At 59.3% G+C, this 56,736-nt stretch carries 54 protein-coding genes and 1 pseudogene (2 of these 55 only partly in view); 31 read left to right on the top strand and 24 right to left on the bottom strand.

Annotated elements, in window-relative coordinates; all coding sequences use genetic code 11:
• Window positions 1-170 carry the beginning of a helix-turn-helix domain-containing protein gene (locus AABM52_RS24840; RefSeq protein ID WP_347908722.1) on the bottom strand. 727 nt of this gene lie to the left of the window's left edge, so only the first 170 of its 897 coding nucleotides appear in the window; its start codon is at window positions 168-170; the stop codon falls past the left edge of the window.
• 190 nt (window positions 171-360) lie between these two features.
• Between AABM52_RS24840 and pobA the strand changes: the two genes are divergently transcribed.
• Window positions 361-1,545: a 4-hydroxybenzoate 3-monooxygenase gene (pobA, locus tag AABM52_RS24845; protein WP_347912684.1), complete on the top strand. Its 1,185-nt coding sequence runs from the start codon at window positions 361-363 to the stop codon at window positions 1,543-1,545.
• 78 nt (window positions 1,546-1,623) lie between these two features.
• Window positions 1,624-3,141 (top strand): MDR family MFS transporter, encoded by a 1,518-nt coding sequence (locus AABM52_RS24850; protein ID WP_347908724.1) that lies wholly within the window; start codon window positions 1,624-1,626, stop codon window positions 3,139-3,141.
• 134 nt (window positions 3,142-3,275) lie between these two features.
• Here the strand turns inward: AABM52_RS24850 and AABM52_RS24855 are convergent, their stop codons facing one another.
• The 4 genes from AABM52_RS24855 to AABM52_RS24870 form a co-directional block, all read right to left on the bottom strand.
• Window positions 3,276-4,124 (bottom strand): cache domain-containing protein, encoded by an 849-nt coding sequence (locus AABM52_RS24855; protein WP_347908726.1) that lies wholly within the window; start codon window positions 4,122-4,124, stop codon window positions 3,276-3,278.
• Window positions 4,125-4,253: 129 nt separating this feature from the next.
• Window positions 4,254-5,126: an ATPase gene (locus AABM52_RS24860; protein ID WP_347908728.1), complete on the bottom strand. Its 873-nt coding sequence runs from the start codon at window positions 5,124-5,126 to the stop codon at window positions 4,254-4,256.
• 117 nt (window positions 5,127-5,243) lie between these two features.
• On the bottom strand, window positions 5,244-6,236 hold the full coding sequence (locus AABM52_RS24865) for an NAD(P)-dependent oxidoreductase (protein WP_347908730.1): 993 nt from the start codon (window positions 6,234-6,236) through the stop codon (window positions 5,244-5,246).
• 54 nt (window positions 6,237-6,290) lie between these two features.
• Window positions 6,291-7,184, bottom strand: coding sequence for a LysR family transcriptional regulator ArgP (locus tag AABM52_RS24870; protein ID WP_223460009.1), 894 nt, complete (start codon window positions 7,182-7,184; stop codon window positions 6,291-6,293).
• A 96-nt stretch (window positions 7,185-7,280) separates the two neighbouring features.
• Between AABM52_RS24870 and AABM52_RS24875 the strand changes: the two genes are divergently transcribed.
• From AABM52_RS24875 to AABM52_RS24885, 3 genes are all read left to right on the top strand, one after another.
• Window positions 7,281-7,682 (top strand): ACT domain-containing protein, encoded by a 402-nt coding sequence (locus AABM52_RS24875; protein WP_347908732.1) that lies wholly within the window; start codon window positions 7,281-7,283, stop codon window positions 7,680-7,682.
• Between the two features lie 6 nt (window positions 7,683-7,688).
• The gene (locus AABM52_RS24880; protein WP_347908734.1) at window positions 7,689-8,291 is read left to right on the top strand and encodes a LysE/ArgO family amino acid transporter; all 603 of its coding nucleotides are present in this window, start codon (window positions 7,689-7,691) and stop codon (window positions 8,289-8,291) included.
• Between the two features lie 164 nt (window positions 8,292-8,455).
• Window positions 8,456-9,052 carry a superoxide dismutase gene (locus AABM52_RS24885; protein WP_008052532.1) on the top strand — a complete coding sequence of 199 codons (597 nt, stop codon included), beginning with the start codon at window positions 8,456-8,458 and terminating at the stop codon, window positions 9,050-9,052.
• A 130-nt stretch (window positions 9,053-9,182) separates the two neighbouring features.
• On the opposite strand, the gene AABM52_RS24890 is transcribed toward AABM52_RS24885, so the two are convergent.
• Window positions 9,183-9,455 carry a DUF6124 family protein gene (locus AABM52_RS24890; protein ID WP_223460069.1) on the bottom strand — a complete coding sequence of 91 codons (273 nt, stop codon included), beginning with the start codon at window positions 9,453-9,455 and terminating at the stop codon, window positions 9,183-9,185.
• 794 nt (window positions 9,456-10,249) lie between these two features.
• A complete protein-coding gene (locus AABM52_RS24895) occupies window positions 10,250-11,554 on the bottom strand; it encodes an IS4 family transposase (protein ID WP_347908736.1) in 1,305 nt (434 codons plus the stop codon).
• A 156-nt stretch (window positions 11,555-11,710) separates the two neighbouring features.
• Here AABM52_RS24895 and AABM52_RS24900 point away from each other — a divergent pair, with 156 nt between their 5' ends.
• The 8 genes from AABM52_RS24900 (at window position 11,711) to AABM52_RS24935 (ending at window position 23,785) form a co-directional block, all read left to right on the top strand.
• Window positions 11,711-12,022, top strand: coding sequence for a hypothetical protein (locus AABM52_RS24900; RefSeq protein ID WP_347908738.1), 312 nt, complete (start codon window positions 11,711-11,713; stop codon window positions 12,020-12,022).
• A gap of 4 nt (window positions 12,023-12,026) precedes the next feature.
• Entirely contained in the window at window positions 12,027-14,078 is a 2,052-nt protein-coding gene (locus AABM52_RS24905) for an EAL domain-containing protein (protein WP_347908740.1), read from the top strand.
• Between the two features lie 185 nt (window positions 14,079-14,263).
• A complete protein-coding gene (locus AABM52_RS24910; protein WP_347908741.1) occupies window positions 14,264-15,613 on the top strand; it encodes an imelysin family protein in 1,350 nt (449 codons plus the stop codon).
• Between the two features lie 149 nt (window positions 15,614-15,762).
• Window positions 15,763-17,190 (top strand): di-heme oxidoredictase family protein, encoded by a 1,428-nt coding sequence (locus AABM52_RS24915; protein WP_347908743.1) that lies wholly within the window; start codon window positions 15,763-15,765, stop codon window positions 17,188-17,190.
• A 27-nt stretch (window positions 17,191-17,217) separates the two neighbouring features.
• Window positions 17,218-18,282, top strand: a complete 1,065-nt coding sequence (locus tag AABM52_RS24920) for an imelysin family protein (RefSeq protein ID WP_347908744.1) — start codon at window positions 17,218-17,220, stop codon at window positions 18,280-18,282.
• Between the two features lie 14 nt (window positions 18,283-18,296).
• Window positions 18,297-19,397 (top strand): DUF1513 domain-containing protein, encoded by a 1,101-nt coding sequence (locus AABM52_RS24925; RefSeq protein ID WP_347908745.1) that lies wholly within the window; start codon window positions 18,297-18,299, stop codon window positions 19,395-19,397.
• A 199-nt stretch (window positions 19,398-19,596) separates the two neighbouring features.
• Window positions 19,597-20,745 (top strand): efflux RND transporter periplasmic adaptor subunit, encoded by a 1,149-nt coding sequence (locus tag AABM52_RS24930; RefSeq protein ID WP_347908747.1) that lies wholly within the window; start codon window positions 19,597-19,599, stop codon window positions 20,743-20,745.
• Between the two features lie 13 nt (window positions 20,746-20,758).
• Window positions 20,759-23,785 (top strand): multidrug efflux RND transporter permease subunit, encoded by a 3,027-nt coding sequence (locus tag AABM52_RS24935; protein WP_347908749.1) that lies wholly within the window; start codon window positions 20,759-20,761, stop codon window positions 23,783-23,785.
• A gap of 92 nt (window positions 23,786-23,877) precedes the next feature.
• On the opposite strand, the gene AABM52_RS24940 is transcribed toward AABM52_RS24935, so the two are convergent.
• From AABM52_RS24940 to colR, 5 genes are all read right to left on the bottom strand, one after another.
• Window positions 23,878-24,105, bottom strand: a complete 228-nt coding sequence (locus AABM52_RS24940) for a hypothetical protein (protein ID WP_347908751.1) — start codon at window positions 24,103-24,105, stop codon at window positions 23,878-23,880.
• 2 nt (window positions 24,106-24,107) lie between these two features.
• Window positions 24,108-24,821, bottom strand: coding sequence for a lipopolysaccharide kinase InaA family protein (locus AABM52_RS24945; RefSeq protein WP_347908753.1), 714 nt, complete (start codon window positions 24,819-24,821; stop codon window positions 24,108-24,110).
• A gap of 4 nt (window positions 24,822-24,825) precedes the next feature.
• Window positions 24,826-25,494 carry a class I SAM-dependent methyltransferase gene (locus AABM52_RS24950; RefSeq protein WP_347912685.1) on the bottom strand — a complete coding sequence of 223 codons (669 nt, stop codon included), beginning with the start codon at window positions 25,492-25,494 and terminating at the stop codon, window positions 24,826-24,828.
• A gap of 153 nt (window positions 25,495-25,647) precedes the next feature.
• Window positions 25,648-26,922: a HAMP domain-containing sensor histidine kinase gene (locus AABM52_RS24955; protein ID WP_347908755.1), complete on the bottom strand. Its 1,275-nt coding sequence runs from the start codon at window positions 26,920-26,922 to the stop codon at window positions 25,648-25,650.
• The gene (colR, locus tag AABM52_RS24960) at window positions 26,912-27,595 is read right to left on the bottom strand and encodes a two-component system response regulator ColR (protein WP_347908757.1); all 684 of its coding nucleotides are present in this window, start codon (window positions 27,593-27,595) and stop codon (window positions 26,912-26,914) included. The genes AABM52_RS24955 and colR overlap by 11 nt, the downstream gene beginning before the upstream one ends.
• A 202-nt stretch (window positions 27,596-27,797) precedes the next feature.
• Here colR and AABM52_RS24965 point away from each other — a divergent pair, with 202 nt between their 5' ends.
• Both AABM52_RS24965 and AABM52_RS24970 read left to right on the top strand, forming a co-directional pair.
• A complete protein-coding gene (locus AABM52_RS24965; protein ID WP_347908759.1) occupies window positions 27,798-29,747 on the top strand; it encodes an LTA synthase family protein in 1,950 nt (649 codons plus the stop codon).
• Window positions 29,748-29,800: 53 nt separating this feature from the next.
• Complete coding sequence (locus AABM52_RS24970) at window positions 29,801-30,544, top strand: phosphatase PAP2 family protein (RefSeq protein WP_347908761.1); 744 nt, start codon at window positions 29,801-29,803, stop codon at window positions 30,542-30,544.
• 173 nt (window positions 30,545-30,717) lie between these two features.
• On the opposite strand, the gene groL is transcribed toward AABM52_RS24970, so the two are convergent.
• The 4 genes from groL to AABM52_RS24990 form a co-directional block, all read right to left on the bottom strand.
• A complete protein-coding gene (groL, locus tag AABM52_RS24975) occupies window positions 30,718-32,364 on the bottom strand; it encodes a chaperonin GroEL (RefSeq protein ID WP_008053540.1) in 1,647 nt (548 codons plus the stop codon).
• A gap of 50 nt (window positions 32,365-32,414) precedes the next feature.
• Complete coding sequence (locus AABM52_RS24980) at window positions 32,415-32,708, bottom strand: co-chaperone GroES (RefSeq protein WP_047532658.1); 294 nt, start codon at window positions 32,706-32,708, stop codon at window positions 32,415-32,417.
• A gap of 248 nt (window positions 32,709-32,956) precedes the next feature.
• Entirely contained in the window at window positions 32,957-33,433 is a 477-nt protein-coding gene (locus AABM52_RS24985) for an FxsA family protein (protein ID WP_008053539.1), read from the bottom strand.
• A gap of 66 nt (window positions 33,434-33,499) precedes the next feature.
• Window positions 33,500-34,231 (bottom strand): HugZ family protein, encoded by a 732-nt coding sequence (locus AABM52_RS24990; RefSeq protein ID WP_347908763.1) that lies wholly within the window; start codon window positions 34,229-34,231, stop codon window positions 33,500-33,502.
• A gap of 163 nt (window positions 34,232-34,394) precedes the next feature.
• Between AABM52_RS24990 and AABM52_RS24995 the strand changes: the two genes are divergently transcribed.
• Window positions 34,395-35,153, top strand: coding sequence for an SDR family oxidoreductase (locus AABM52_RS24995; RefSeq protein ID WP_347908765.1), 759 nt, complete (start codon window positions 34,395-34,397; stop codon window positions 35,151-35,153).
• A 102-nt stretch (window positions 35,154-35,255) separates the two neighbouring features.
• Here the strand turns inward: AABM52_RS24995 and apbC are convergent, their stop codons facing one another.
• Window positions 35,256-36,350 carry an iron-sulfur cluster carrier protein ApbC gene (gene apbC, locus AABM52_RS25000; RefSeq protein ID WP_095943841.1) on the bottom strand — a complete coding sequence of 365 codons (1,095 nt, stop codon included), beginning with the start codon at window positions 36,348-36,350 and terminating at the stop codon, window positions 35,256-35,258.
• 186 nt (window positions 36,351-36,536) lie between these two features.
• Here apbC and metG point away from each other — a divergent pair, with 186 nt between their 5' ends.
• The 8 genes from metG (at window position 36,537) to AABM52_RS25040 (ending at window position 43,418) form a co-directional block, all read left to right on the top strand.
• A complete protein-coding gene (gene metG / locus AABM52_RS25005) occupies window positions 36,537-38,588 on the top strand; it encodes a methionine--tRNA ligase (RefSeq protein ID WP_347908767.1) in 2,052 nt (683 codons plus the stop codon).
• Window positions 38,589-38,730: 142 nt separating this feature from the next.
• Window positions 38,731-39,300: an Rnf-Nqr domain containing protein gene (locus tag AABM52_RS25010; protein WP_347908768.1), complete on the top strand. Its 570-nt coding sequence runs from the start codon at window positions 38,731-38,733 to the stop codon at window positions 39,298-39,300.
• Window positions 39,297-40,310, top strand: coding sequence for an electron transport complex subunit RsxB (gene rsxB, locus AABM52_RS25015; protein ID WP_347908770.1), 1,014 nt, complete (start codon window positions 39,297-39,299; stop codon window positions 40,308-40,310). The genes AABM52_RS25010 and rsxB overlap by 4 nt, the downstream gene beginning before the upstream one ends.
• Window positions 40,297-41,283, top strand: a complete 987-nt coding sequence (locus tag AABM52_RS25020) for an RnfABCDGE type electron transport complex subunit D (RefSeq protein WP_347908772.1) — start codon at window positions 40,297-40,299, stop codon at window positions 41,281-41,283. The genes rsxB and AABM52_RS25020 overlap by 14 nt, the downstream gene beginning before the upstream one ends.
• Window positions 41,280-41,891 (top strand): RnfABCDGE type electron transport complex subunit G, encoded by a 612-nt coding sequence (locus tag AABM52_RS25025; RefSeq protein ID WP_347908773.1) that lies wholly within the window; start codon window positions 41,280-41,282, stop codon window positions 41,889-41,891. Before AABM52_RS25020 ends, AABM52_RS25025 begins: the two co-directional genes overlap by 4 nt.
• Window positions 41,884-42,468 carry an Rnf-Nqr domain containing protein gene (locus AABM52_RS25030; RefSeq protein WP_347908775.1) on the top strand — a complete coding sequence of 195 codons (585 nt, stop codon included), beginning with the start codon at window positions 41,884-41,886 and terminating at the stop codon, window positions 42,466-42,468. The genes AABM52_RS25025 and AABM52_RS25030 overlap by 8 nt, the downstream gene beginning before the upstream one ends.
• A 25-nt stretch (window positions 42,469-42,493) precedes the next feature.
• On the top strand, window positions 42,494-43,132 hold the full coding sequence (gene nth / locus AABM52_RS25035; RefSeq protein WP_347908777.1) for an endonuclease III: 639 nt from the start codon (window positions 42,494-42,496) through the stop codon (window positions 43,130-43,132).
• Window positions 43,133-43,238: 106 nt separating this feature from the next.
• Window positions 43,239-43,418 (top strand): PA3496 family putative envelope integrity protein, encoded by a 180-nt coding sequence (locus AABM52_RS25040; protein WP_007972325.1) that lies wholly within the window; start codon window positions 43,239-43,241, stop codon window positions 43,416-43,418.
• An 80-nt stretch (window positions 43,419-43,498) separates the two neighbouring features.
• On the opposite strand, the gene AABM52_RS25045 is transcribed toward AABM52_RS25040, so the two are convergent.
• Complete coding sequence (locus tag AABM52_RS25045; RefSeq protein WP_008053528.1) at window positions 43,499-44,125, bottom strand: response regulator transcription factor; 627 nt, start codon at window positions 44,123-44,125, stop codon at window positions 43,499-43,501.
• Between the two features lie 545 nt (window positions 44,126-44,670).
• Here AABM52_RS25045 and AABM52_RS25050 point away from each other — a divergent pair.
• Complete coding sequence (locus AABM52_RS25050) at window positions 44,671-45,369, top strand: hypothetical protein (protein WP_347908779.1); 699 nt, start codon at window positions 44,671-44,673, stop codon at window positions 45,367-45,369.
• A 144-nt stretch (window positions 45,370-45,513) separates the two neighbouring features.
• Here AABM52_RS25050 and AABM52_RS25055 read toward each other — a convergent pair whose 3' ends face one another.
• Both AABM52_RS25055 and AABM52_RS25060 read right to left on the bottom strand, forming a co-directional pair.
• Window positions 45,514-46,731, bottom strand: coding sequence for an argininosuccinate synthase (locus AABM52_RS25055; RefSeq protein ID WP_347908781.1), 1,218 nt, complete (start codon window positions 46,729-46,731; stop codon window positions 45,514-45,516).
• 129 nt (window positions 46,732-46,860) lie between these two features.
• Entirely contained in the window at window positions 46,861-47,766 is a 906-nt protein-coding gene (locus AABM52_RS25060; RefSeq protein WP_347908783.1) for an OmpA family protein, read from the bottom strand.
• Window positions 47,767-47,925: 159 nt separating this feature from the next.
• Here AABM52_RS25060 and pyrC point away from each other — a divergent pair, with 159 nt between their 5' ends.
• Together pyrC and rnt are read left to right on the top strand one after the other, a co-directional pair.
• Complete coding sequence (gene pyrC / locus AABM52_RS25065; protein WP_347908784.1) at window positions 47,926-48,972, top strand: dihydroorotase; 1,047 nt, start codon at window positions 47,926-47,928, stop codon at window positions 48,970-48,972.
• The gene (gene rnt / locus AABM52_RS25070; protein WP_046043606.1) at window positions 48,969-49,646 is read left to right on the top strand and encodes a ribonuclease T; all 678 of its coding nucleotides are present in this window, start codon (window positions 48,969-48,971) and stop codon (window positions 49,644-49,646) included. The genes pyrC and rnt overlap by 4 nt, the downstream gene beginning before the upstream one ends.
• Window positions 49,647-49,761: 115 nt before the next feature.
• Here rnt and AABM52_RS25075 read toward each other — a convergent pair whose 3' ends face one another.
• Window positions 49,762-50,364, bottom strand: coding sequence for a peroxiredoxin (locus AABM52_RS25075; protein WP_007985868.1), 603 nt, complete (start codon window positions 50,362-50,364; stop codon window positions 49,762-49,764).
• Between the two features lie 311 nt (window positions 50,365-50,675).
• On the opposite strand from AABM52_RS25075, the gene AABM52_RS25080 reads away from it, so the two are divergent.
• Together AABM52_RS25080 and bfr are read left to right on the top strand one after the other, a co-directional pair.
• Window positions 50,676-50,894, top strand: coding sequence for a bacterioferritin-associated ferredoxin (locus AABM52_RS25080; RefSeq protein ID WP_095943830.1), 219 nt, complete (start codon window positions 50,676-50,678; stop codon window positions 50,892-50,894).
• A 198-nt stretch (window positions 50,895-51,092) separates the two neighbouring features.
• Window positions 51,093-51,569: a bacterioferritin gene (gene bfr / locus AABM52_RS25085; RefSeq protein ID WP_223447882.1), complete on the top strand. Its 477-nt coding sequence runs from the start codon at window positions 51,093-51,095 to the stop codon at window positions 51,567-51,569.
• 107 nt (window positions 51,570-51,676) lie between these two features.
• Here the strand turns inward: bfr and grxD are convergent, their stop codons facing one another.
• The 3 genes and pseudogenes from grxD to AABM52_RS25100 form a co-directional block, all read right to left on the bottom strand.
• Complete coding sequence (grxD, locus tag AABM52_RS25090; protein WP_064679482.1) at window positions 51,677-52,018, bottom strand: Grx4 family monothiol glutaredoxin; 342 nt, start codon at window positions 52,016-52,018, stop codon at window positions 51,677-51,679.
• 97 nt (window positions 52,019-52,115) lie between these two features.
• A complete protein-coding gene (locus tag AABM52_RS25095) occupies window positions 52,116-54,221 on the bottom strand; it encodes a molybdopterin oxidoreductase family protein (protein WP_347908788.1) in 2,106 nt (701 codons plus the stop codon).
• Window positions 54,222-54,355: 134 nt separating this feature from the next.
• Window positions 54,356-54,493: pseudogene (locus AABM52_RS25100) on the bottom strand (hypothetical protein); the annotation flags it as partial.
• A 302-nt stretch (window positions 54,494-54,795) separates the two neighbouring features.
• On the opposite strand from AABM52_RS25100, the gene argF reads away from it, so the two are divergent.
• Both argF and AABM52_RS25110 read left to right on the top strand, forming a co-directional pair.
• Window positions 54,796-55,716, top strand: a complete 921-nt coding sequence (gene argF, locus AABM52_RS25105; RefSeq protein ID WP_347908790.1) for an ornithine carbamoyltransferase — start codon at window positions 54,796-54,798, stop codon at window positions 55,714-55,716.
• On the top strand, window positions 55,713-56,736 hold the 5' portion of the coding sequence (locus AABM52_RS25110) for an ABC transporter ATP-binding protein (protein WP_347908792.1). Its footprint extends 86 nt past the window's final position; 1,024 of the gene's 1,110 nt are visible here — the first part of the coding sequence; it begins with the start codon at window positions 55,713-55,715; the stop codon falls past the right edge of the window. The genes argF and AABM52_RS25110 overlap by 4 nt, the downstream gene beginning before the upstream one ends.

The raw sequence follows: 56,736 nt of genomic DNA on the forward strand, positions 1-56,736 counted from the left end.
ACGAAGAGCAACTGGCATAAATCAGCGTGGCGGTGAGGTTTGATTTCCCAATGATGTTCGCGACTGCGTTTGGAAATGGTTTCACAGTGCAGCAAGTCCGGGGTCGGCCAATCCAGGCTTTCACCGTAGAGCTTGAACACCGGAATCGAAGGCAGGTCGGGCTTGTTCATCACTTCAATCCAGGCCTCGGAGTAGATGACGGGCGATAATCGCACCGATTGGCAGAATGTACAGCTATCGGCTCAGTTTTCACCTTCAATTGACAGACCCGCAAGGGAAAAATGCAAGCACTCGATCCATAAAAATAATTCACCGGCCCTGGTCGCGTGAAGCTTGCGAGTCATAAGAACAATGAAAACGCTGAAAACCCAAGTTGCCATTATCGGTGCTGGCCCTTCAGGCTTGCTGCTCGGCCAATTGCTGCACAACGCCGGCATCGACACCCTCATACTCGAACGTCAAACCCCGGACTATGTACTCGGCCGAATCCGCGCCGGCGTGCTCGAACAAGGCATGGTAGAGCTGTTGCGTCAGGCCGGCGTGAGTCAGCGCATGGACACCGAGGGACTGGTCCATGGCGGCTTCGAACTAGCCCTCGACGGACGTCAGGTACATATCGATCTGCACGCCCTGACGGGTGGCAAGACCGTGATGATCTACGGCCAGACCGAAGTCACCCGCGACCTGATGGCCGCTCGTCGGGAGGCTGGCGCGCAGACGATTTATCAAGCCGAAAACGTCGTTCCCCACGGCATGAAAACCGACGAAGCGTTTGTCACTTTTGAGAAAGACGGCGAACGGTATCGCCTCGATTGCGACTACATCGCCGGTTGCGATGGCTTCCATGGGGTGGCGCGACAATCGATTCCCGCCGACAGCCTGAAAGTCTTCGAACGGATTTATCCGTTCGGCTGGCTCGGGATCCTGGCCGACACTCCGCCAGTCCACGAAGAGCTTGTATACGCCCGCCACGAGCGCGGTTTTGCCCTGTGCAGCATGCGCTCGCCGACGCGCACCCGTTATTACCTGCAAGTGCCCACCAGCGATCATGTGGATAACTGGTCGGATCAACGCTTCTGGGACGAACTCAAATCGCGACTGCCACAACAGTTGGCGGACAAACTGGTAACGGGCCCGTCCATCGAAAAAAGCATCGCGCCACTGCGCAGCTTTGTGGTCGAACCCATGCAATACGGTCGCATGTTCCTGGTCGGTGACGCCGCGCACATCGTCCCGCCCACCGGCGCCAAGGGTCTGAACCTGGCGGCCAGTGACGTCAGTACGCTGTTCAACATCCTGGTCAAGGTTTACCGCGAAGATCGCCTTGATCTGCTGGAAAAATACTCGGAAATCTGCCTGCGCCGCGTGTGGAAGGCCGAACGGTTTTCCTGGTGGATGACCTCGATGCTGCACCGTTTCGACGACCACGATGCATTCAGCCAACGCATTGCCGAGTCGGAGCTGGAGTATTTTGTCGGCTCCGAAGCGGGTCGAAAAACCATTGCAGAAAACTACGTCGGGCTTCCGTACGAGGCTATCGAATAGCCTGCTATCGACTTACACTGGCGAGCATTCCCGCTCGCCTTGCTACTTGCGGGTCAATCACTGCCCGCAGGTTTTCCCGTGACCAATCTCCACCAGCCTGAAACGCCCAAACCCGCCATCCGCAGCGTGCTGGTCGCCCTGATGCTGGCGATCTTTCTCGGGGCGCTGGACCAGACCATCGTCGCCGTTTCGATGCCGGCCATTTCCGCGCAATTCAAAGACGTCAGCCTGCTGGCCTGGGTGATTTCCGGCTACATGGTGGCCATGACCGTGGCGGTGCCGATCTACGGCAAACTGGGCGACCTGTACGGGCGGCGCAAGCTGATGCTGTTCGGCATGGGCCTGTTCACCCTGGCATCTGTGTTCTGCGGCATGGCCCAGAGCATGGAGCAACTGGTGCTGGCGCGGATCCTCCAGGGCATCGGCGCCGGCGGGATGATTTCGGTGAGTCAGGCGATCATCGGTGACATCGTGCCGCCACGGGAGCGCGGTCGTTACCAGGGCTACTTCAGCAGCATGTATGCCGTGGCCAGCGTGGCCGGCCCGGTGCTCGGCGGCTACATGACCGAATACCTGTCCTGGCGCTGGGTGTTCCTGATCAACCTGCCGCTGGGCCTGGGTGCCTGGCTGGTGGCGTATCGCACGCTGGTGGGCCTGCCGATTCCGCAACGCAAACCGATCATCGATTACCTGGGCACCGTGCTGATGATCATCGGGCTGACCGCGTTGTTGCTGGGCATCACCCAGGTTGGCCAGGGCCATTCGTGGCGCAGCGCCGAAGTACTGGCGCTACTGGCCAGTGCGGTGCTGGTGCTGGGGCTGTTCGTCGTCCACGAGCGGCGGGCGCGGGAACCGTTGTTGCCCATGCATCTGTTCGCCAACCGCAACGCGATCCTGTGCTGGTGCACGATTTTCTTCACCAGTTTCCAGGCCATCTCGCTGATCGTATTGATGCCGCTGCGCTTTCAGAGCGTCACCGGCGCCGGTGCCGACAGCGCCGCCCTGCATCTGCTGCCGCTGGCCATGGGCTTGCCGATTGGCGCGTATTTCGCCGGCCGCCGCACCTCGGTGACCGGACGCTACAAACCGATGATCCTTACCGGTGCGGCGCTGATGCCTGTCGCAATTATCGGCATGGCGTTCAGCCCGCCCCAGGCGTTCGTCGTGAGCAGCCTGTTCATGTTGCTCTGCGGAATATCCTCGGGCATGCAGTTCCCGACTTCATTGGTCGGCACCCAGAACTCGGTGGACCAGCGGGACATCGGCGTGGCCACCAGCACCACCAATCTTTTCCGTTCGCTGGGTGGCGCCGTGGGTGTGGCGTTGATGTCGGCCCTGCTGTTGGCGTTGTTGCAGGATTCAAGTTTCGCGCACCTGGCCGGTTCGTCGCTGATTGCCGAAGGCAGTTCAGGGAATGTGTTGCTGGACGGGTTGAACGCCGCACCGGGTGACGCGCAGAACGCCTTGCGTGGCGAATTGCTGTTGACGTTCCGGCATTTGCTGACGGTCAGCGCGGCCGTTTCATTGCTGGGGCTGGCGGCGGCGATTGCCATGCCGAACATGCTGTTGCGCGGGCGTGAGGACAAGGTTCGGTAGGTAGACCGAGTCGCCTGTATTCGCGGGCAAGCCCGCTCCCACAAGTATTGATGTAGTTCACAAAATCTGTGGTCAACACTTAAACCTGTGGGAGCGGGCTTGCCCGCGATGGCGTCCTCATTGAAACCATAAAATCAAGGGCTGTAATACCCGACCGCCACCAGAAAATGCCCGACCTTCTTCAGGTAGGCATGCTTGTTCTCGACCTTGCCGGTCACCGGGTTCTTCCAGCGGTACTCGTATTCGCCATCATCCTGCTTTGCCATCAACGCCAGAATCGGCTCGCCCACCGGTTTGCCTTCCGGATCTGCGATCTTGCTGAAGTCGGTGTTGATCAGCCGCAGGTTGGTGCCGTGGGCCACATAACGCTGGGTGTCCAGGTCGACGACGAATACGTACAGGTCATCCTGCAGGTAGCCGCCCTTGAGGGAGTTGATCGCCGTCAGGGTGCCCTTTTCGTCCTTGGCCAGATCGGTTGCCGCTTTGTTCAGCAAGGCCATGGCCTGTTCGGCGGAGGCCCGTGGCAAGTAATAACCGACCGCCAGAATCCGCTGGCCAATGCGCTGGTAGTAGACGTGCTTGCGCTCGACCTTGCCGTCGTTCCAGTTCTGCCAGCGATACTCCGCCTGCTGAATGCCATTGCCTTCCGGCACTTTCAGGGCGTCCTTGAAGGTTTTCTGCAAATCCGGCCCAAGCACCTCCGAGACGTCCCGGCCAATCAGCGCCGACGACGGCCCGCCACTGGCGAGCATCACGCCCTTGGTGTCGAGCACGAAGACATAACGGTCCTTATCGACAAATTCCCCCTGGCGACTGAATGCCGCCAGGGCCTTGTCGCCATTCTGGTGGTAGTAGGCCAGGGCTTTTTCCAGCAGGGCAATGGCCGCCTTGCTGTCGTCCTTTTCCGTCCCGGCGGCTTGCGCCTGGCCCAGGCACAGCAAAAACATGCCGCACAGCAAGGCGAACCTTTGCAGAAACCCCATTGCGCATCCCTCGTTCCTGGTGGTGTTTCAAGAGAGTAGACGGCAATGGGGTTTGTATGGATTTTGAGGAGAGCGCAGCGTGAGGCTTTTGTGGCGAGGGGGCTTGCCCTCTCGCCACAAAAACTCGGATTACTGCTTAGCGCGCAGTTGCTGTTGAAGGTTCTGGATCTGCGCCTGAAGGGTATTGATGTTGCGGGTGACCTGGCTGCGGAAGGCATCGAACTCGGCCGTGTTGGTCGAGCCCTGTGTGACTGCCGGACGGTTGTCCTGCATGCTCTTGAGCACGATCATGTCTTGCTCGAGACGCTCGATGGCAGCGCTCGGGTTGCCTTGTTTCTTCAGTGTGGCGACATCGGCACCCAGGCTTTTCAACTGTGTATCGAGTTTTTCCGAGTCAGACGGGGCGCTTTTCAGGGCGGCCAGTTCAGCACTCAAGGCTTTGACCTGGGCCTGCAACTGCGTATTGGCCGTCTGATGTTCGGTGTCCTGGGCAGTCAATTGCACCAGGCGCTTGTCCAGTTCGGTGGTTTGCGCGGTCATTTGTGCCAGTCGCTTGTCCAGGTCCGAGGCCTGGCCGGCAACACCTTGCTGCTGGGCGTTCTGGTCCTGGAGCTTGCTTTCAAGCTGGCGGATTTGCAGCTTCAACGCCTCGCTGTCGGTGTTGACACTGGTCTGGCTGGCAACAACCTTGCCGGAAATATCCTGCAGGCGCCCTGCCGCTTCCTCACTGATTCGAGCGAAGCTTTCCTGTGTCGCCACCAGCTGCTGTTCCATCAGGGAGATCTGCTGAAAGCTCCACCAGGCCAGGCCCGCGAATGCAAAGAACAACGCCCCGACCAACGCCCACAAGGCACCGGTACTCGCCGCCTTGACCTTCACCACCGGCACCGGGCGCGAATGCACGACCGTGCGGGCAGTAGGCGGAAAATCGTCGTCGAGAACGTCTGCACGCAGGCTCGGTACATCGTCGAAGTCGTCGTTGGCATCGTTACGCATGGACATTGAATAAACCTTAGTGAAACACATGATGGCTTTATGCCGCGCAGTATAAACCCCGCAGCCGTAACCATTGACCCTGAAGTCCCGTTTCCGGTTCAGTAAGGGGTCGTTGTCCTGACATCATCGAATAGCCTGAGCCTTCCACCAGCCACAGAATTCATCGAGGGCCGTCCAGAGGCTGACCTTGGGATCGTAATCCAGATAATGCCGGGCGCGGCTGATGTCCAGGGTGAAATTTTTGTTCATGACCTGCATGCCCAGACGCGACAGCGTCGGTTCGGGACGCCCCGGCCACAACTTGCACACACCCTCGTTGAGCGCCGCCACGCTGTAGGCCAGGCCGTAGGAACGGTAGCGGGTGACCTGTGGGACTTCCATGTTGCGCATGACGTAATTGACCACATCCCACAGGGGAATCGGCGTTCCGTTGCTGATGTTGTAGGCCTTGCCCAGTGCAGAACCGCTGGCCAGCAAACTGCTGAGCAACGCCTCGTTGAGGTTTTGCACGCTGGTGAAGTCAACTTTGTTCAGACCGTTGCCGATGATTGCCAGGCGCCCCTTGCGCTGCATGTTCAACAGGCGCGGGAAGATGCTCATGTCGCCGGCCCCGGTGACGAAACGCGGGCGCAGGGCCAGGGTTTCGAGACCGAACTCCTGGGCACCGAAGACTTTTTGCTCGGCCAGGTACTTGGTGGCGGCGTAAGGGTGTTTGAAGCGCTTGGGCACCTGCTCTTCGGTCAGGCCCAGGTGATCGCGACCATCGAAGTAGATCGACGGCGACGACAAATGCACCAGCCGCCGAACCCGTTGCTTGAGGCAGGCTTCGACCACGTTCTCGGTGACCTGGACGTTGCCCTGCTGGAAGTCCTGATAGCGGCCCCACAAACCGACGGCACCGGCGCAATGCACCACGGCCTCGACGTCCGAGCACAGCTCGCGCGCCAGTTCCGGGTCGCTCAAGTCACCCTGGATGAACTCGGCTCCCCGGCGTACCAGATGCTCCACACTCTCGGCCCGGCGACCGTTGACCCGCACGTCCAGGCCCTGCTCCAGGGCAAAACGCGCAAAGCGCCCGCCGATGAAGCCGCTTGCGCCGGTAACCAGAATCTTCATGAATTGCTCCGAATATTTCGTTTTGCGTATTACGTGAGGTCTTGACGCTGTGCGTCAGTCCAAGGGCACCAGCCATTGCTTCGATGCGCTGACCAATTGATCGGTGAGCAGCCCCAGCAACTGGCCGCCATTACGCCAATGATGCCAGTACAGCGGCACATCGATCGGCTTATCTGGCAGCAACTCCTGCAATACGCCCCTTTCCAGTTGCTCGCGCACCTGCAGTTCCGGGACCAGCCCCCAGCCCAGCCCGGCTTCCGTCAGACGAATGAAGCCTTCAGAGGACGGGCATAAATGGTGTTCGAAACCGCCCTCGACGCCGAGGGACGCAAGGTAGCGATGCTGCAGGAAATCGTCCGGGCCAAACACCAGTGCCGGGGTTCGGGCCAACTGATCGGCGCGTACGCCTTGCGGAAAATGCCGGGCAATAAAGGCGGGGCTGGCCAATGCCCGGTAACGCATGGCCCCCAGCAACACGCTGCGCGCACCCGCCACCGGCCGCTCGCTGGCGCAGACGCAGGCCGCCACTTCACCGGCGCGCATGCGCTTGAGGCCGACGGTCTGGTCTTCGACCACCAGATCCATCAACAGATGCTGTTCGGCGCAAAACGCCCCCACCGCCTGCGCCCACCAGGTGGCCAGGCTGTCGGCGTTCAGGGCGATTCGCAGGCGTTCCGGCAGGCCCTCTTCATCCAGCGCCGGCACCAGGCTTTGCAGATCCCGTTCAAGCAATCGCACCTGCTGCACGTGGTTGAGCAACCGTCGGCCGATTTCCGTCGGCGTTGGCGGCGTGGCCCGCACCAGCACCGGCTGGCCAACCCGCGCTTCCAGCAGCTTGATGCGCTGGGAAATCGCCGATTGCGACAAGCCCAGTACCTGGGCCGCCCGTTCAAAGCCGGCTTGTTCGACCACGGCGGCCAAGGCAGAAAGCAATTTATAGTCGAACATCAGTTTTCCTAATGAGCGATCAGCAAGATTTGTTTTTCTTATACAGCCTTCACAAGGACAATGACCAGCAAGAACTCTTGAACAAGGATCACCCACATGGCTGGCGAAACTTCATTGGCAACGCTGCTGCGCAGCATGAGCCCGCAACTCAACGCCGGCGAATACGTGTTCTGCACCCTGCGTGACGGCAAGTTGCCCAGGGATCTGGAGATTGTCGGCAGCTTCCGCGAACAGGAAGGCCTGACCGTGATTCTCGAGCGTTCCCACGCCGAAAAAGCCGGATTCAGCTTCGACTACATCGCCGCCTGGATCACCTTGAACGTACATTCGGCCCTCGAAGCGGTGGGCCTGACCGCCGCGTTCGCCACGGCACTGGGCCAGGCCGGAATCAGCTGCAACGTGATTGCCGGCTACTACCACGACCATTTGTTTGTCGGCCAGGCCGACGCCGACCGTGCCCTGCAAGTGCTGCGGGATCTGGCAGCCAACGCGGAGTAAAAAATCATGTGGCAAAGTTATGTGAACGGCCTGTTGGTGGCCTTCGGCCTGATCATGGCGATCGGCACCCAGAATGCGTTTGTCCTGGCGCAAAGCCTGCGGCGTGAACATCACCTGCCGGTGGCGGCACTCTGCGTGGCCTGCGACGCCCTGTTGGTGGCCGCCGGGGTATTCGGCCTGGCGACGGTGCTGGCGCAGAACCCGACGCTGCTGGCCATCGCCCGTTGGGGCGGCGCAGCGTTCCTGTTGTGGTACGGCAGCCAGGCACTGCGTCGGGCCTTCTCGAAACAGAGCCTTGAGCAGGGCGAAGGCCAGACCGTACGTTCGCTGCGGGCGGTGATGCTCAGCGCGCTGGCAGTGACCTTGCTCAACCCGCACGTCTATCTGGACACCGTGTTGCTGATCGGCTCCCTGGGCGCCCAACAAACCGAGCCTGGCGCTTATGTAGTGGGTGCGGCCAGTGCCTCGCTGCTGTGGTTTTTCACCCTGGCGCTCGGTGCGGCATGGCTGGCACCGTGGCTCGCTCGCCCCAGCACCTGGCGAATTCTCGATCTGTTGGTGGCCATGATGATGTTTGCCGTAGCGCTGCAGTTGATCGCGGCCAGCTGATTCGCAGAACCTCTATTCCACACAGTTGTTGCGTGGTTATGCCGCCCCCCCGGTGCTATGATCCGACTCCCTGCGCCGCAAAGAGTACAAACTCCCCGGCGCTTGTCTGGCCGCCCGTGATCGGCCTTGCGCTCACCGCAACTGACCTGATTAGGAGAATCATCATGGCTTTCGAATTGCCGCCACTGCCGTACGCACACGATGCCCTGCAGCCGCACATCTCCAAGGAAACCCTGGAGTTCCACCACGACAAGCACCACAACACCTACGTCGTGAACCTGAACAACCTGGTGCCAGGCACCGAGTTCGAAGGCAAGACCCTGGAAGAAATCGTCAAGACTTCCTCGGGCGGTATCTTCAACAACGCCGCTCAGGTCTGGAACCACACTTTCTACTGGAACTGCCTGGCGCCAAACGCTGGCGGTCAACCAACCGGCGCTCTGGCTGAAGCCATCAACGCGGCTTTCGGTTCGTTCGACAAGTTCAAGGAAGAGTTCAGCAAGACTTCCATCGGCACCTTCGGTTCCGGCTGGGGCTGGCTGGTGAAGAAGGCTGACGGCTCCCTGGGCCTGGCCAGCACCATCGGCGCCGGCAACCCGCTGACCAACGGCGACACCCCGCTGCTGACCTGCGACGTCTGGGAACACGCTTACTACATCGACTACCGCAACCTGCGTCCGAAGTACGTCGAAGCGTTCTGGAACCTGGTCAACTGGAAGTTCGTGGCTGAGCAGTTCGAAGGCAAAACCTTCACCGCTTAAGCTCGACGCCAGTCAAAAGAACCCGGCTTTTTAGCCGGGTTTTTTATTGCCCGGGATTTTCAGCGTTCGGCAGAGCCCCTTCGCGAGCAGGTTCGCGATGAACGACGAAGCGGTCAACCTGACTGAATGCCTATCCCTGCGGATCGACGTTATCCAACGCACGATTCACCGCCAGTTCCGCCAGCATGATGATTTGCGCAATGGCCAACGCCGTGTTGCGCTGAGGGCCGGTCAGGAAGGTGGCGAAATCACTCGCCATGACGTTGGCCGAAGCCAATGACTCACAAGCGTGGGCCAGCAGGGATTCGGTATCCATGTCCGGGACGATCATGAACATGGTGTTGGGGGTGTAGGGTTTGGCTGTATTTAAGGGCGGATCGGGGATTAACTTATCCACTGAAATATTCCTATGTGGTGGGTGCCACCCATTGCCGTTCTCACACGGCAAAGAGGTGGCAGCTATGTGCGAGGTGAGAAAACCGGTCATAGGCACCCGGCCAGACAAAAGTCTGCCCGCACACAGCCGCCATAACGCATTTACAGGCAGCGAATAAGCTGGCGGCAATTATGCGGATACTGGCACTGGATGACTATGACTTGCCGGGTTCTCACACCCGGTCGCTGAGTTTTCAGCGACAGTCAGAGGCTATTGAGTCCGCTTCCGACGGGCAACCTGAAAACTGCGTGGGAAACTTCTGGCGCTTTCCTACACCGCGTTAACCCGCAAGAACGTAACGCGGAGCGTCACTGGCAGCATTCCCACGCGGGAAGCGTGGGAACGATCAGCTTAGAGGCGTGGGAGATTGGTCGGCTGGCAGGCCGCCATCGCGAGCAAGCTCGCTCCCACAGAAGAGCAAAGGCAGAGCAGCCCACACCACCCCGTCGCTTCTCACCACTCATCAGGCCGAGCGTTAGCTCGCCTGCAGCTCTTGATCTTGATCCACCCGCCCCCTCGGAAGGCTGAGTGGAGGTGTTCATCCGGGGACTGGCGCGCAGCGCCGTTCGACGCAGTCGAACTCATTGCATGTAGGTCGAAGCGAAGCCGACCGGAGGGCAATGCCCCCGGATGAATACCGCAGCGAAGGAACCCCGAGCCTCAGCGAGGGGCCGTACGTAAGGGGCGAGACCTTTGGTTCCTTTGGGCTGGGCCGGCACTCCGGCGTTTGCCAAAGGGACTCGCCGTAAGGGCCAGCCCTTTCAAGGTGTTTTCGCTTTATGGGCTTTGAGCACCCGGTCGGTCGACACATGAGCATGCGCAGCTTTGCCGTCCAGCCACTCCTTGGGTTTGGCGATTTTGGGACCACGTATGCTTTTGGCGACCTGTTTGGGCTTGATGTTCCTGGCCAGCGCCAACAGACGCTCCGCCAGCGTTTCCGAGGTCGTTTGGAGTGATAGATAGTCCGAGGGCAACGCGATCTGCATGCCCTCATAACCGCTGCGTACTTGTACCGTCAGATGGAAGATCGAAGCTTCCCAGCCTTCGGGCAATGTCTCGCGATGAGCCTGCTCCACGCTGCGTTTGAGCACTGCCAGGACGTTGTAGGCCAAGATCGCTGAAGCAAAACCCAGCAACGCCGCCCGCGGAGCGCCAAGGCTTTCGATTTCACTGTCCAGCACCGATTCCAGGCGCTGGAACATCCCTTCGATACTCCAGCGACGACGGTATAACTCGGCGATCTGCCCGGCGCTGACGGTGTCTGGCAAGTTGCTCCAGAACCACATCACAGTGTCGCCTGAGTCAGTAGGTGCCTGTAGGTTCAGTTCAACTCGGCGCCAGCGGTGACCACCTTTGAGTTCGATGATTTGCTCGCGCACCGTTCCGGATTCGATGGCCACAGATTCTTGCCAGCCGCCTTCCTCAATCAACCGTGGATGCTTGCTTTGCTGGCGAATAATGAAAGAAGCGCCCGCTTCCTCGCAGGCTTGCATGACGGGCAGCGTGCAGTACAACCGATCAGCCATCCACAGCTGGCCCTTAGTGGCGCAGGCCAACAACGGCAGCACGCTGACGCGCTCACTCGCGTAGGCATCCTCGCATGGCTGCAAGTCGACAATCTGATCCCGGTCCGGGTCGTAGACCACTACTGAAAACCCTGGTCGCGCCGCACCTCGCTCACGCCGCAAGGCCCCCAAGCGTTTTTCGGTAGATGGCAGGTGATTGCCGTCAACGATGCGCAGCTGCCAGCTGGGCAAAATGGCTGAACAGCCCAACTCTTTTATCGTCGGAGCCAAGCGCTCGGCGCTTCCTGTAACCAACGCCCGCAGCAACGCGGGCTCTGTGCGGCTGACCTTGTCATAGAGCGCCGCCAAGGTAACCGGTAGCCCCTCCATTTGCCGGGCAGCGGCATGCAAAGAAGGGCGCAAACCCAATGAAACAAGGGACATCAGCTCAACGATGGTCGAAAACAAAAGCTCACGCGGGTATTGGCGTTGACGGTGTTCTTCAAACACCTGATCAACCCATTCGGCAGGAACAGCCTGCTCCAGTATCAATTTAGTCATGACACTGGCCGGTGTCTTTTTTTCAAACCGCGCTAGAACTTCTGCCCACATCGTTTTCGTCACCCTGACTGGAGTTTTGGGGGAGTTTAAACGAAGACCTTGAAAGGGCTGGCCGTAAGGGCGAAACCATAAGTCGCCGTTACCAAAGAAACGGATATGTACTCCGTCAAAAAACCAAACCACCCCACAAAACCCAAGGCATTTTCCGACGATGAAACAGGCCGGCAACCCCTTGCCCCACAGCCACAGACGGCTAACATCAAACAAAAGGAAAATATCTACACCCCCGCCCCTCAAGTTGAAGGACTCGACAACCGACACAGTGCTAATAGGCTAACTCGCCAGGACAACTGCAAATCGGCCAAGCTGCAGGCAAAATCCCCCGAGGATGATTGTCCCTTTGACTGCCATCACGGGATTGCCAATACTCATGGCAACTTGATGCTACCCGCACGGAACAAGGAATAACCCTTTGAAGCTGGAACTCAAGAACAGCTTGTCGGTGAAGTTGCTCCGGGTCGTGCTCCTGTCGGCATTGATCGTCGGCGTGGTCTTGAGCTGCGCGCAGATTGTGTTCGATGCCTATAAAACACGTCAGGCTGTCGCCAGCGATGCCGAACGCATCCTCGACATGTTTCGCGACCCCTCGACCCAGGCCGTCTATAGCCTGGACCGGGAAATGGGCATGCAGGTGATCGAAGGCCTGTTTCAGGACGAAGCCGTGCGCCAGGCCTCCATCGGCCATCCCAACGAAGCCATGCTCGCGCAAAAGACCCGCGAATTGCAGCACTCCAACAGTCGCTGGCTGACCGACCTGATTCTTGGCAAGGAACGCACCTTCACCACCCAGCTGGTCGGCCGCGGGCCCTACAGCGAGTATTACGGCGACCTGAGCATCACCCTCGATACCGCCAACTACGGCCAAGGGTTCATTGTCAGCTCGGTGATCATCTTCATCTCCGGCGTCCTGCGCGCACTCGCCATGGGGCTGGTGTTGTATCTGGTCTACCACTGGCTGCTGACCAAGCCGCTGTCGCGGATCATCGAGCACCTCACGGAAATCAATCCGGATCGTCCCAGCGAGCACAAGATTCCGCTGCTCAAGGGGCACGAGAACAACGAACTGGGCATCTGGATCAACACCGCCAACCAGTTGCTCGAGTCCATCGAACGCAATACCCATCTGCGCCACGAAGCGGAAAACAGCCTGGTGCGCATGTCCCAGTACGATTTCCTGACGGGGCTGCCGAACCGCCAGCAATTGCAGCAGCAACTGGACAGGATCCTCGTCGACGCCGGCAAATTGCAGCGCCGGGTCGCGGTGTTGTGTGTCGGCCTCGATGACTTCAAGGGCATCAACGAGCAGTTCAGCTATCAGACCGGCGACCAGTTGCTGCTGGCCCTGGCCGATCGCCTGCGCGGTCATAGCGGTCGCCTCGGCGCCCTCGCCCGTCTCGGTGGCGACCAGTTCGCCCTGGTCCAGGCCGATATCGAGCAACCCTACGAAGCCGCCGAGCTGGCGCAAAGCATTCTCGATGACCTGGAAGCGGCGTTTGCCCTCGACCATCAGGAGATCCGCCTGCGAGCCACCATCGGCATCACCCTGTTCCCCGAGGACGGCAACAGCACCGAGAAATTGCTGCAAAAGGCCGAGCAGACCATGACGCTGGCCAAGACCCGCTCGCGCAACCGCTATCAGTTCTATATCGCCAGCGTCGACACCGAAATGCGTCGCCGCCGCGAGCTGGAAAAAGACCTGCGCGATGCGCTGATCCGCGATCAGTTCTACCTCGTCTACCAGCCGCAGATCAGCTATCGCGACAACCGCGTGGTGGGCGTCGAAGCCCTGATTCGCTGGCAACATCCCGAGCACGGTCTGGTGCCGCCAGACCTGTTCATCCCGCTGGCCGAACAGAACGGTACCATCATTGCCATCGGCGAATGGGTGCTGGACCAGGCCTGCAAACAACTGCGCGAGTGGCACGACCAGGGCTTCTCCGACCTGCGCATGGCGGTGAACCTGTCCACGGTTCAACTGCACCACGCCGAACTGCCACGGGTGGTCAACAACCTGCTGCAGATGTACCGCCTGCCACCGCGCAGCCTGGAGCTGGAAGTCACCGAAACCGGTCTGATGGAAGACATCAGCACCGCGGCCCAGCACTTGCTCAGCCTGCGCCGCTCCGGCGCGCTGATCGCCATCGACGATTTCGGAACCGGCTATTCGTCCTTGAGCTATCTCAAGAGCCTGCCCCTGGACAAGATCAAGATCGACAAGAGCTTCGTCCAGGACCTGCTTGATGACGACGACGATGCGACCATCGTTCGCGCCATCATCCAGCTGGGCAAGAGCCTGGGCATGCAGGTGATTGCCGAAGGCGTGGAAACCGCCGAGCAAGAGGCCTACATCATTTCCGAAGGTTGCCACGAAGGTCAGGGCTATCACTACAGCAAGCCGTTGCCGGCACGGGAACTGGGCGTTTACCTCAAGCAGGCCCAACGCAGTAATGCGGCCATCCTCTAAATCGTCAACAACCGCACAGCGGCGTTCAGCCGCTCGAGCGATCCCTTGATTTGCAGCAAACCATTCGCTGAATAAGAAATATTTACAGGTACAACCCTTTACACATAATGCGAAAGATTTGCATTATGTCGCAGTTTTGCGTGTGCATAGCACGACTCCACCCCTATCGAAGCAGGATGTTCGCCATGATTCGTATGCCTCTGGCTACCGCCAGTCTGTTGGCCATCGCTATTTCCCTCGCCGGTTGCGGCGAAGGTAAAGACCAAGAAAAAGCTGCCGCGCCAGCTGCCAGCACTGCGGCTGCCCCGGCTGCTCCAGCCGCTGCGCCTGCCGCTGCCGGTAAAGTCGACGAAGCCGCCGCCAAAGCCGTTGTCGCCCACTACGCCGACATCGTTTTCGCCGTCTACAGCGATGCCGAATCCACCGCGAAGACCCTGCAAACCGCCGTAGATGCCTTCCTCGCCAAACCGAACGCCGACACCCTGAAAGCCGCCAAGGCTGCCTGGGTTGCCGCTCGCGTGCCTTACCTGCAGAGCGAAGTGTTCCGCTTCGGCAACACCATCGTTGACGACTGGGAAGGTCAACTGAACTCCTGGCCGCTGGACGAAGGCCTGATCGACTACGTCGACAAATCCTACGAACACGCCCTGGGCAACCCGGGTGCCACTGCCAACATCATCGCCAACACTGAAGTGCAGATCGGCGAAGACAAGGTCGATGTCAAAGACATCACCCCGGAAAAACTCGCCAGCCTGAACGAGCTGGGCGGTTCCGAGGCCAACGTCGCCACCGGCTACCACGCCATCGAATTCCTGCTCTGGGGCCAGGACCTGAACGGCACCGGCCCTGGCGCCGGCAACCGTCCGGCTTCGGACTACCTGGAAGGCAAAGGCGCTACTGGCGGTCACAACGATCGTCGTCGTGCCTACCTGAAGTCCGTGACTCAGCTGCTGGTCAGCGACCTGGAAGAAATGGTCGGCAACTGGAAGCCGAATGTGGCCGACAACTACCGCGCCACTCTGGAAGCGGAACCGGCTGAGTCCGGCCTGCGCAAAATGCTGTTCGGCATGGGCAGCCTGTCCCTGGGCGAACTGGCGGGCGAGCGCATGAAGGTTTCCCTGGAAGCCAACTCCCCGGAAGACGAACAGGATTGCTTCAGCGACAACACCCACAACTCGCACTTCTACGATGCCAAGGGCATTCGTAACGTGTACCTGGGTGAATACACTCGCGTCGACGGCACCAAAATGTCCGGCGCCAGCCTGTCGTCCCTGGTGGCCAAGGCCGATCCGGCTGCCGACACCACGCTCAAAGACGACCTGGCCGCCACCGAAGCCAAGCTTCAGATCATGGTCGACCACGCCAACAAGGGCGAGCACTACGACCAGTTGATCGCTGCCGGCAACACCGCAGGCAACCAGATCGTCCGTGACGCCATCGCGTCCCTGGTCAAGCAGACCGGTTCGATCGAAGCCGCCGCTGGCAAACTGGGCATCAACGACCTGAACCCGGACAACGCTGATCACGAATTCTGATCAACGCTGGCTGAGTGAGTGATAAGGCGACCTTCGGGTCGCCTTTTTCATATCTGCCCTACATCAAGCGAACGATAATTCCTCTTATTCAAATTCCCATCCCCTGTTAGACTTTGCGCCCTTGTTTTGCTCGTCTTGCAGGATGTCTGATGCCCTCGCTGCCTCTTCGCTTGTCCGCACTGTTTCTGGCCCTGGGCCTGAGTGCCTGCGATGACGCCCCGAAATTCACCCAGGCCGAACCCGGTGAAGCCCGCTCCGGTGGCAGTGCGACGGTGCGCAAGACCGATCAGAACGCGTTTTCCATGCCCTCGGCGAACCTGCCGCCGTCTCGGCGCGTGGATTTCAGCGTCGGCAACAGCTTCTTCCGCAGCCCTTGGGTGATCGCCCCGTCGACGACGACCGCTCGCGATGGCCTCGGTCCACTGTTCAACACCAATGCCTGCCAGGGCTGCCACATCAAGGACGGCCGCGGCCATCCGCCGACGCCCGACGATGTGAACGCCGTGTCGATGCTGGTACGCCTGTCGATTCCCGACGCCCCGGCGTATGCCAAGGTCATCGAACAGCTCGGCGTGGTGCCGGAGCCCGTCTACGGCGGCCAGTTCCAGGACATGGCCGTCCCCGGCGTGGCCCCCGAAGGCAAAGTGCGGGTCGATTACACCGCCGTTCCGGTTCGCTTCAAGGACGGCACCGAAGTCGAGCTACGCAAACCGAGCCTGAACATCACACAGCTGGGCTACGGCCCGATGCACCCCGACACTCGTTTCTCGGCCCGCGTGGCGCCACCAATGATTGGCCTGGGTCTGCTCGAAGCGATCCCCGAGGAGGCAATCCTGGCCAACGCCGAGGCACAGGCCAGGGCGAACAAGGGCATCAGCGGACAACCGAACCGGGTCTGGGATGACGCCCAACAGAAGACCGTTCTGGGACGATTTGGCTGGAAAGCCGGACAACCAAACCTCAATCAGCAAAATGTTCACGCCTTTTCCGGTGATATGGGCCTCACGACCAGCCTGAGACCCTTTGATGACTGCACGGACGCGCAAACGGCCTGCAAACAGGCCCCCAGTGGCAACGGCCCCAATGGCGAGCCGGAAGTCAGCGACAACATCCTGCGCCTGGTGCTGTTCTACAGCCGCAACCTCGCCGTACCTGCCCGCCGTGACGTCAACGCACCTGAAGTTCTGGCCGGCAAAACCCTGTTTTATCAGGCCGGTTGCCAATCCTGTCACACCCCGAAGTACACCACCGCCGCCAACGCCGCCGAACCTGAACTGGCCAATCAAGTGATTCGCCCGTACAGCGATCTGCTGTTGCATGACATGGGCGACGGCCTGGCCGACAACCGTAGCGAATTCCAGGCCAGCGGCCGCCAATGGCGTACCCCGCCGTTGTGGGGCATCGGCCTGACACAGGCGGTCAGCGGCCACACCCAGTTCCTGCACGATGGCCGCGCCCGCAACCTGCTCGAAGCCGTACTCTGGCATGGCGGCGAGGCGACTGCGGCGCAGCAACAGGTTTTGTCTTTCAATGCCGAGCAACGCGCTGCGTTGCTGGCGTTCCTGAATTCCCTTTAACACGCATTCCACTCGCGGGAGCCCGACATGTTCCGTCCCAAACTGTTGTTCACCAGCCTTGCCGCCCTCGCCTTGGGCGCCTGCTCGCCCCAAGACCCGCAAGCGGTCACGTCGGCGGCCATCGCCAAGTCGGTGATCCTGCCGACCTACACCCGCTGGGTCGAAGCCGACCGTCAATTGGCGGTCAGCGCCCTCGCCTACTGCGAAGGCAAGGAAACCCTGGAAACCGCCCGTGCCGACTTCCTGCACGCGCAAAAAGCCTGGGCCGAGTTGCAGCCGCTGCTGATCGGGCCACTGGCCGAAGGCAACCGTTCGTGGCAAGTGCAATTCTGGCCGGACAAGAAAAACCTGGTCGGCCGTCAGGTCGAGCAACTGGTCACCGCCCAGCCGCAAATCGATGCCGCCGCCCTGGCCAAGTCCAGCGTTGTGGTACAGGGGCTCTCGGCCTACGAATACATTCTGTTCGACAGCAAGCCTGACGTGGCCAACGCTGAGCAGAAGAGCAAATACTGCCCGCTGCTGATCGCCATCGGCGAACGCCAGAAGCAATTGGCCGAAGAGATTCTGCAAACATGGAACAACACCGACGGCATGCTCGCGCAAATGAGCAAATTCCCGAACCAGCGCTATGCGGACTCCCATGAGGCGATCGCCGATCTGCTGCGCGTGCAAGTCACGGCAATCGACACCCTGAAGAAAAAACTCGGCACGCCAATGGGTCGCCAGACCAAGGGCGTGCCGCAACCGTTCCAGGCCGATGCATGGCGCAGCCAGTCGTCCCTGACCAGCCTCGAAGCCAGCCTCGCGGCCGCCAAAACGGTCTGGGAAGGTGTGGATAACAAAGGCCTGCGCAGCCTGTTGCCGAGCGAGCAGAAGCCGCTGGCCGACAAGATCGACGCGGCCTATGCCGCCTCCCTGAAACTGTTCGCCGGCAACCAGCGCTCGCTGACCGACATGCTCAATGACGAGGCCGGCCGCCAGCAACTCAACGAGCTGTATGACAGCCTCAACGTCGTCCATCGCCTGCACGAGGCCGATCTGGCCAAGGCATTGGGCATCCAACTGGGCTTCAACGCCAACGACGGTGACTGATGAGGGCGAGTTCCATGCTGCGACGCCAGGTTCTGACATTAGGTAGTTTGCTGCTGGGTGCAGTGACGCTGGGCGGCTGGAAGCTGTTCAAGCAAAAGGACAAGAGTCCGTTGTTGCTGTCGGCACGGGACGATACCGACGGCCAGCATTACGCCGTCGGTTATCGACTCGATGGCACCCAGGTGTTCGCCACCCGGGTCGGCCAGCGTTGCCACGACATCGTCAACCACCCGACACTGCCGATTGCGCTGTTCGTAGCCCGCCGTCCAGGCACCGAGAGCTACCTGGTCGACCTGCGCGACGGCGCGCTCCTGCAAACCGTGGTGTCACAGCCGAACCGGCACTTCTACGGACACGCGGTCATTCACCACAGCGGCGACTGGCTGTACGCCACTGAAAACGACACCACCGATCCGGGCCGCGGCCTGCTGGGTGTGTATAAGTTCGAAGGCGAGCGGCTGGTGCACAGCGGTGAGATTTCCACCCACGGCCTCGGTCCGCACCAGGTGTCGTGGATGCCCGATGGCGAAACCCTGGTGGTGGCCAACGGTGGAATTCGCACCGAGGCCGAAAGCCGGGTGGAGATGAACCTCAACGCCATGGAACCGAGCCTGGTCCTGATGCACCGCGACGGCACCCTGCTGAGCAAGGAAACCCTCGCCCAGCAGATGAACAGCGTGCGTCATCTGGCCATCGCTGGCGACGGCACCATCGTCGCCAGCCAGCAGTTCATGGGCGCGGCCCACGAGTCGTCGGAGTTGCTGGCAATCAAGCGTCCCGGCCAGCCTTTCGTCGCGTTCCCTGTGCCCGAGCACCAGTTGCAGGCCATGGGGCACTACACCGCCAGCGTCGCGGTACACAGCGACTTGCGCCTGGTGGCGTTGACGGCACCGCGGGGCAACCGTTTTTTCATCTGGGACCTGGACAACGGTGAGGTACGCCTGGACGCGCCACTGCCCGATTGCGCCGGGGTCGGCGCCGTGGCCGATGGTTTTGTCGTGACCTCGGGCCAGGGGCGCTGCCGCTACTACGACTGCCGCCAGACAAACCTCGTCGCAAAACCACTGGAGCTACCCGCAGGGCTCTGGGACAACCATCTGCACCTGATGGCCTGATTTTTTAAAAAGATCGCCGCCCTGGGCCGCGCCTGCATCGGGATGATGTCCCCCCGCAGGCGCGACCCGAGTCGGCGAATCTTTTAAGGCTTTCACCCCTCTAATACCTCACAACCTGTAAAAACGGCAGTTGGATTACCCTCTACACTCCCGGTAATGTGCCCCACTGTCTCGCCTGATTTCTCCAAGGAACTGGAATATGCTGCGTCGCCGCATGCTGATCATGTTGGGTGTTGTTCTACTGATTGTGCTGGTTCTGGCTGCGTACAAAGCCTTCTCGATCTACACGATGGTTCAAGGCTTCTCTGCGCCCAGGCCAGCCATCAGCGTTGCCGTGGCCACCGCCACCGAGCGCCCATGGCAAGCCCGACTGCCTACTGTTGGCACGCTCAAGGCATTGCAGGGCGTGGACTTGAGCCTGGAGACCGATGGCACCGTCATCGATTTGCAGTTCGAGTCAGGGCAAAAGGTCAAGGCCGGTCAACCACTCCTGCGCCTCGACAGCGCCGTGGAAAGTGCCCTGCTGGAAACTGCTCAGGCCGACCTCGGGCTGGCACAGCTCGATTACGGTCGCGGTAGCCAACTGGTCGGCAGCCAGGCCATTTCCAAAGGCGAGTTCGACCGACTTTCGGCGGTGCTGAAAAAGAGCAAGGCCACGGTCAATCAACTCAAGGCTGCGCTCGGCAAAAAAAGCATCGTCGCGCCCTTCAGCGGCACCATCGGCATTCGTCAGGTTGACGTTGGCGACTATCTTGCCAGCGGCACCATGATCGCTACCCTGCAAGACCTCAGTAGCCTGTATGTCGACTTTTTCGTGCCCGAGCAGTCGGTGCCGAAGATTGCGCTCGGCCAGCCAGTGAAGGTCATTGTCGCGGCGTATCCGACCCTGGAGTACCCCGGCACCATCAGTGCAATCAACCCTAAAGTCGAGAGCAGCACCCGTAACGTGCAGGTCCGCGCCACCCTGGCCAACCCCGATGGCAAGTTGATGCCAGGCATGTTCGCCAGCCTCCAGGTGCTCCTCCCCGACCCGCAGCCGCGCATCGTGGTGCCGGAAAGCGCGATTACCTACACGCTCTACGGCAACTCGGTGTATGTGGCCGTACCAAAGAAGGCCGAGGATGGCAGCCTGGTAAAGGACGACAAGGGCCAACCGGTGCTGATCGCCGAACGGCGTTTTGTCGAGACCGGTGAACGCCGCGACGGGCAAGTGATGATCACCAAAGGCGTGCAGAGCGGCGAGAAAGTGGTGACCGCCGGCCAGCTCAAACTGGATAACGGCTCACGCGTTGCCATCAGCGACGACAAGACCCTGACCGGGCAGAACAGCCCGCGACGCGCGGACTGATCAAGGAATCCCCATGGCTTTTACCGACCCGTTCATCCGCCGTCCGGTTCTCGCTACCGTGGTCAGCCTGTTGATCGTGCTGCTGGGCTTCCAGGCCTGGAGCAAGCTGCCGCTGCGCCAGTACCCGCAAATGGAAAACGCCCTGATCACGGTGACCACCGCCTACCCCGGGGCGAACGCCGAGACCATCCAGGGCTACATCACCCAACCGATGCAGCAAAGCCTGGCCAGCGCCGAGGGCATCGACTACATGACCTCGGTCAGTCGCCAGAATTTCTCGGTGATCTCGATCTACGCGCGCGTCGGCGCCAACAGCGACCGCCTGTTTACCGAGCTGCTGGCCAAGGCCAACGAGGTCAAGAACCAGCTGCCCCAGGACGCTGAAGACCCGGTGCTGAGCAAACAATCTGCCGATGCATCCGTGCTGATGTACATCAGCTACTTCAGCAAGGAGTTGAGCAACCCGCAGATTACCGATTACCTGTCACGGGTGATTCAGCCCAAGCTGGCGACCCTGCCCGGCATGGCCGAAGCCGAGATCCTCGGTAACCAGGTATTTGCCATGCGCCTGTGGCTGGACCCGATGAAGCTGGCGGGTTTCGGCCTCAGCGCCAGCGACGTGACCAACGCGGTGCGCCAGTACAACTTCCTTTCGGCCGCCGGCGAGGTGAAGGGCGAGTACGTGGTCACCAGCATCAACGCCAATACCGAACTCAAGTCCGCCGAAGCCTTCGGGGGGATTCCGCTCAAGGTCGATGGCGACAGCCGTGTGCTGCTACGTGATGTGGCGCGTGTGGAAATGGGTGCGGAAAACTACGACTCCATCAGCTCGTTCGGTGGCACCCCGTCGGTGTACATCGGCATCAAGGCGACGCCCGGCGCCAACCCGCTGGAAGTGATCAAGGAAGTGCGCAAGATCATGCCGGACCTTGAGGCCCAGCTACCGCCGAACCTGAAAGGTGAAATCGCCTACGACGCCACCCTGTTCATCCAGGCCTCGATCGACGAAGTGGTGAAGACCCTGTTCGAAGCGGTGCTGATCGTGATCGTGGTGGTGTTCCTGTTCCTCGGTGCCCTGCGCTCGGTGGTGATCCCGGTGGTGACCATCCCGCTGTCGATGATCGGCGTCATGTTCTTCATGCAAATGATGGGGTACTCGATCAACCTGCTCACCCTGCTGGCGATGGTATTGGCCATCGGCCTGGTGGTGGACGATGCCATCGTGGTGGTGGAAAACATTCACCGTCACATCGAGGAAGGCAAGACACCGCTCGAGGCCGCCATTGAAGGCGCCCGGGAAATCGCCATGCCGGTGGTTTCGATGACCATTACCTTGGCGGCGGTGTACGCACCGATCGGTTTTCTGACCGGCCTGACCGGGGCGCTGTTCAAGGAGTTCGCCCTGACCCTGGCCGGTGCGGTGGTGATTTCCGGTATCGTCGCCCTGACCCTGTCGCCGATGATGTGTGCGTTTCTGCTGCGCCACGACGAGAACCCCAGCGGCCTGTCCCATCGCCTGGACATGATTTTCGAACGCCTCAAGCGTCGCTACCAGAGCCTGCTTCACGGCACCCTCAACACCCGGCCGGTGGTGCTGGTGTTCGCCGTGATCGTGTTGTGCCTGATTCCGGTCCTTCTCAATTTCACCAAATCGGAACTGGCGCCGGATGAGGACCAAGGCATCATTTTCATGATTGCCAACGCCCCGCAACCGACCAACCTCGACTACCTGAATACCTACACCGACGAGTTCGTCTCGATCTTCAAGGCGTTTCCCGAGTACTACTCGTCATTCCAGATCAACGGTTTCAGCGGCGTGCAATCGGGCATCGGCGGTTTCCTGCTCAAGCCATGGGACGATCGCAGTCGCACGCAAATGGCGATCCTGCCCGAGGTGCAGGCCAAACTGGAAAAGATCCCGGGGTTGCAGATCTTCGGCTTCAACCTGCCGTCACTGCCGGGCACCGGCGAAGGTTTGCCGTTCCAGTTCGTCATCAATTCCGCCAACGATTACGAACTGCTGCTGCAAGTGGTCGACAGGGTAAAAAAACGTGCGAAGGAATCCGGCAAATTTGCGTTTGTCCACGTTGACCTGGCCTTCGACAAGCCGGAAGTGGTGGTGGATATCGACCGCGCCAAGGCTGCGCAGATGGGGGTTTCCATGCAGGATCTGGGGGGAACCCTGGCGACCCTGCTGGGCGAAGGCGAGATCAACCGATTCACCATTGAAGGTCGCAGCTACAAAGTCATTGCCCAGGTCGAGCGACCGTTCCGCGACAATCCGGACTGGCTGAACAATTACTACGTGAAAAACACCAAGGGCGAATTGCTGGCGTTGTCGACCCTGATCACCGTCACCGACCGTGCTCGACCGAGACAGCTGAACCAGTTCCAGCAACTCAATTCGGCCATCCTGTCCGGCGTGCCGCTGGTGAGCATGGGGGAAGCCGTCGACCTCGTGCGTCAGATCGCCCGGGAAGAGGCACCCGCCGGTTTTGCCTTCGACTACGCCGGCGCATCGAGGCAGTACGTTCAGGAGGGCAGCGCCCTGTGGGTCACCTTTGCCCTGGCGCTGGCGATCATTTTCCTGGTGCTGGCGGCCCAGTTCGAAAGCTTCCGCGACCCGCTGGTGATCCTGGTCACCGTGCCCCTGTCTATCTGCGGAGCATTGATTCCGCTGTTCCTGGGGTGGTCGAGCATGAACATCTATACCCAGGTCGGGCTGGTGACCTTGATCGGGCTGATCAGCAAGCACGGCATCCTGATCGTCGAGTTCGCCAACCAACTACGCAAGGACAAGGGCCTGACCGCACGGGAAGCGGTGGAAGAAGCGGCGGCCATCCGGCTGCGGCCGGTCTTGATGACCACGGCGGCGATGGTGTTCGGCATGGTGCCATTGATCATTGCCAGCGGCGCTGGCGCGGTCAGCCGGTTCGACATCGGTACGGTCATCGCGACAGGTATGTCGATCGGGACGTTGTTCACCCTGTTTGTGTTGCCCTGTGTCTACACGTTTCTGGCTAAACCGGATAAATCCTGATGCAGAAAAACCTGTGGGAGCGTTGAAACCTGGATTCGGGCAATAAAAAAGGCCTCGCATCAGCGAGGCCTTTCATTTTGGCTTCAATCGGTTCAACTCTGCGGCCTCAATCCCTGAGTAAGTCCGAACATGAACAGCAACAAGTCATGATCGGGTCGAGTGGCCACGGATGCTTTGGCAACCCGTGGCAACGGACAATGTTCTTCTGCGTTTATCGAGCTGAGAACCTGGGGGCGTGGCTGCTCCCAGGTTGCCATCGCGATCGATGCAACTGCCAAGGCTCCTACCAGAAACAAACCTCGTGCAATTTCGAGTTTCATCGCTATAAACCCTTGATAGCGCTGCCAAACGCCGTCTCATAAAAGTAGATGAGTTTTTTCCAGTCTGCGTCGCTGAACGACGAGTGGCGACGCAACTGCTTCAAGTCATGGACAGCTGCGCGATTGGCGGTCAAACGCTGTCGAGCTTTCTCCAGATCGATCAGGGCTACTTCGACCTTGGCCGTCTCCCCCTCACCGGTCACGCGAACGAATACGTGCTTGTCGTAAAGGCAACCGTGCTGCCAGCGACCTTTGTGCATGCGAGCCAGGTTTTCAGCCAGGTCCTTGAGCACTCGTTCGTGTATGGCTTCCCCATGACGCTCGCGACCGCCACCGGCGTACCAGCGATCGATTTCCTCGTAGCCGTCCAGCGACTTGGTGACCAGCAAGGCACGCCACTTGTGTACAGGATCGCGCTGTGCGCCACAGAAAACGATTTCCGGAACCCGTACGCCAAGCGCGGTCACACCGATGAGCGCAGCATGCTCGCGCATTACCGTCGGCCGCCCGAAAGGGTGCTGCAAGCTACGATGGATATGCCCGGTCTGGCGCTTGACGTAGAGCAGTTGACCATCGCTGCCCATCAGGCGTTGAACGCCGCTTTCCCCACCGCGACGAACGTTGGGTTCTTCTACCCATTCACCGCGCTGATTCCAGAAGTAATCGAAGCGGTCCTGGGGAACGACTTCCGTTTCTGCTGCATACTGCACTGCCATCCTGTTACCTCTTGCGTAATACGTAAACTCGCCACATCGCATAGAGCGGCAAAAAGTCCAGTTGTTCCTGGATGCGGAAACCCGCCTGCTCAAATTCCTTTTCTACGGTAGCGGCCGGTAACACAAACCGGTTTTGGTAACCTTCCTGCCCACGGGTTTTCTCCGAACGCCTGCGTTTCCAAGCCTTGAAGTTGCCATCAACCCACAGCGAAATGATCACGCTGTCACGGGAAACCCGCTCGAATTCACGCAAAATAGCCATGCGATGCTCGGCATCACCGATGTGGTGGAGCAAGCGCATGCAAAAAATGCTGTCGACGGCGTTGTCCGGCAAGGCGATGTCGAATGCGGATGTGTGCAAGGGTTGTACCCGTTTCACCACATCGGCAGGTTGCGCCTGGGTTGCGATCTTCAGCATGGATTCCGAATTATCGGCCCCGATGATCACGCGGTTGGATTTTTCCGCCAGCAAGGGCCAGAAACGCCCTGCACCACAAGGCAAATCGAGGACCAGACCAGGCTCGCCGACCAGGGCCATCGCCTTACGCGCCAGTTGCTCGTCACGCCAATGGGACAATCGACGGCCGAGACCTTCCTGATGTTTGCGCAAATAGCGTTGGGCGTGTTGATCGTCGTACTTCTCTGAAAAATCGAGCTTGATCGGGCCGTCCATCATCAGGTCTCCTGAACTTCTGATAGCAACTACCTTAGATTTTTTGGTGTCGGCGACTGGTCATCCCTTTGTGAAAATATCGTTAGGGAAACACGGAAGTATTACAGGGTTTTACAAATTTGACAGGGCTTGCTGGATGCCTGGCTCAACAGATCAAGTTCGGGACAGTTCCACCTGAAAACGGCAACCACTGGGCTCCATCGTAGTCAGGCTGACGCTCCAGCCCTGGTTCTCACAGATCCGCTGCACCAGTGAAAGCCCCAGGCCCAGGCCTTCCCCGCGTTTTTCAGTGCCCCGAACGAAGGGTTCGAACATCGCCTCGCGTTTTTCCTCGGGAATGCCCACACCGCTGTCTTCGACCAGAAATCCCGTTCCCGTCAGAGTCAGACGAATGAAGCCTCGTTCGGTGTAGTGCAAGGCGTTGCGCAGCAAGTTCCCCATTACCGCATGCAGGAACGTCGCGTTGTAGCCCTTGGCCTCGGGGTCGCCCGGTTCAAAGATCAGTTCCAACCCTTTGCTTTCGATAGGTTCGCGCCACAGACCGAGCAGGTCCTCGGCCACCTGGCCCAGGGACTGCTGCGGCGACATGCTGGCGTCTTCGCGCTGGGCGCGGGCCAGCATCAGGAAGGTTTGCACCAGCTCACGCATTTCTTCACAGGCCCGGGCAATACGCTCGACCTGGGCGCGACCGCGCTGATCGAGACCTGGGTTTTCCAGCAACAACTCGCAGGAACTGGCCAGGACCATCAGGGGCGTACGCAATTCATGGCTGACGTCGCTGGTGAACAAACGTTCGCGGGTCAGGGCCTGCCGCAAGCGCCCGAGAGTGGCGTCGAAGGCCACGGCCAGTTCGCCCACTTCGTCGGCGGCATAATCCGGCGCCAAAGGGGGAGCCAAACCCAGCAGTTGATCGCGATGGCGTACCTGGCGGGCCAGCCGCACCACCGGCGCCATGACCTTGCGAGCCAGCACCCAGCCGAGAAATACCGCCAGTGCCAGGCTCAGCACGAAACCCACCAGCACCACGGCAAACAGCACCCGTTCACGCTCTTCGAAGTCGCTCTGGTCCTGCAACAGCACGTAACGTCGGCCGTCGACGATTTCGACCATGGCGTGATACGACAGGTTTTCACGGAACACTTCGTGGAAACCCGGCTCCAGGTGCCGCAAATCCTTGGGCAACCTGAAATCGCCTGGCCCGTTGCTGAAGTAGAACAATTGATCCGGCTCGGGGCGGTGGCTCCAGTCCATGACATTGTCCATCAACAACAGACGCTGCAAATCGCCGCCAAGACCTGCCGAAATCAGTTTTTCTTCCACCAGGTGCACGGTTGCCACGATGCCCATGGCAAAAGCACCTGCCACCAGTGCGCTCGTCAGCACAAAGGCAATGATGATGCGTTGAGCAAGGCTCTGCTTAAACTCCATCACGGCCCTCGGCCAAGCGATACCCCACACCGTGCACGGTTTGCAGCAATGGCCTGGCGAAAGGTTTGTCGATCACCTGACGCAGTTGGTGGACATGGCTGCGCAGGCTGTCGCTGTCGGGACAGTCATCGCCCCACAGGGCCTCTTCAAGGATTTCCCGGCGCAACACATGAGGGCTTTTCTGCATCAACACGGCCAGCAACTTCAGGCCGACCGGGTTGAGTTTCAGCAACCGGCCTTCGCGAGTGACTTCCAGAGTGTCGAGGTCATAGTTCAGGTCGCCGACCTGCAAGGTCCGCCGCCCGCCGCCCTGGGTACGGCGCATGACCGCTTCGATACGCGCCGCAAGCTCAGACAGGGCGAACGGTTTGATCAGGTAGTCATCGGCACCCGACTTGAAGCCTTGCAGGCGGTCATCCAGTTGATCGCGGGCCGTGAGCATGATCACCGGCGTTTCGCGACGGGCATCCTCGCGCAGGCGCTTGCACAGGGTGTAGCCGTCGATGCCGGGCAACATGATATCGAGCACGATCAAATCATAGTGCTCGGTGGCTGCCAGATGCAGGCCCGACAGACCATCCTGAGCGCAATCCACGGTATAACCTTTGAGCCCCAGGTAATCGGCCAGATTGGCCAGGATATCGCGGTTGTCTTCAACCAATAGAATTCGCATGGGTATCTCTCCGTCCACAGTAACGGCCGTCGTGGCCCGCGCAGCTTAAGGCCAAGTGTGGCTCACGGCTAGGGGAAGGCTGTGGGTGAATCAATTTGCTCAACCAGAAGGTATGATTGACAAGTTTTTCACTATCGATTCACACGCTAACAACAGCGGCCAGTGAAGACTGTCACGCGATTGATAATAAGGAATATCGAAAATGGACTATTTGAAGACAGCCCCCATGCGCTTTTTGCTGCTGGTCAGCGGCACTTGGCTGGCGATATTTTTTCTGACTCGAACAGTCCTGCTCCTCACCCATCTGGATGAAGCTGGTAGCGGATTTCTGTCGGTATTCGGTATCGGGCTACTCTACGACCTGGGTTTCATTGCCTACGCGGCACTGCCCATGGGACTCTACCTGTTGCTGTGCCCGCCGGCCCTTTGGCGCACCCGTGGCCACCGCTGGTTTCTTCAGGGTCTGCTGACGGTCAGTCTGTTCGCGATGTTGTTCACCTCGGTGGCCGAATGGCTGTTCTGGGATGAGTTCGGGGTGCGCTTCAACTTCATCGCCGTCGACTACCTGGTGTATTCCGACGAAGTGCTGAACAACCTGCTTGAGTCGTACCCGATCGGCACGCTGCTGAGTATCCTCGCCGTGGTGGCCGTGGTCCTGAGCCTTGCCTTGCGCAAAGCGTTCAACGCTGCACTCGATGCGCCGTTGCCGCCGCTGCGTGGCCGCTTGCTGAATGCACTCGGTTTGTTGATCGTCGCCGGCCTGAGCCTGCAGTTGCTCAGCCAGGACGCACCGCGCGCCCAGGGCGGCAACGCCTATCAGAACGAACTGGCGAGCAATGGTCCGTATCAATTCTTCGCGGCATTCCGCAACAACGAACTGGACTACCCGCAGTTCTACAAAACGCTGCCGGCGGCGGTCGTTGCGCAACAGATTCGCGCCGAACTGGCAGAACCCAATGCCCGCTTCGTAGGTGAGGACCCACAGGACATTCGCCGACAAATCGATAACCCAGGCACCCCGCGCAAGCCCAACATCGTGCTGGTCACCATTGAAAGCTTCAGCGCCAAGTACATGGGCAGCAACGGCGACACCCGCAACCTGACCCCCAACCTTGATGCCTTGCGCAAGCAGAGCCTGTATTTCAATAATTTCTACGCCACCGGCACCCGCACCGACCGCGGCCTGGAAGCGATTACCCTGGCGATCCCACCGACACCCGGTCGCTCGATCGTCAAGCGCGTGGGTCGTGAAAGCGGCTTTGCCAGCCTTGGCCAGCAACTCAATGCCGTGGGTTACGACAGCGTATTTGTCTACGGCGGCCGCGGTTATTTCGACAACATGAATGCGTTCTTTAGCGGCAATGGTTACCGCGTCGTGGACCAGAGCAGCGTCGAAGAGTCGGAGATTCACTTCAAGAATGCCTGGGGCATGGCAGACGAGGATCTCTACAACCAGTCACTGAAACTGGCCGATGCCGACTATGCCAAGCAGCAGCCATTCCTTCTGCAGCTGATGACGACGTCCAACCACCGTCCTTACACCTATCCGGACAACCGGATCGACATCAAGTCCGGCAACGGTCGTGACGGCGCGGTGAAATACACTGACTACGCCATCGGTCAATTCCTTGATCAGGCGCGCCAGAAACCCTGGTTCGACAATACAATCTTCATCTTTGTCGCCGACCACACCGCAGGCAGCGCCGGTAAGGAAGACTTGCCGATCGACAACTATCAGATTCCATTGTTCATCTATGCGCCCAAGTTGATCGAAGCTCGGGAAACGGCACAACTGGCCAGCCAGATCGATCTGGCGCCGACCTTGCTGGGCCTGCTCAATCTGGATTATGAGTCGACATTCTTTGGACGTAACCTGTTGCAGGATAATCCGCTGCCGGCACGGGTATTGGTCGGTAACTACCAGCACCTTGGGTTGTTCGACGGCAAGGACTTGGCGATTCTGAGCCCTCGCCAGGGATTGCGTCGTCACGATGACGCGCTGACCGATAGCCGCGAGTCTCGGTCGACCGCCGATGACCCGCTGATTACCCGCGCAATCACCTATTACCAAACCGCCAGTTATGGCTTCAAGCAACAGCTGCTTGGCTGGAAGGCGCCCAAGGAGGGTGCCGGTCAAGTCGGCGAACGTTAACCGAATCACCCCGGGCTGATGCCCCGGGGCTTTTCATTTGTTCAGGATCCACCATGTCATCAACCGCTGTCCGCCCCGCCCCTCGCGCGCTCAACTTCTGGGTGTGCCTGGGGGTTCCCGCCATTGCGGCGATCGTTCTGGTGTTGCTCGAACTGACCTCACTGGACATGGACCTCGCCAAGCTGTTCTACGACCCGGTCGCGGGGGACTTCATCGGACGACACAGTTACTTCCTGGAAAACATCCTGCATACCCGCGCCAAGCAAGTGGTCATCGCCTTCTCGGTGTTTGCCATCTTCGGCTACATCGCTTCGTTCTTCATGGCCAGGCTCAAACCGTTCAAGCGCGAGCTGGGTTGCCTGGTGCTGTCCCTGGGCCTGGCGACTTCCTTTGTCACGCCCATGAAAGCGGTGACAGCGGTGCAATGTCCCTGGAGCCTTGAGCAATTTGGCGGTCACGAGACCTACAGCGAATTGCTGAGCCATCGCCCGGCTACTGAAAAACCAGGTCGTTGCTGGCCCGGCGGCCATGCGGCCACCGGCTTCACCCTGTTCGCCCTGTTTTTCGTACTGCGTGACCGTCGCCCGCGCATGGCGCGTGCAGCGTTCGTCTTCGCCTTCGCCCTCGGCTCGGTGTTCTCCATCGGGCGGATGATGCAGGGCGCGCACTTCTTCTCGCACAACGTGTGGACGGCGGTGTTCTGCTGGCTGATATGTCTGGGGTCGTATTACTACGTTCTGTATCGACCGGCGTTGAAGGCTGAACGCGGGACCACTGCAGAACCTGTCGGCGCCTGATCTGACGCCTCCGCGGGCAAGCCACGCTCCCACAGAGACGATGCAGATCCTGTGGGAGCGTGGCTTGCCCGCGATGGGCGCGACGCGATCTCCAGCCAACCCCAAATTGAAGGCAATAAAAAACCCCGCCTGCTTTCGCAGGCGGGGTTTTTTCGTACAGGGGTAAGGCTGGCTTACATCATGCCGCCCATGCCGCCCATACCGCCCATGTCTGGCATACCGCCGCCAGCACCACCGTCTTTCTTCGGTGCGTCAGCAACAGCAGCTTCGGTGGTCAGGATCAGACCGCCGATAGACGATGCAGCTTGCAGCGCGGAACGGGTGACCTTGGTTGGGTCCAGGATGCCCATTTCGATCATGTCGCCGTATTCGCCAGTCGCAGCGTTGTAACCGAAGTTACCTTTGCCGTTCTTGACTTCGTTGACCACAACGCTTGGCTCGTCACCGCTGTTGGCAGCGATCTGACGCAGCGGTGCTTCAACGGCACGGCGCAGAACAGCGATACCTACGTCCTGATCAGCGTTGTCGCCTTTCAGATCGTTCAGGGTTTGCAGAGCGCGGATCAGCGCAACGCCACCGCCAGGTACCACGCCTTCTTCAACGGCTGCACGGGTAGCGTGCAGGGCGTCTTCAACGCGGGCTTTCTTCTCTTTCATTTCAACTTCGGAACCAGCGCCAACCTTGATCACTGCAACGCCGCCGGACAGCTTCGCCAGACGCTCTTGCAGTTTTTCACGGTCGTAGTCCGAGGAAGTTTCGGCAACCTGAGCACGGATCTGAGCAATGCGGGACTCGATGTCGCCAGCTACGCCAGCACCGTCAACGATGATGGTGTTTTCCTTGGAGATGGTCACGCGCTTGGCGCTGCCCAGGTTTTCCAGGGTGGCTGCTTCCAGGCTCAGGCCGATCTCTTCGGAGATAACGGTACCGCCGGTCAGAACGGCGATGTCCTGCAGCATGGCCTTGCGGCGGTCGCCGAAGCCTGGAGCCTTGACGGCTGCGACTTTAACGATGCCACGCATGTTGTTCACGACCAGAGTCGCCAGGGCTTCGCCTTCAACGTCTTCGGAAACGATCAGCAGTGGACGGCCGGCTTTGGCAACGGCTTCCAGCACTGGCAGCATTTCGCGGATGTTCGAGATCTTTTTGTCGACCAGCAGAACCAGCGGGTTGTCCAGCTCGGCAACCATGGTTTCCGGCTTGTTGACGAAGTACGGGGACAGGTAGCCACGGTCGAACTGCATGCCTTCAACAACCGACAGTTCGTTTTCCAGGCCAGTGCCTTCTTCAACGGTGATCACGCCTTCTTTACCGACTTTTTCCATGGCTTCGGCAATGATGTCGCCGATGGAGTTGTCGGAGTTGGCCGAGATGGTGCCAACCTGAGCGATTGCCTTGGTGTCAGCGCATGGCTTGGACAGGTTTTTCAGCTCTTTGACGATAGCGATGGTCGCTTTGTCGATACCACGCTTGAGGTCCATCGGGTTCATGCCGGCAGCGACGGCTTTCAGGCCTTCGTTGACGATCGACTGAGCCAGAACGGTAGCGGTGGTGGTGCCGTCGCCTGCGTCATCGTTGGCACGGGAGGCAACGTCTTTGACCAGCTGCGCGCCCATGTTTTCGAAACGGTCTTCCAGTTCGATTTCTTTTGCTACGGAAACGCCGTCCTTGGTGATGGTCGGAGCGCCGAAGCTCTTCTCGATGATCACGTTACGGCCTTTCGGGCCCAGGGTCGCTTTTACTGCGTCAGCCAGGACGTTGACGCCCTTGAGCATTTTTTTACGGGCGGAATCGCCAAACAGAACTTCTTTAGCAGCCATGATCGATATTCCTTAAATACTTTGTAGTAGCGGGAAAATGAACGGGGGTATCAGCCTTCGATAACGGCGAGAATTTCGTTCTCGCTCATTACCAGCAGGTCTTCGCCGTCGACTTTCACAGTGTTGCTGCCGGAGTAAGGACCGAACACAACCTTGTCGCCCACTTTAACGGCCAGTGCACGCACTTCACCGTTGTCCAGTACGCGGCCGGTGCCGACAGCGAGGATTTCGCCGCTGTTGGCTTTTTCAGCAGCCGAACCTGGCAGGACGATACCGCCAGCGGTTTTCTTTTCTTCTTCGCTGCGACGGATGACGACGCGGTCATGCAGAGGACGAAGCTTCATTGTCGATCTCTCCTAATTGTGGTTTTCATCGGCCGGTGTAGTCCCGGCGGGTTTAACAAAGGCCGGCGGTGCCGGTTGCGGTTCGTCAAGCGAACCGCGGAAGTCTGTCTGGCGTATTCGCCAGAAACCTTGCGGTGACCGTTACATAAGGGCGCATAAGCTTATTACAAGGGCAGGGATCGAAAAAATTTCAGTTCGCGGCCCCGCAAACGAACACGGCACCCGAAGGTGCCGTGTCGATGTGCGTATTACTTGGTATCGCGGTGTTCGAACTCGCCTTCGATCACGTTGGGCTCGCGGCCCAGCGGCTCGCGAGGTGCCGGGCCGCCACGGGCCTGGAGGTCATCGGCGAACGCTCGCTGACGCATCGCCTGCTCTTCGGCGCGCTGGCGCATTTTATTGGCCAGCAGGCGACGACTGAACGGCAGCAGCATGAACAGGCCGATCACATCGCTGATGAAGCCCGGAAGAATCAGCAGGCCACCGGCCAATGCCAGCATCAGGCCTTCGAGCATGGTCTGGGCCGGCAGTTCGCCGCGGCTCAGGCTTTCACGGGCACGCAGGGCCGTGGCCAGGCCGGCGATACGCAGCACGAACACGCCGAACATCGAGCCGAGAATGATCAGCAACAGGGCCGGGAAAAACCCGATGGACCCTGCCACCTTGACGAATACGAACAGCTCCAACACCGGGAACAGCAGAAAGAGCAACAAAAAAGGGCGCATCAAATGGTTCCTCAACGCAAGAATGCCTTGCCAGTTCACCTTAGATGACGTCGCCGTTTCGTGATTTCAAGCGCCGGCCGCTTCATTTTTCGGCCAATGCTCGGCGTGGGCCAGATAAACCAAGGCTTCGCGAACTTGTGTCGGCGTATTACAAGGCGCTTGAAACGGCAGCCAGTACAGACTTTGACCGATGCGCAGGTGCATGCCTTCGGTATCGATACCGACCATTTGCGTCGGCACGTTTTTCGGCAGCCCGGCCAGATCGACGTAATGGGCGATGGCCTTGGCATGATCGGCGTTCATGTGCTCGACCATGCTCACTTCAGCCTTGCCGGCGAACGGGTTGGCCAGGGTCAGCTCGTTGACCCAATGAATCGCGCCAAAACCGCCTATGTAACGGTGGCGTACAGGCTCAAGCACCCAGAAATCGAAATCGTGGGCCTTGTGATAACCCTGCGACTCCGGGAAGTAGCGGTAGTAACGCTCGGAAGCAGCGTCGATGGCGGCGGCGTCTTCGAGCTGCTGCGCCTCAGCCAGGTAAGTCAGTCGACCAACGGCCTGGACATCTTCAGCGCCACGTTCGCCAACAAAGAGCGAGCACTTCGGATCTTTCTGCAGATTATGCGTGTGCTGGGCGATGCGGCTGATCAGGATCAGCGGCCGGCCCTGCTCGTCCAGGCAGTACGGAACCACGGAGCCGAACGGAAAACCGGGCATCGACTTGGAGTGCGTCGAGAGCACCCCACGGTATTCCTTGAGGAGCAATTCTCGTGCATGCTTAGTCGCTTCAACGCTCAATTTATGACTCCTTAAATAGAATCCGTCAGAAAAACGGACGAGCTGCTGGTGAAAGTCCCAGCACGCCATCGGGGCAGTTCTCATGTGCAGCCGGGCCGCATCAGGCGCAGATCGAGAGGCTCTCTACAAGGAAAACACTCAGACCTGCTACCGGGGCATGCGAATGCAACTCACTGACAAAGTAATCATTATCACTGGCGGGTGCCAGGGTTTAGGCCGCTCCATGGCCGAGTATTTCGCCGCCAAGGGCGCGAAACTCGCGCTGGTGGACCTGAACCAGGAAAAACTCGACGACGCCGTCGCGGCCTGCAAGGCCCAGGGTGTCGAGGCCCGCGCCTACCTGTGCAACGTGGCCAACGAAGAACAAGTCACCCACATGGTTGCCCAGGTCGCTGAAGACTTCGGCGCGATCCATGGCTTGATCAACAACGCCGGGATCCTGCGCGACGGCCTGTTGCTCAAGGTCAAGGATGGCGAAATGACCAAGATGAGCCTGGCCCAATGGCAGGCCGTCATCGACGTCAACCTGACCGGCGTGTTCCTGTGCACCCGTGAAGTCGCGGCGAAAATGGTCGAGCTGAACAACAGCGGCGCGATCATCAATATCTCTTCGATTTCCCGCGCCGGCAACGTCGGTCAGACCAACTACTCCGCCGCCAAGGCCGGTGTTGCTGCGGCGACCGTGACCTGGGCCAAGGAACTGGCACGTTACGGCATTCGCGTCGCCGGCATTGCACCGGGCTTCATCGAAACCGAAATGACCCTGGGCATGAAGCCGGAAGCACTGGAGAAGATGACTGCAGGGATTCCGCTCAAGCGCATGGGCAAGCCTGAAGAAATCGCCCATTCGGCGGCTTACATCTTCGAGAACGACTATTACACCGGTCGGACTCTGGAGATGGATGGCGGGTTGCGGATCTAAAGCAAGATCAAAAGATCGCAGCCTGCGGCAGCTCCTACATGGGATTGATGTTCACCCTTTAGGATCTGCCGCAGGCTGCGATCTTTCAACAGGCGACCGGAATCAATCGTCGCTGACGCTGATATTCGGCATCGCCGGCGTCAACGCTTCCTGCAACACGATCCTCGCGCCAACGTGACGGGCCAGTTCCTGGTAAACCATGGCAATCTGGCTGTCAGGCTCGGCGATCACCGTTGGCTTGCCGCCATCGGCCTGTTCGCGGATGACCATCGACAGCGGCAGCGAAGCCAGCAGCTCGACGCCGTACTGGTTGGCCAGCTTCACGCCACCGCCCTCACCGAACAGATGCTCGGCATGTCCGCAGTTGGAGCAGATGTGCACGGCCATGTTTTCCACCACGCCCAGCACCGGAATGTTGACCTTGCGGAACATTTCCACGCCTTTGCGCGCGTCCAGCAATGCCAGGTCCTGCGGGGTGGTCACGATGACCGCACCGGCCACTGGCACTTTCTGCGCCAGGGTCAGCTGGATATCGCCGGTGCCTGGCGGCATGTCGATGACCAGGTAATCCAGGTCGCCCCACGCGGTTTGGGTCACCAATTGCAACAAGGCGCCGGAGACCATCGGCCCGCGCCAGACCATCGGCGTGTTGTCATCGGTCAGGAACGCCATGGACATCACTTCAACGCCATGGGACTTGAGCGGAACGAACCACTTCTGATCCTTGACCTCGGGGCGAGTGCGCTCGGGGATGCCGAACATGATGCCCTGGCTCGGGCCGTAGATGTCTGCATCAAGAATCCCGACCTTGGCACCTTCGCGGGCCAGGGCCAGGGCCAGGTTGGCCGCCGTGGTGGATTTGCCCACGCCGCCCTTGCCGGATGCCACGGCCACCACATTTTTAACGTTCGCCAGGCCCGGAATCTGCGCCTGAGCCTTGTGCGCAGCGATCACGCTGGTGATTTCGACCTTGGCACTTGCCACGCCATCCAGACCCTGAATGGCCATTTCCAGCATCTGCGCCCAGCCACTCTTGAACAGACCGGCGGCGTAACCCAGTTCTAGCTGAACGCTGACGCGCTCGCCCTGGATCTCGATGTTGCGCACGCACCCGGCGCTGACCGGGTCCTGGTTCAGGTAAGGGTCGGTGTATTGGCGAAGGACGGCTTCCACCGCTGCGCGATTGACGGCGCTCATGGGCAACTCCGAAAACAGGACTGGAAAAGATGATGGGTATCGTACCTGTTCTAAGCGTTCGGCGGGATGTTGAAAAGATCGCAGCCTGCACCTGTTACTCATCCAATGAAACAGGCTCACAGGGTGAAAAATATGCGCCGGCGCTTTATAGTGGCCGACCTCCGTTTCATCAAGTAGCCGAGCCCCATGTCCGAGCCACGCAAGATCCTCGTCACCAGCGCCCTGCCCTATGCCAATGGTTCGATCCACCTTGGCCATATGCTGGAATACATCCAGACCGATATGTGGGTGCGCTTCCAGAAGCACCGCGGCAACCAATGCATCTATGTCTGTGCTGACGACGCCCACGGATCGGCGATCATGCTGCGCGCGGAAAAGGAAGGCATCACCCCGGAACAACTGATCGCCAACGTCCAGGCTGAACACAGCGCCGACTTTGCCGACTTTATGGTGGACTTCGACAATTTCCACTCCACTCACGCCGAAGAAAACCGCGAGCTGTCGAGCCAGATCTACCTGAAGCTGCGTGACGCCGGGCACATCGCCACGCGCTCGATCACCCAGTATTTCGACCCGGAAAAGAAAATGTTCCTGGCCGACCGCTTCATCAAGGGCACCTGCCCGAAATGCGGCACTGAGGACCAGTACGGCGACAACTGCGAAAAATGCGGCGCGACCTACGCACCGACCGACCTGAAGGATCCGAAGTCTGCGATTTCCGGCGCCACCCCGGTGCTCAAGGATTCCCAGCACTTCTTCTTCAAGCTGCCAGACTTCCAGCAAATGCTGCAAACCTGGACCCGCAGCGGCACCCTGCAGGACGCCGTGGCCAACAAGATCGCCGAATGGCTGGATGCCGGCCTGCAACAGTGGGACATCTCCCGCGATGCGCCGTATTTCGGTTTTGAAATCCCCGACGAGCCGGGCAAATACTTCTACGTGTGGCTGGATGCGCCGATCGGCTACATGGCCAGCTTCAAGAACCTGTGCAACCGCACGCTGGAGCTGGACTTCGACGCGTTCTGGGGCAAGGACTCCACCGCCGAGCTGTACCACTTCATCGGCAAGGACATCGTCAACTTCCACGCCCTGTTCTGGCCAGCCATGCTCGAAGGCGCGGGCTACCGCAAGCCAACCGGGATCAACGTACACGGCTACCTGACCGTCAACGGCCAGAAGATGTCCAAGTCCCGCGGCACCTTCATCAAGGCCCGGACCTACCTGGATCACCTGTCGCCGGAATACCTGCGTTATTACTACGCGGCCAAGCTGGGCCGTGGCGTCGATGACCTCGACCTGAACCTCGAAGACTTCGTGCAGAAGGTCAACTCCGACCTGGTGGGCAAAGTCGTCAACATCGCCAGCCGTTGTGCCGGTTTCATCAACAAGGGCAATGCCGGCGTGATGGTCGACACCAACGCCGCGCCTGAACTGACCGAAGCCTTCCTGGCCGCCGCGCCAAGCATTGCCGACGCCTATGAAGCCCGCGACTTCGCCCGCGCCATGCGCGAGATCATGGGCCTGGCCGACCGCGCCAACGCCTGGATCGCCGACAAGGCACCGTGGTCATTGAACAAGCAGGAAGGCAAACAGGATGAAGTCCAGGCCATCTGCGCCACCGGCGTCAACCTGTTCCGTCAACTGGTGATCTTCCTCAAACCGGTGCTGCCACTGCTGGCCGCCGACGCCGAGGCGTTCCTCAACGTCGCGCCGCTGACCTGGAACGACCACACGACCTTGCTCAGCAATCACCAGCTGAACGAGTTTAAGCCGTTGATGACCCGTATCGACCCGGTCAAGGTGCAAGCCATGACCGACGCCTCGAAAGAAGACCTGACCGCCAGCCAGACCGACACCGGCGCAGCTGCACCGGCCGGCAACGGCGAACTGGCCAAGGATCCGCTGTCGCCGGAAATCGAGTTCGACACCTTCGCGGCAGTCGATTTGCGTGTCGCGCTGATCGTCAAGGCCGAACACGTGGAAGGCGCCGACAAGCTGCTGCGCCTGACCCTGGACATCGGTGACGAGCAACGCAACGTGTTCTCCGGGATCAAGAGCGCTTATCCGGACCCGTCGAAGCTCGATGGTCGCCTGACCATGATGATCGCCAACCTCAAGCCACGGAAAATGAAGTTCGGCATCTCCGAAGGCATGGTGATGGCAGCCGGCCCTGGCGGTGAAGAGATCTACCTGCTCAGCCCTGACAGCGGCGCCAAGCCGGGCCAGCGCATCAAGTAAGGTCTGCGGCAAATCGATCCCACAGTCGTGCCTGGCGCGGCTGTGGGATTTTCATGTCTGGCCCACCCTCCGTCCTTGCCGGATAATGCCTACTCTTTTTAGACAACTGCGCTAAAAAACCCTGTTCCTGCCGGCACGAACAATGACCGAAATCCTGCTTACGCTCATCAGCGCCGCCCTGATCAACAACATCGTGTTGCACTGGCCGTTGGCCGTCGATCCACTACTGGCCGGCAAGCGCCGTCAGGTCCATGCCTTGGGTATTGCGACGACCTGCCTGATACTGGTCGTGGGCATGCTCGGCTACGCGCTCTATCAATGGCTGCTGGTGCCACTGCAATTGACGCCGTTGCGTCTGTTTGTGTTTCTGCCGTTGAGCGTGTTGCTGATCAGCCCGTTGCTGAAGTTGTTGGCCCGGGTGTTTTCGACACTGCCGTTCGAAGGCCTCTGGCCGTTGCTGCTGGGCAATGCCGGCGTGCTCGGTGTGGCCTTGCTCAACGCTCAGGAAGACAAGGGTTTCTTTCACGCCACAGCCTTGAGCCTCGGTGCAGGGCTGGGCTTCTGGCTGGTGTTGAGCCTGTTCACTGATTTGCGTGAACGCACGGCCGACAACGATGTTCCCCTGCCCTTTCGCGGCTTGCCGATCGACCTGATCGGCGCCGGCCTGATCGCAGTGGCTTTTCTCGGATTCAGCGGACTGATCAAAACATGAGTCTGATTCAACTCATCGACGCACTCTTGCCGCAAACCCAATGCGGCAAGTGCGGCCACCCCGGGTGTAAGCCGTACGCCGAAGGCATCGCCAATGGCGAGCCGATCAACAAGTGTCCGCCAGGCGGCAACGAAACCATCGCGGCCCTGGCCGAACTGCTGAAGGTGCCGGTGCTGGAACTGGACATCACTCGCGGCTCGGCACCTGCGCAGATCGCCTATATCCGCGAGGCCGAGTGCATTGGTTGCACCAAGTGCATTCAGGCCTGCCCGGTCGATGCCATCGTCGGCGCGGCCAAACTGATGCACACGGTGATCATCGATGAGTGCACCGGTTGCGACCTCTGCGTGGCACCCTGCCCGGTGGACTGCATCGAAATGCGCCCACTGCTGCCGAACTCGGTACTGCCCGTTGTCGGAGGCCTGGCCCTCACACCGCAGGCGCGGCAGGCCCGTACCCTCAAACGCGATCACGCACGGCGCCGCTTCGAACAGCGCAATGCCCGCTTGCAGCGTGAGGAGCAACAGAAAATCGCCGAACGCCAGGCAAGGCAGCGAGCCGCGCTACCTGCCGAGGCGACAGCCGACCCGGTGCAGGCGGCCCTCGAACGCGTCCGTGCACAGAAAGCCGCCAATGCCGATGCCACGCTGAAAAAGGCCAAGATCGATGTGGCGATGAGTCGGGCGCAGTTGCACAAATCGCTGAAGGCTTTTGGGCATCCGCCGACCTTCGAGCAGCAATCGCAGTTGATCGTCCTGCAACAACAGTTCGAAGCCGCCGAACAAAGCCTGGCGCAACTGGAAAGCGTCGCACCATCGGCCCCTGCACCGACGGTCGCACCTGTGTCGTCAAATAATGCCGATCTGAAACGGGCCAAGATCCAGTTGGCCATGCGCCGCGCCGAACTCAAGAAGGCTCAGGCCAACGAAGCGACGGCGGAGCAAATCGAAGCCCTGGAGCGCGCACTCGGCGAAGCCGAACGCCTGGTGGACGTCCATGCCAGCCCTTGAAGTGGTTGATGATCGCCTGCAACAGGCGATGAAGCTGGTGCTGTTGGCCACGCTGCCGGGAATGCTGGCAGCGTTCTGGCTGTATGGCTGGGGCGTATTGATCAATCTCGTTCTGGCGGCCGCTGCTGCGTTGGCCGTCGAGGCCGCCGTCGTGCATTTGCGCAAGCGACCGCTGCGAGCAACCTTGAGTGACGGTAGCGCGCTGGTCAGTGCCACATTGCTGGCTCTTGCGCTGCCGCCTTATTGCCCATGGTGGCTGACCCTCAGTGCTGCCGCTTTTGCGATGGTGTTCGGCAAGCACTTGTACGGCGGTGTCGGTTCGAATCCCTTCAACCCGGCGATGCTCGGTTTTGCCCTGGTGCTGGTGACCTTTCCCCAACCAATGACCCTTTGGCCATCACCCCATGGCATGGATCTGCTGAGCGGCTTGCAGCACGTTTTCGGCGTCGGCCACGCGCCGGATGCGTGGGTGCAGGCCACAGCACTGGACAGTCTGCGGATCAACAAAAGCCTGACCATGGATGAACTGTTTGCCGGCAACCCGACATTCGGCCACTTTGGCGGCCGGGGGGTGGAATGGCTGAACCTGGCCTTTGTGGCGGGCGGTGTGTTTCTCCTGCAACGAAGGGTGATCAGTTGGCATGCGCCGGTCGGCATGCTGGTCAGCCTGTTCATCATCAGCCTGCTGTGCTGGAACGGTTCGGGCTCCGACTCCCATGGCTCGCCGTTGTTTCATCTGCTGACCGGCGCGACCATGCTGGGCGCGTTCTTCATCATCACCGAACCGGTTTCCGGCCCCAGAAGCCCTGGCGCGCGGCTGCTGTTCGGCGTTGGCGTGGGGCTTCTGACTTATCTGATTCGTACCTGGGGCGGCTACCCGGACGGCATCGCCTTCGCCGTGCTATTGATGAACCTGTGCGTGCCGGCGCTGGAGCGGTTCGTGGCGGCCAGGCAACAGCCGGAGGCGCCATGAACCGGACATCAAGCATCGCACTTGTGGTGCTTTTGGCCGCACTGGGCCTTGGCGTGACCTACTTCGTGCAGTTCGGCAGCGCGCCGCGCATTGCGGCCGAACAGCGCCTGATCGACAGCCGTAACCTGCTGGACCTGATCGCGCCGGACAGCTACGACAACCAACCACTCGAACAGCCCATCAGAATCGAAACAACCGCGCTGACCAACAGCACCTTGCTGGGTGGCTATCTGGCGACCCGGGCCAATCAACCCGTCGCGGTGTTGCTGCGCAGTCAAACCCTTGGCTACGCCGGTGCCATCGACCTGTTGATCGCTGTCGACGCCAATGGCCGATTGCTGGGCGTCAAAACCCTCAAACAGTCGGAAACACCAGGGCTGGGGGCACGGATCGCCGACTGGCCCAATACCTGGCTCCAGGTTTTTTCCGGCAAGTCTCGAACAGAACCCGGTGACAGCGGCTGGGCGCTGAAAAAGGATCAGGGACAGTTCGATCAGATCGCAGGCGCGACCATCACCTCAAGAGCGGTAATCAATGCCGTCCACGATGCCTTGCGCTACTTCGATGAACACCGGCAACAACTCCTCGGAATCCCTGCCCATGGATAACTCATCGACGATGCGCAACGCCTTGATGCTGACGCCGCTGATCGGCGCCACCCATTCGCTGATGGCCGCACTTGGCCTGTGCCTGATGTTCATGGTGATAACCGAGTTGTTCAGTCTGGCCATGGGCGCCCTGCGATCCCGCCTGTTCCCGGCGACCCGCTTGCTGGCCAGCATCCTGTTGGCGGCCACGCTCACCAGTTGCGCGGAACTCATGGCACAGGCCTGGTCGCTGCAATGGCAGCAGCATCTGGGGATTTATGGCGCCTTGATCGCCTTGCAATGCGTCGTACTGGAACACACCGGGTTCTTTCAGAGCGATTGGCGCCTACGCCTGCGACTCAATGGCCTGTTTGCCACGCTGATGATCGCGCTGGGCCTGCTGCGCGAACTCATCGGCAACGGAACACTCGGAAACCATCTATCGTGGCTGTTCGGCGCAACACAAACTGACTGGCAAGGCTGGGTACTGATGGCTGACAGTGGCCTGCGCCTGGCCACATTGGTCCCTGGCGGGTTCATCCTGCTCGGGCTGCTGATCGCCACCTGGCAGGCCTGGCGCCCCACGCCCACACATTGATTGCCTTCGAGGAAACGTACTGCCCATGAATGCCGCAAAACGCCTGGAAATCTTCCGCAGACTGCACGAGGACAACCCGGAACCAAAGACCGAACTGGCGTACTCCTCACCGTTCGAATTGCTGATTGCCGTGATTCTCTCGGCGCAGTCCACCGATGTCGGCGTCAACAAGGCCACGGCCAGGCTGTTCCCGGTCGCCAATACCCCGGCAGCGATCCATGCCCTGGGTGTCGAGGGGCTGTCGGAGTACATCAAGACCATCGGCTTGTACAACAGCAAAGCGAAAAACGTGATCGAAACCTGTCGCTTGCTGGTCGAGCGTCACGCCAGCGAGGTGCCACAAACCCGCGAAGAGCTGGAAGCATTGCCCGGCGTCGGCCGCAAGACCGCCAACGTGGTACTCAATACGGCATTCCGTCAACTGACCATGGCCGTCGACACGCATATTTTCAGGGTCAGCAACCGCACCGGCATAGCTCCCGGCAAGAATGTGGTGGAAGTCGAGAAAAAACTGATGAAATTCGTGCCCAGGGAGTACCTGCTCGACTCCCATCACTGGCTGATCCTTCACGGCCGCTATGTTTGCCTGGCCCGCAAGCCCCGATGCGGGAGCTGCCGGATCGAGGACTTGTGCGAATACAAGCACAAAACCTCCGACGATTGAGGCGCTATTAGGTTTATTGATTTGTCGATTGAAAAAATCTTTTTTACCCGCCGGGAGATTGTCGATATAAGGAGCGCCAAAGGCCTTCTTAGCCTGGAGCAACTAAATGAGTACTGGCAAAGAGCAATTGGACGTAGAAGACGATTTCACCACCGCCGAAACCGATGACGCTGAGCCGGTGGTTGAAGTAGCGAAAACTAATCTGAGCAAACGCCGCACCATCGACAACCTGCTGGAGGAGCGCCGACTGCAAAAGCAATTGGCCGATTACGATTTTGATTTATGACACCTGAAAGCCTCCAGAAACGGAGGCTTTTTTTTAAGTGCCATACTCCGGTAGGCGCCCCTTGTCGCGCCGTTACGTCATCACACCAGACCATTGCGTTGTGCCAGCTCGATCAGATCGACCAGAGACCGCGCATTCAGTTTTAGCAACAGGCGGGTCTTGTAAGTACTGACTGTTTTATTGCTGAGAAACATCCCATCGGCAATTTCTTTATTAGTCTTCCCTCGAGCCAACTGTTGCAGGACCATCATTTCCCGCCCCGACAATCGATCAACCATATCGGCCTCGCTGGCATTCCCCAAACTGCAACGCACGGTATGCAAGGCTTGATTAGGAAAGTAACTGTAGCCTGACAACACGGCCTTTATAGCGCTGAGCAACTCTGTGAGATCTTGTTGTTTGCAGACATAACCGGCCGCACCGGATTGCATGCAACGCATCGAAAAATGTCCCGGCGCCTGGGAAGTCAAAATAAGCACTTTCATCGGCATTGAGGTCGACGACAAACGCGCGATGACTTCCAACCCGTCCAGCTTCGGAATCCCGATATCCAGAATGACAATGTCCGGCATAAGTTCACGGGCTAGTTGCAGTGCGTCCACACCATTATCGGTTTCTGCAATAACTTCGTAGCCATGACGTTCCATTAGCATACGTACCGCAAGACGAATGACGGGGTGATCATCCACGATCAGCACTTTATTCATGGGCAAGTCCAATTTTCGCTGTTCGAATTTTTAGAGCCCGCACAATAGCCTAGTCGTTTCACCCATGGCATGTCGCCCCTCCCGGCCACCCGCACCAAGAGACATACCCTACAAACAACACGGATTCCTCCTACAAAAATCCCTCGAACAGAATGAATTGAAAACTGTATCAGCGTCAGTGTGTCGCACTTTCCAGCAGCCACCCCTGTCGATTTACGACCAGAGTTTTCCGAGAGCCAGCTTGATCGGTCGCGTCCAGCCAAGCACTAGCCTCTACCTCTCAGTTAAAACGTAACTGTTATTTACGCACTCAACACTCATACCAGAAATATCACACACCAAGCATCCAATTACTCTTACAGCAAATAATATTTTTTGAGCAATCATTAAATCACGCCAAAAATCAAAGAAACTGAAGAGCAATAGAACAAACAAATAAAAACCTATCAAAAACCAACAAGCAATAAAAGCCTCTACAATAACCACCAAATCAAACCAACCTCATAAATCACTCGAGAACAGACAACCCGGCATGAGTACAGAATATGATAAAAAAACGAATCACCAACCCAATGACAATTATCGCGATATTCGCAGCGCTCTCTGAAACTTCGGCAGCCGTCTCTCTACCCTTCCTTGACCAGGAAGAAAGAGAACTCTACGTCTGGTTCCTGATCAGTTTTCCGTTCTATCTGCTTTTACTATTTTTCGCGACACTCAACTTCAACTATAAATCACTTTATGCGCCTTCCGATTTTGAAAAGGGCAAGCACTTCATGAAGGTCATGGATGATGTTGGGCGGTCGGAAAAAAAAGCGTGCGCAAAGCCGTCTGAAAACTCCGCTCTGGATACGTCTACCAATGACTGGCAGTCAGCTCGCACGCCCTGTGGCGCACAGGACCCGCCAACCGGGATCGGTCTGCAAACCACTGTCTCCGTTCAGCATCACCTTCAGTTACCGGAACCGGTAAAAGACCTGTACATCGTTGATGTACGCTGGATGTGCAAAGAGGTCGAGTTTGGAGCGCTGCTGGAGAAAATCCGGAGGCAACGGGAAAAGACGGCGTACGTGATTCTGTTTGTCACTTGTGCCGTTTCGGAGAAATTACTGAAAGCCAGTGCGCTTGAACATTCAAAACTGGCCAGCAAGCGCAGTGCTGCCTTTTATGTAGCCTACAATCCGGACTCGCACAGGTTGTCGGTCATTGATCAGGTCGGGCAACCGGCAAACAACAACCCATAGGACAGGCTATTGGAAGGATAAAAACAGGAAATCATCAGCGGGAACGAAAACACCCGAGAACGCAGTCACTGGCGTCACACCCCGGTTTCAGGTACCTGACCCCGTCGAGGACGAGGTCAGGTATCCATCACGATTTCAAAGGTCTCAGAACAGCTTCCGGCCTTTGTTCGCCGCAATGCGCATGCGCAGGGCGTTGAGCTTGATGAAGCCCGCTGCATCCGCCTGGTTGTACGCGCCGCCATCTTCTTCGAAGGTAGCGATGTTGGCGTCGAACAGCGAGTCGTCGGACTTGCGACCGGTGACGATCACGTTGCCCTTGTACAGCTTCAGGCGCACAACGCCGTTCACGTGGGCCTGGGACGCGTCGATCATCTGTTGCAGCATCAGACGCTCAGGGCTCCACCAGTAGCCGGTGTAGATCAGGCTGGCGTACTTGGGCATCAACTCGTCTTTGAGGTGAGCCACTTCGCGGTCCAGGGTGATCGATTCGATCGCACGGTGGGCGCGCAGCATGATGGTGCCGCCAGGAGTTTCGTAGCAGCCACGGGACTTCATGCCCACGTAACGGTTTTCGACGATGTCGAGACGGCCGATACCGTGCTCACCACCGATACGGTTCAGGGTCGCCAGCACGGTGGCAGGAGTCATTTCGACGCCGTCCAGCGCGACGATGTCGCCGTTGCGGTAAGTCAGTTCCAGGTACTGCGGCTTGTCTGGAGCGTTCTCCGGGGAGACGGTCCATTTCCACATGTCTTCTTCGTGCTCGGTCCAGGTGTCTTCCAGCACGCCGCCTTCATAGGAGATGTGCAGCAGGTTGGCATCCATGGAGTACGGGGACTTCTTCTTGCCGTGGCGCTCGATCGGAATCCCGTGCTTATCGGCGTAATCCATCAGCTTTTCACGGGACAGCAGGTCCCACTCGCGCCAAGGGGCGATCACTTTCACACCTGGCTTCAAGGCGTACGCACCGAGTTCGAAACGAACCTGGTCGTTACCCTTGCCGGTGGCGCCATGGGAAATGGCGTCTGCACCGGTTTCGTTGGCAATTTCGATCAGGCGCTTGGCGATCAGCGGACGAGCGATGGAAGTACCCAACAGGTACTCGCCTTCGTAAACGGTATTGGCGCGGAACATCGGGAAAACGAAATCGCGCACGAACTCTTCGCGCAAGTCGTCGATGTAGATCTCTTTGACGCCCATGGCCTGAGCCTTGGCGCGAGCAGGTTCGACCTCTTCGCCCTGACCCAGGTCAGCGGTGAAGGTCACCACTTCACAGTTATAAGTATCCTGCAGCCACTTGAGGATCACCGAAGTGTCCAGGCCGCCGGAATACGCCAGAACGACCTTGTTTACGTCCGCCATGCCATCACTCCACGGGGTTCTACGGAAAGCCGGGAAGTCTACCGCTCATACAGAATAATTTACAGTGGCGCGACAGCTTATGACGACGAAGCGACAGATTATGTCGAGAGGGCGACGATGACCAAATAGTCAGGAAGTGGCCGAAGCGGCCGCTTTCGTCGCCTGCGGGGCGACTTGTTCCGCTGGTGCTCCGCGCTCCAGGCGTACCGCCACTCGACGGTTCTTCGCGCGGTTGGTGTTGTTGGTGTTAGGCGCCACCGGATAACGCTCGCCATGGAAACGCAGGGTGATTTGCGACTCCTGGATGCCGTTGGCCTTGAAGAACTCCATCACTGCCAGGGCTCGGCGCCGCGACAGGTCGCGGTTGGTCAGGCGGTTGCCGCTGTTGTCGGAGTGACCGTCGAGCTCGATGTGGTTGACCGTCGGATCGGCCTTCATGTACTCCAGCATCACCTGCAGTTTGGCTTTTGCGGTGCTGTCGAGTTCGATTCCGCCGCCGGGGAAGCCGATTTCGGATTGCTTCACCTGTTCGAAATTCTGTGGCAACAGTTTCGCCACACAACCCTGGTAGTCGGCAAACGCTTGGGTGAACCTGACCGGCAACAAGCGCACTTCCGACACCCGCCCATCCCCCGAGGAATGTCGAACCACCGGGCTGCGACCGTCCATCAGGCCACTGATCAGACGCCCGGCCTGAACCTGTGAGCTGTTGAACAATACGTTGCCGCTGCCGATTCTCACCGTGCCCAGGTTGATATCGTCACGTCCCGGTTGCCACGGCGCGGCAGCGGCCAGCAGCGTCGCCGAGCCACCACCAATCATCGGGTTGTAGGCTTTCAGACGAAACGTCGCCTGCTCGCCGGCACGACGCACGAACTCGCCCGAACCGAAATCGGTGATCGGCTGAGTCAGGCGGCATTCGAACTTGTCGCCTTCGACCGTCCACTCAATGTTCTCCAGACGTGTCTGGAAAGTGAGCGCCATCGCCGGAAGGCTGGCAAACACACTGAGCAAGGCTAAATAACGCTGGCGCACGGGAGGCTCCACTGGCTTCTACAACAAAAAGACCGACACAAACATGTTTACGGCATACCTGTTGGATATCGGAAGCTTCCTGCAAAACTTGATAGCGAGTGCCTGCAAGAGTCTTTTCCGGTAGCATTCCCTTGAGTTTGACCCGCCTGGAATCCCCTCATGTCCGACCGCCTGACCCTGCTGCGTCCCGACGACTGGCATATTCATCTTCGCGATGGTGCCGTGTTGACCAATACCGTCGCGGATGTCGCGCGCACCTTTGGCCGCGCCATCATCATGCCCAACCTGGTTCCACCGGTGCGCAACGCGGCCGAAGCCGACGGCTATCGCCAGCGGATTCTCGCTGCCCGCCCCGCCGGCAGCCTGTTCGAGCCACTGATGGTCCTGTACCTGACCGACCGCACCCAGCCTGAAGAAATTCGCGAGGCCAAGGCCAGCGGATTCATTCACGCCGCCAAGCTGTACCCGGCCGGCGCGACCACCAACTCGGATTCTGGCGTCACCAGCATCGACAAGATCTTCCCTGCACTCGAGGCCATGGCCGAAGTCGGGATGCCGTTGTTGATCCACGGTGAAGTCACCCGGGGCGATGTCGACGTGTTCGACCGCGAAAAAATCTTCATCGACGAGCACATGCGTCGTGTGGTCGAGCGTTTCCCGACCCTCAAAGTGGTCTTCGAACACATCACCACCGCGGACGCCGTGCAGTTCGTCAACTCGGCTTCGGCCAACGTGGGCGCGACCATCACCGCGCACCACCTGCTGTACAACCGCAACCACATGCTGGTGGGCGGGATTCGGCCGCACTTCTACTGCCTGCCGATCCTCAAGCGCAATACCCACCAGGAAGCCTTGCTCGACGCCGCCACCAGCGGCAGCGAGAAGTTCTTCCTCGGCACCGACTCGGCTCCCCACGCCCAGCACGCCAAGGAGGCGGCCTGCGGTTGCGCCGGTTGCTACACCGCCTATGCGGCCATCGAGATGTACGCCGAAGCCTTCGAGCAGCGCAATGCGCTGGACAAGCTCGAAGCCTTCGCCAGCCTCAACGGCCCGCGGTTCTATGGTCTGCCGGCCAACACCGATCGCATCACCCTGGTCCGTGAAGAATGGACCGCCCCGACCAGCCTGCCATTTGGCGAGCTGACCGTTATCCCGCTGCGCGCCGGTGAAAAACTGCGCTGGCGCCTGCTGGAGGAACACGCGTGAGTGAAGACCATTTCGACGACGAACTGGAAGGCAATGGCGGCGGAGGCGGCCCTCGTCATCCAATGGCGGCCAGGTTCCGTGGCTACCTGCCGGTTGTCGTCGACGTAGAGACCGGTGGCTTCAATTCGGCCACCGATGCCCTGCTGGAGATCGCCGCGACCACCATCGCCATGGATGAAAAGGGTTTTGTTTACCCGGATCACACCTACTTCTTCCGTGTCGAGCCGTTCGAAGGCGCAAACATCGAAGCGGCGGCCCTGGAGTTCACCGGGATCAAGCTTGATCACCCGCTGCGCATGGCGGTGAGTGAAGAGTCTGCCCTGAACGATATTTTCCGCGGCGTGCGCAAGGCCCTCAAAGCCAATGGCTGCAAACGGGCGATCCTGGTCGGGCATAACAGCAGCTTCGACCTGGGCTTCCTGAATGCGGCGGTTGCGCGGCTGGACATGAAGCGCAATCCGTTCCACCCGTTCTCCAGTTTCGATACCGCAACGCTCGCCGGCCTCGCTTACGGCCAGACCGTACTGGCCAAGGCTTGCCAGGCAGCGGACATCGACTTCGACGGTCGCGAGGCTCACTCGGCTCGCTATGACACCGAGAAGACGGCAGAGCTGTTCTGCGGCATCGTCAATCGCTGGAAACAAATGGGTGGCTGGGAAGACTTCGACGATTGATGTGTTGTAGGAGCGAGCTTGCTCCTACACAGTCCCGGCGTTATCCCGCCCATAAAAAAACCGGCCTCGATGGCCGGTTTTTTTGTACCTGCTTTTTATAGCTGGAGCGTGCGCCTTACAGAGCGGCAGCGTGCTCGGTCAGGTAAGCCGCAACGCCTTCTGGCGAAGCGTTCATGCCTTTGTCGCCTTTTTTCCAGTTGGCAGGGCAGACTTCGCCGTGCGCTTCGTGGAATTGCAGAGCGTCGACCAGACGGATCAGCTCTTCCATGTTACGGCCCAGCGGCAGGTCGTTGATGATCTGCGAGCGGACAACGCCTTTGTCGTCGATCAGGAACGCGCCACGGAAAGCCACGCCGTCAGCGGACTGAACGTCGTAGGCCTTCATGATGTCCTGCTTGATGTCGGCAGCCATGGTGTAGCGAACCTGGCCGATACCGCCATTGTTCACTGGAGTGTTGCGCCATGCGTTGTGGGTGAAGTGCGAGTCGATCGAAACAGCGATCACTTCAACGTTGCGTGCCTTGAACTCGGACATGCGGTTGTCCAGAGCGATCAGCTCGGACGGGCAGACGAAGGTGAAGTCCAGTGGGTAGAAGAACACCAGGCCGTATTTGCCTTTGATCGCCGAGGACAGGGTGAAGCTGTCAACGATCTCGCCATTGCCGAGTACGGCCGGTACGGTGAAGTCAGGGGCTTGTTTGCCTACGAGTACGCTCATTGGATATCTCCTGGTGTAATAGCGTGAGAAACAGGGTTCGCATCAGCCTGCCACCCTGAGGCGACAGCCCTGTGACACGATCCCCGGTCGCAAAAGACCGGCCATCATACACCGCGTGTTTGAGCTGGCTTAGCTGTTTTTTCCCCATACGATGAAATCCCCGACGGTTTTGTATCACCGATTTGCCATGCCGACCGTTCGTCAGCCATACCCGTTTATGACGAAAAGTGCTCTGAAACCACTTTGACAATCATTCTCGTTAACATTAAGATCCATCAAAATTGAGTCACAATCAGCGACGGTCCTTCCTTATGTATGTTTGCCTCTGCACTGGCGTCACCGACGGTCAAATCCGCGATGCGATCTATGAAGGATGCTGCAGCTACAAGGAAGTCCGTGTGGCTACCGGCGTTGCCAGCCAGTGCGGCAAATGTGCCTGCCTCGCCAAGGAAGTGGTCCGCGAGACCCTGACCAAACTGCAATCGGCCCAGGCTGCAATTCCTTTTCCAGCAGAATTTACAGCCGCTTAAATATCGAATTTCAAAGAACCGGATATATGTCCGGTTTTTTTATGCCTCAAAATCAACTAGTTATGCTCTAGACGCGGAACACAAACATTCTTATTCCGATTAATTTTCATATAAGTTTCAATAACTTAGGTTTGACACCATTAAGTACCCGGCTCAAACTCTGCTCTATTGACAGCTAATACAGGGCAGGACCCCATCATGAAAGGCGACGTTACAGTCATCCAGCATCTCAACAAGATCCTTGCCAATGAGCTGGTCGCGATCAATCAATATTTTCTGCATGCGCGCATGTACGAAGATTGGGGCCTGAACAAACTCGGCAAGCACGAGTACCACGAATCCATCGACGAGATGAAGCACGCGGACAAGCTGATCAAGCGCATCCTGTTCCTTGAAGGCCTGCCGAACGTCCAGGACCTGGGCAAGCTGCACATCGGCGAGCACACCAAGGAAATGCTGGAGTGCGATCTGCGTATCGAAAAAATCGGCCATGCCGATCTGAAAGTAGCCATCGCGCATTGCGAAACAGTCGGCGACTTCGGTAGCCGTGAACTGCTTGAAGATATCCTCGAATCCGAAGAAGAACATATCGACTGGCTGGAAACCCAGTTGGGCCTGATCGATAAAGTGGGTCTTGAGAACTACCTGCAATCGCAGATGGGCGAAGACGAGTAAGTTCTACGCCATTAATCTCGATGTAATAAAAAGCCCCGCTCTCTGCAATAGAGGCGGGGCTTTTTAATGCCTCCCGTAGGAGCAAGCTTGCTCCTACGGGGACCGAGTCAGGCTTCGGACTTGTTGGCAGCAGCGGCTTCGACAGCAGCCTTGATGGTGGCTTGCAGCGAACCGTCAGCAGCCATTTCAGTCATGATGTCGCTACCGCCGACCAGCTCACCGCCGACCCACAGTTGCGGGAAAGTTGGCCAGTTGGCGTATTTTGGCAGGTTGGCGCGGATTTCCGGGTTCTGCAGGATGTCCACATACGCAAACTTTTCGCCACACGCCATCACGGCCTGCGCGGCTTTCGCGGAAAAGCCGCACTGCGGGGCATTCGGCGAGCCTTTCATGTAAAGCAGAATGGTGTTGTTGGCAATCTGCTCTTTAATCGTTTCGATGATATCCATGGAGCACCTCGGCTGAACTTTCCGACTCATGGGTCGGCACGGTGGCGCATTGTAACGGAAAGCCGAGCGCCCTGCTCGGTCTCTCCGTCTGACTGATTCAAGCCGCCGCCACGGTTACCGGCACACCATTGAGTGCAGCATTTCCCGACAACTCGTCAAGCTGGCAGTCGTCGGTCAGGTCGTTGGCGCTTGAGCCCGGCTGGCTGCTGGCAATCGACATTTGCACACCCGGCCGCGCGTGTCCCCAGCCGTGAGGCAGGCTGACCACGCCTTTCATCATGTCCAGGCTGCCAAGCACTTCGACTTCGATCACACCCACCCGCGAGCTGACCCGAACGCGCTGCCCGTCGCTGAGCCCGCGACTGGCCAAGTCGTCCGGATGCATCAGCAACTGGTGACGTGGCTTGCCTTTCACCAGCCGATGATAGTTATGCATCCATGAGTTGTTGCTGCGCACATGCCGGCGACCAATCATCAACAACTCGTCGGCGGCCGGCGCCTGCAAGGCTGCGAAGCGCGCCAGGTCAGCGAGAATCGCAGCCGGGGCGGCCTGGATGCGTTGATTGGCAGTCTTCAGGCGGGACGTCAGGTTAGGCTTGAGCGCGCCCAGATCGACGCCATGGGGATAATCGAACAAAGTCGCCAGCGACAGCTTGTGCTCTGAATTGTCGCCGTACATTCCCATCCGCAGGCCGCGATCGATCATTTGCGCCGGGGCGATGGTGGGCTTCAACTCTTTGCCGGTCCTGGCGGCAAATGCCTTGGCCAGGCCGACGAAGATCTCCCAGTCGTGCAATGCACCCTGGGGTTTTGCGAGGATGGCGCGATTGAAACGGCTGACGTTGCGTACTGCAAACAGATTGAAGGTGGTGTCGTAATGGTCGTTTTCCAGCGCCGATGTGGATGGCAGGATCAGGTCGGCGTAACGCGTGGTTTCATTGATGTACAGGTCGATGCTGACCATGAACTCCAGCCCGTCCAGCGCCTGCTCAAGCTTTCGGCCATTGGGCGTGGACAGCACCGGATTACCCGCCACGGTGATCAACGCCCGGACTTGCCCTTCCCCTTCGGTGAGCATCTCTTCGGCCAGCGCCGAGACAGGTAGTTCTCCGGCGTATTCCGGGCGCCCGGAAACCCGGCTCTGCCACAGATTGAAATGCCCGCCCGAAGTCGTCGCCACCAGGTCCACTGCTGGCTCAGTGCACAAGGCACCACCCACGCGATCGAGATTGCCGGTGACCAGGTTGATCAACTGCACCACCCAGTGGCACAGCGTACCGAAGGCCTGGGTCGAAACGCCCATGCGGCCATAGCAGACTGCACTCGGTGCCGCGGCGAAGTCCCGCGCCAACTGGCGGATCTGTTCGGCCGGTACGGAGCATAACGGGCTCATGGCCTCGGCAGTGAACGGCGCGACGGCCTTCCGTACATCCTCCAGGCCGTCCACCGGCAGATGGCTGTCGCGGGTCAGACCTTCAGCAAACAAGGTATTGAGCAGGCCGAACAACAGCGCAGCATCACCACCCGGGCGCACGAACAGATGCTGGTCGGCAATCGCCGCCGTTTCACTACGGCGCGGATCGACCACCACCACCTTGCCGCCCCGGGCCTGTATCGCCTTCAAGCGTTTCTCCACATCCGGCACGGTCATGATGCTGCCGTTCGAAGCCAGTGGATTGCCGCCCAGGATCAGCATGAAATCGGTGTGGTCGATGTCCGGGATCGGCAGCAACAGACCGTGGCCGTACATCAAATGACTGGTCAGGTGATGGGGCAATTGATCGACAGACGTCGCGGAAAAACGGTTGCGGGTTTTCAACAGGCCGAGGAAGTAATTGCTGTGGGTCATCAGCCCGTAATTGTGCACGCTCGGGTTGCCTTGATAGACCGCCACGGCGTTTTGCCCGTGACGCTCCTGAATGACGGCGAGGCGTTCGGCGACCAGATTGAATGCCGCTTCCCACCCGATGGGCTGCCACTCATTGCCCACCCGCTGCATCGGCTGATGCAGGCGATCCGGATCGTTCTGAATGTCTTGCAGGGCCACGGCCTTGGGGCAGATGTGCCCACGGCTGAACGCGTCCAGGGAGTCGCCCTTGATCGACGTGATCTGGACGTTACCGCCGACCTCGGTGGTTTCGATGGTCAGGCCACAGATGGCTTCGCACAAATGGCACGCACGGTGATGGAGAGTCTTGGTCATGGCCAGTCTCTGTCTTGTTATGGGCGGGCAATGTTGGCCGCGGAAACAAAACTATGGCGCCAGAGCCGCCGCCACGCCAGCGACGTTCGTCTTGTGAATCGAGGGCTATCAGGCCAGCCGATGGCCGCCCGAGTTCAGTTCGAAGGCAGCCTGGGCGGCGCCTGCAACTGAATTTCCTGAAGGTTTTCAATCGGCCCGTGGGGGCCATGCACGCCTGTCAGCTCGCCGATCAGGCGCCAGTGTTCGTCGAGCCCGACGCGGATGAACGACAAGTCAAAAACCGACTGTCAGCGCACCATTGCCGCCCAGCCTGATTGCCAAGCCCCGAGGGGCCGGTGTACAAATGAACCGCTGCTATCAGGAAACAGGCTTCAAAAGCGCTACCTCGGTAACCCCGTAGCACCTCTGAAACTCCCTAAAAACTGTAGCCCTATTGGTAAGACGCGACATTTAATTATAAGATCGCGCCTTCCCCTATTTCGTCGCCCCGTGCGGCTTACGCCGCAGGTCTCGCCCGTTGTTCCGTTAAACAAGGCTTTGAGCATCTGCGGTTTGTAGCAAAAGGTAGTCAATGATGAGCGCAAGGCACTTTCTCTCCCTGATGGATTGCACGCCCGAAGAGCTGGTCAGCGTGATCCGTCGAGGCGTTGAGCTCAAGGACCTGCGTAACCGCGGCGTACTGTTCGAGCCTCTGAAAAACCGCGTCCTGGGGATGATTTTCGAGAAATCCTCGACCCGTACCCGGATCTCCTTCGAGGCCGGCATGATCCAGCTCGGTGGCCAGGCGATCTTCCTGTCGCCCCGCGACACCCAACTGGGCCGTGGCGAGCCGATCGGCGACGCCGCCATTGTCATGTCGAGCATGCTCGATGCGGTAATGATCCGTACGTTTTCCCACAGCACTCTGACCGAATTCGCCGCCAATTCGCGCGTCCCGCTGATCAATGGCCTGTCCGATGACCTGCACCCGTGCCAGTTGCTGGCAGACATGCAGACCTTCCTCGAACACCGCGGCTCCATCCAGGGCAAGACCGTGGCCTGGATCGGCGACGGCAACAACATGTGCAACAGCTATATAGAAGCGGCGATCCAGTTCGACTTCCAGTTGCGCGTTGCCTGCCCGGAAGGCTACGAACCCAACCCGGTGTTCCTGGCCAAGGCCGGCGATCGGGTCACCATCGTTCGCGATCCGAAGGACGCCGTGCGTGGTGCGCACTTGGTAAGCACCGACGTCTGGACCTCCATGGGCCAGGAAGAGGAAACCGCCAAGCGCCTGCAACTGTTCGCACCGTACCAGGTCAACCGCGCCCTGCTCGACCTGGCCGCTGAAGACGTGCTGTTCATGCACTGCCTGCCGGCGCACCGTGGCGAGGAAATCAGCGTCGACCTGCTCGATGACAAGCGCTCGGTGGCCTGGGATCAAGCCGAAAACCGTCTTCATGCGCAAAAGGCCTTGCTCGAATTCCTCGTTCCGCCTTCGTACCACCACGCATGAGCCAGCCATTACTGCTTAACCTGCGCAACCTCGCCTGCGGTTATCAAGACCAACGCGTGGTGCAGAACCTCAACCTGCACCTGAACGCAGGCGACATCGGTTGCCTGCTGGGCTCTTCGGGCTGCGGCAAGACCACCACCCTGCGGGCGATTGCCGGTTTCGAGCCGGTACACGAAGGCGAAATCCAGCTGGCTGGCGAGACCATCTCCAGCGCCGGTTTCACCCTCGCTCCGGAGAAACGTCGCATCGGCATGGTGTTCCAGGACTACGCGCTGTTTCCGCATTTGAGCGTGGCCGACAACATCGCCTTCGGCATTCGCAAGCATCCGCAAAAGGACCGCGTGACCGAAGAGCTGCTGGAACTGGTCAACCTGAAGAACCTCGGCAAGCGGTTCCCCCACGAGCTGTCCGGTGGCCAGCAGCAACGTGTCGCCCTGGCCCGCGCCCTGGCGCCGGAACCGCAACTGCTGCTGCTCGATGAACCGTTCTCCAACCTTGATGGCGAGTTGCGCCGCAAGCTCAGCCATGAAGTACGCGACATCCTCAAGGCCCGTGGCACCAGCGCGATTCTGGTGACTCACGACCAGGAAGAAGCCTTCGCGGTCAGCGACCACGTTGGCGTGTTCAAGGAAGGTCGCCTGGAACAGTGGGATACGCCCTACAACCTGTATCACGAACCGCTGACACCCTTCGTGGCAAGTTTCATCGGGCAGGGCTATTTCATTCGCGGTCAGTTGAGCAGCCCCGAATCGGTGCAGACCGAGCTGGGTGAGTTGCGCGGCAATCGGGCCTACACCTGGCCGATAGGCGGCGCCGTGGATGTACTGCTGCGCCCGGACGATATCGTCTATGCGCCGGACAGCGCACTGAAGGCGCGAATTGTCGGCAAGACGTTCCTGGGTGCATCGACTCTGTATCGCTTGCTGTTGCCGACAGGCGCACAGCTGGAATCGATCTTCCCGAGCCATGTCGATCGTCAGGTTGGGGCGGAGGTGGGTATTCGTGTCGCGGCTGAACACC

The sequence above is a fragment of the Pseudomonas grandcourensis genome, assembly GCF_039909015.1.
Lineage (GTDB): Bacteria > Pseudomonadota > Gammaproteobacteria > Pseudomonadales > Pseudomonadaceae > Aquipseudomonas > Aquipseudomonas grandcourensis.

What these genes read in the sequence shown, in the direction of transcription:
- pyrC (WP_347908784.1), top strand. Translation starts at nt 47,926, where the DNA reads ATGTCCGACCGCCTGACCCTGCTGCGTCCCGACGACTGGCATATTCAT.
- AABM52_RS24970 (WP_347908761.1), top strand. Translation starts at nt 29,801, where the DNA reads ATGTCATCAACCGCTGTCCGCCCCGCCCCTCGCGCGCTCAACTTCTGG.
- AABM52_RS25080 (WP_095943830.1), top strand. Translation starts at nt 50,676, where the DNA reads ATGTATGTTTGCCTCTGCACTGGCGTCACCGACGGTCAAATCCGCGAT.
- argF (WP_347908790.1), top strand. Translation starts at nt 54,796, where the DNA reads ATGAGCGCAAGGCACTTTCTCTCCCTGATGGATTGCACGCCCGAAGAG.
- AABM52_RS24950 (WP_347912685.1), bottom strand. Translation starts at nt 25,494, where the DNA reads ATGGACGGCCCGATCAAGCTCGATTTTTCAGAGAAGTACGACGATCAA.
- AABM52_RS24995 (WP_347908765.1), top strand. Translation starts at nt 34,395, where the DNA reads ATGCAACTCACTGACAAAGTAATCATTATCACTGGCGGGTGCCAGGGT.
- AABM52_RS25025 (WP_347908773.1), top strand. Translation starts at nt 41,280, where the DNA reads ATGAACCGGACATCAAGCATCGCACTTGTGGTGCTTTTGGCCGCACTG.
- AABM52_RS24985 (WP_008053539.1), bottom strand. Translation starts at nt 33,433, where the DNA reads ATGCGCCCTTTTTTGTTGCTCTTTCTGCTGTTCCCGGTGTTGGAGCTG.
- AABM52_RS24900 (WP_347908738.1), top strand. Translation starts at nt 11,711, where the DNA reads ATGTACTCCGTCAAAAAACCAAACCACCCCACAAAACCCAAGGCATTT.
- rsxB (WP_347908770.1), top strand. Translation starts at nt 39,297, where the DNA reads ATGAGTCTGATTCAACTCATCGACGCACTCTTGCCGCAAACCCAATGC.
- AABM52_RS24895 (WP_347908736.1), bottom strand. Translation starts at nt 11,554, where the DNA reads ATGACTAAATTGATACTGGAGCAGGCTGTTCCTGCCGAATGGGTTGAT.
- AABM52_RS24860 (WP_347908728.1), bottom strand. Translation starts at nt 5,126, where the DNA reads ATGTCCATGCGTAACGATGCCAACGACGACTTCGACGATGTACCGAGC.
- AABM52_RS24935 (WP_347908749.1), top strand. Translation starts at nt 20,759, where the DNA reads ATGGCTTTTACCGACCCGTTCATCCGCCGTCCGGTTCTCGCTACCGTG.
- AABM52_RS25030 (WP_347908775.1), top strand. Translation starts at nt 41,884, where the DNA reads ATGGATAACTCATCGACGATGCGCAACGCCTTGATGCTGACGCCGCTG.
- groL (WP_008053540.1), bottom strand. Translation starts at nt 32,364, where the DNA reads ATGGCTGCTAAAGAAGTTCTGTTTGGCGATTCCGCCCGTAAAAAAATG.
- AABM52_RS24885 (WP_008052532.1), top strand. Translation starts at nt 8,456, where the DNA reads ATGGCTTTCGAATTGCCGCCACTGCCGTACGCACACGATGCCCTGCAG.
- metG (WP_347908767.1), top strand. Translation starts at nt 36,537, where the DNA reads ATGTCCGAGCCACGCAAGATCCTCGTCACCAGCGCCCTGCCCTATGCC.
- AABM52_RS24880 (WP_347908734.1), top strand. Translation starts at nt 7,689, where the DNA reads ATGTGGCAAAGTTATGTGAACGGCCTGTTGGTGGCCTTCGGCCTGATC.
- bfr (WP_223447882.1), top strand. Translation starts at nt 51,093, where the DNA reads ATGAAAGGCGACGTTACAGTCATCCAGCATCTCAACAAGATCCTTGCC.
- AABM52_RS25075 (WP_007985868.1), bottom strand. Translation starts at nt 50,364, where the DNA reads ATGAGCGTACTCGTAGGCAAACAAGCCCCTGACTTCACCGTACCGGCC.
- AABM52_RS25055 (WP_347908781.1), bottom strand. Translation starts at nt 46,731, where the DNA reads ATGGCGGACGTAAACAAGGTCGTTCTGGCGTATTCCGGCGGCCTGGAC.
- AABM52_RS24855 (WP_347908726.1), bottom strand. Translation starts at nt 4,124, where the DNA reads ATGGGGTTTCTGCAAAGGTTCGCCTTGCTGTGCGGCATGTTTTTGCTG.
- AABM52_RS24940 (WP_347908751.1), bottom strand. Translation starts at nt 24,105, where the DNA reads ATGAAACTCGAAATTGCACGAGGTTTGTTTCTGGTAGGAGCCTTGGCA.
- AABM52_RS24875 (WP_347908732.1), top strand. Translation starts at nt 7,281, where the DNA reads ATGGCTGGCGAAACTTCATTGGCAACGCTGCTGCGCAGCATGAGCCCG.
- AABM52_RS25010 (WP_347908768.1), top strand. Translation starts at nt 38,731, where the DNA reads ATGACCGAAATCCTGCTTACGCTCATCAGCGCCGCCCTGATCAACAAC.
- colR (WP_347908757.1), bottom strand. Translation starts at nt 27,595, where the DNA reads ATGCGAATTCTATTGGTTGAAGACAACCGCGATATCCTGGCCAATCTG.
- AABM52_RS24915 (WP_347908743.1), top strand. Translation starts at nt 15,763, where the DNA reads ATGCCCTCGCTGCCTCTTCGCTTGTCCGCACTGTTTCTGGCCCTGGGC.
- AABM52_RS24920 (WP_347908744.1), top strand. Translation starts at nt 17,218, where the DNA reads ATGTTCCGTCCCAAACTGTTGTTCACCAGCCTTGCCGCCCTCGCCTTG.
- AABM52_RS24980 (WP_047532658.1), bottom strand. Translation starts at nt 32,708, where the DNA reads ATGAAGCTTCGTCCTCTGCATGACCGCGTCGTCATCCGTCGCAGCGAA.
- AABM52_RS24865 (WP_347908730.1), bottom strand. Translation starts at nt 6,236, where the DNA reads ATGAAGATTCTGGTTACCGGCGCAAGCGGCTTCATCGGCGGGCGCTTT.
- AABM52_RS25020 (WP_347908772.1), top strand. Translation starts at nt 40,297, where the DNA reads ATGCCAGCCCTTGAAGTGGTTGATGATCGCCTGCAACAGGCGATGAAG.
- AABM52_RS24910 (WP_347908741.1), top strand. Translation starts at nt 14,264, where the DNA reads ATGATTCGTATGCCTCTGGCTACCGCCAGTCTGTTGGCCATCGCTATT.
- AABM52_RS24955 (WP_347908755.1), bottom strand. Translation starts at nt 26,922, where the DNA reads ATGGAGTTTAAGCAGAGCCTTGCTCAACGCATCATCATTGCCTTTGTG.
- AABM52_RS24945 (WP_347908753.1), bottom strand. Translation starts at nt 24,821, where the DNA reads ATGGCAGTGCAGTATGCAGCAGAAACGGAAGTCGTTCCCCAGGACCGC.
- AABM52_RS24870 (WP_223460009.1), bottom strand. Translation starts at nt 7,184, where the DNA reads ATGTTCGACTATAAATTGCTTTCTGCCTTGGCCGCCGTGGTCGAACAA.
- AABM52_RS25050 (WP_347908779.1), top strand. Translation starts at nt 44,671, where the DNA reads ATGATAAAAAAACGAATCACCAACCCAATGACAATTATCGCGATATTC.
- AABM52_RS24925 (WP_347908745.1), top strand. Translation starts at nt 18,297, where the DNA reads ATGCTGCGACGCCAGGTTCTGACATTAGGTAGTTTGCTGCTGGGTGCA.
- AABM52_RS25045 (WP_008053528.1), bottom strand. Translation starts at nt 44,125, where the DNA reads ATGAATAAAGTGCTGATCGTGGATGATCACCCCGTCATTCGTCTTGCG.
- apbC (WP_095943841.1), bottom strand. Translation starts at nt 36,350, where the DNA reads ATGAGCGCCGTCAATCGCGCAGCGGTGGAAGCCGTCCTTCGCCAATAC.
- nth (WP_347908777.1), top strand. Translation starts at nt 42,494, where the DNA reads ATGAATGCCGCAAAACGCCTGGAAATCTTCCGCAGACTGCACGAGGAC.
- AABM52_RS24930 (WP_347908747.1), top strand. Translation starts at nt 19,597, where the DNA reads ATGCTGCGTCGCCGCATGCTGATCATGTTGGGTGTTGTTCTACTGATT.
- AABM52_RS25095 (WP_347908788.1), bottom strand. Translation starts at nt 54,221, where the DNA reads ATGACCAAGACTCTCCATCACCGTGCGTGCCATTTGTGCGAAGCCATC.
- grxD (WP_064679482.1), bottom strand. Translation starts at nt 52,018, where the DNA reads ATGGATATCATCGAAACGATTAAAGAGCAGATTGCCAACAACACCATT.
- AABM52_RS24965 (WP_347908759.1), top strand. Translation starts at nt 27,798, where the DNA reads ATGGACTATTTGAAGACAGCCCCCATGCGCTTTTTGCTGCTGGTCAGC.
- AABM52_RS25040 (WP_007972325.1), top strand. Translation starts at nt 43,239, where the DNA reads ATGAGTACTGGCAAAGAGCAATTGGACGTAGAAGACGATTTCACCACC.